Raw genomic sequence first — 55,795 nt, 5'->3', positions numbered from 1 at the left:
CTCGTCGACGCGTGACATGTCAGTCTCCCTCGGGTTCGTTCGTCAGCTCGGTGCGGCTGCGGCGCAGGGTATTGCGCTCGGTGACCTCGTAGTACGACATCGCGGTCAACGGCGGTGAATAGGCGTGCACCGACAGCGTAGGCCCGGTCCGTGGCCCCGCAGCGGCCGTACCCGAGGTCGTCGTCACGCGCTCGGGCGCCCACACCACGTCGTGCACCCAGCCGAGCGGGAACCCGGCCTGGTCCCCGGCCTCGAGCCGGCGATCCCGCAACGCGCGCGAATCCCACCGGCTTTCGACGAGCGCGCCCGAGACGACGGTGAGCGCGCCGAGGGATCCGCAGTGATCGTGCAGTTCGGTGGACCTCTCCGGCACCCAGCTGATCAGCCAGACGTCGAGTTCGTCATCACCGTGCAGCCGGGTGAACCAGCGCTCGTCGGCGGGGACGCCGCCTGCGGGCAGCAGGTGGTCGTAGTGGCCCGACAGCACGGCGTCGGCGGCATGGTCGGTGGCGTGCAGCAGGTCGGGCACGCGCAGCCGGGTGGGTGCGATCCCGGACGGTGCGGCCGGGGACGTGAACAGGGTTGGTGCGGACACGAGACATGACTCCCGATGGGTGTGCGGACGGGTCAGGGGGCGGGCGTCACGCCCGACAACACTCCTGACAGGTGGTCCACTCCAACACGTGGCCGAGTGTTGCATAGATTGGCGGCATGCACACGTTGCCGGTGCTCGCCGCGGTGGCTGCCGTCGCCGTCGTCGCGGGCTGTTCGTCGGGACCCACCGAGTCGGCCACGTCACCGACGTCGGGGGCTGGGTCGGGGGCTGGGTCGGGATCGACGGGCACGCCTGCGCCGTCGACCGCCCCCTCGACCACCGAGACGCACTCCGCCCCACCGGGCGCGGTGGGGGTGTCGCCGGCTGGGGTCACGACCGCCGTCGGCGCGCCCGCGACGTCCACCGAGGAGGAATATGCGCAGGCCTGCAGCGCGGCCAAGGAGTGGATGACCGGGCGCGGGGGTGATCCCAAGGCACAGTTCGAGCCGTATCTGGCCGACGTGCAGCGCTCGAACTCCGCGGGTCCCGGCACCTTCGGCACCGCCTGGGGGCAGCTGCCTCCGGACCGTCAGGCGGCCGTGATCGTCGCGGCCGAGGCGGCGGCCGACGGCCTCTGCTGACCACTTCGGATCACGGCAAGCGAAAGTCGCGGACCCCGATGGCCGAGGACTACCCGCTCGACGCGCGACAGCAGCGCGCGTGGCTGAACTACATGCGGGTGTATCACCGACTCGAGTACGAGATGAATCGTCACCTGCAGACCGAGTGCGGGTTGTCGCTGGCGGACTACACGGTGCTCAACGCCTTGTCGGCGGCGCCGGAGCAGCGGATGCAGCTCGGCGCGCTGGCGACGATGATCGGCTGGGAACGCAGCCGGTTGTCACACCACCTGATGCGCATGACGCGGCGCGGCCTGGTCGTGCGCGCCGCGTCGGCGTCCGACGGGCGCGGTACCGACGCGGTGCTCGCGACGGCGGGCCGCGACCTGCTGGTGGCTTCGGCGCCGGTGCACGCCGCGTGGGTGCGGCGGGCGTTCTTCTCGGACCTGCCCGCCGACGGCGTGGATGCCCTCGCCGACGCCCTGGCCCTGGTGTACGAGGGCCTGCTGCGCGAGGGCACCCTGCCGCGGCCCGAGCGTTAGACCTGGTTCATGCCGCCGTCGACGAAGATCTCCGAGCCGGTCATGAAGCTGCTGGCATCGGAGGCCAGGAACACCACGGCCGCGGCGATCTCGTCCGGGTCGCCCAGCCGGCGGAGGGGCACCGAGGCCGCCAGACCGTCGAGGAGGTCTTGGCGCTCTTGGCCTTCCGGTGCCAGCTCGCCCAGTCCGGGCGTCTCGATGGGGCCGGGGACCACGGTGTTGACCCGTACTCCGCGATCGGCCAGTTCCGCGGCCCACGTGCGGCCCAGCGACCGGATGGCGGCCTTGGACGCGGCGTAGGCCCCGAAGGCGGGCGTACCCGTCGTGGCGGCCGTGGAGCCGGCCAGCACGATCGACGCGCCGGAGTTCAGCAGCGGCAGCGTCTTCTGCACGGTGAACACGGTGCCGCCGACGTTGCGGTTCAACGTGTCGGCGAGGTGCTCGGGCGTCTCCTGCTCGAGCGTCGCGAACTCGCCGCCTCCGGCGTTGGCGAACACGACGTCGAGACCGCGGCCGTGCCGGCGGATGGCGTCGGCGAGGCGGTCCAGGTCGGCGAGGTTGGCGCTGTCGCCCTGGACGCCGGTGACGCCGGCACCGAGGGTGGCGAGCGCCTCGTCGAGGCGCGCCTGGTTGCGGCCGGTGATGAACACCGTCGCGCCTTCGGCGGCCAGTCGTCGTGCCGTCGCCAGGCCGATGCCCGACGTTCCGCCGGTCACCAGGGCGGTCTTGCCTTCCAGCTGTGTCATCGGAGTCTCCTCTTCTCGGTGTCGTCGACGCCCTGGCGGGCGTCTCGTCGTCCTCAACTACGTGACACGTCACCCTATTCCGTGACGTGTCACGCAGCCACCGGGCCCTGCCAGCTCTGGCAAACCGCCGACGCGAACCGGCTGCCGAGGGGTCCGCGGTGCCCGGCGGCCGGACGAGGCGACGACGCCGAACGATTAGACCGCCTAGATGTAGTGGCGTGCATCACAAATGGCGTTATGCTGTGTCCCGCATCACCAACCGGGGAGAGGGTTCGCCATGATCGGCTCACACGACGACGGTCTCAAGCCAGCCAAGACCGCGCTGCCCCCGGCGGCCGGCGGGTCCATCCACGGCACGCGCGTCCTGCTGGGGGTGTTGCTGCTCCTCATCGCGATCGCCGCCATCACCGGCGTCGTGGTCGCCCTCACCAGCGGCCAACCGACCGTCGCATTCGTCATCGGCCTGGTGGCCGTCGCCTTCTTCAGCCGCGTCGGCTGCTGACCCCTACCGGCGCCCCGGCGGACTGACGCCGGGCACAATCACGGCCATGCGCGTGGCATTGGCCCTCGGCAGCGGTGGCGCTCGCGGTTACGCCCACATCGGCGTGATCAACGAGTTGCACGATCGCGGGCACGAGATCGTCGGCATCTCGGGATCGTCGATGGGCGCCCTGGTGGGCGGCCTGCAGGCCGCGGGCAAGCTCGACGAGTACGCGACGTGGGCGAGTGCACTGACCCAGCGCGCCGTGCTACGGCTGCTGGACCCCTCGTTGACGGCGGCGGGCGTGCTGCGCGCCGAGAAGATCCTCGACGCGGTCCGCGAGATCCTCGGCGACGTGCTGATCGAGGACCTGCCCATCCCCTACACGTCGGTGAGCACGGACCTGATCTCGGGCAAGTCGGTGTGGTTGCAGCGCGGCCCCGTCGACGCGGCGATCCGCGCCTCGATCGCCATTCCCGGGGTCATCACCCCGCACGAACTCGACGGCAGGCTGCTGGCCGACGGCGGCATCCTCGATCCGTTGCCCATGGCGCCGATCGCGGCCGTGCACGCCGACGTCACCATCGCGGTGAGCCTCAACGGCGAAGACCCGCTGCACCGCCCCGCCGACCAGGTGACACCGCCGGGCGGCGAACCGCAGCTGCTGAGCCGCATGTGGCGCAGCACCACCGCGCTGTTGGACACCGCCGCGGCGCGCTCGCTGCTCGACACGCCGCGCTCGGTGCTCAGCAGGTTCAGCACGTCGGCAGGCGAGGAGCTGCCGCCCGCCGGGCCCGATGCCGCCTCCGCCGCCGTGCCCGATGCCGTCTCCGCCGCCGTGACCGATGCCGTCTCCGCCGCCGTGACCGACGTGGTCTCGGCCGATCCGCTTCCGGTGCCGCGGCTCGGGGGGTTCGAGGTGCTCAACCGGACCATCGACATCGCTCAGGCCGCACTGATGCGCCACACCCTGGCGGCGCACCCGCCGGACCTGTTGATCGAGGTCCCCCGCACCGCATGCCGCAGCCTGGAGTTCTACCGCGCCACCGAGGTCATCGAGATCGGCCAGGAACTCGCCGCCGTGGCGCTGGACACGTTCCTCGACGTCTGACCGGCCGGCTAATCGAGGAACGCGGCGACGTCCGCGGCGACGCGGCGGCCCTGCTCCCGGCCCGCCCACGCCGACGGCACCCGGCACGCCGGGTTCAGCGGGTTCGCGCCGAAGGCGGCCAGCGCCGCGTCGTCGGCGAACACCCCATGCGCGCGCCCCGCGAACGCGGCGATCTCCCCTGCCGCACCGGGCCCGAACGGTGACGGGGCGTCGCGCGCCGACGGCACCAGGGCGACCACCTCGTCGCACTCGGCGACGGCGGCCAGGTTCACCGTGCTGCCGACGCCGCCGTCCATGTAGCGCCGCCCGCCGATGGTGACCAGCGGCCACGCCCCCGGCACCGCGCAGCTGGCGGCCACGGCGTCGACGAGCGCCACGGGCCCTCGGGGACCGACCGGACCGTCGAACACCACCAATTCACCGGTGTCGACGTCGATGGCCGTCACCCGCAGCGTCCGGTCGGGCCAGTCGTGCGAGGGCAGGCGCGCCGCGATGACGGCGCGGCGCACCGGCTCCGGGACCGTCTGGGTGGCCGCGGCGACGGCGCCGATGCGGCGCAGCTTCGCGCGGTCGTCACCGGGTTCGGTGACGGCGGTCAGGAACGACGCGGTGATGTCGTCGAGGTCGACGCCCGGGTCGATCTCGGGCGACGTGTCGGCCACCTGCCGTTCGAACAGCGACTCCAGCGCCGCGCCGCCGGCGAGTTGCGCGGCGACCGCCGAGCCCGCCGACGTTCCCAGCAGGACGTCGGACGCCAGCAGGGCGGCGGCCGTCTCGGGAGTCGCGTCGGCGATGCCGCAGAGCACGCCGGTCTCCCAGGCGATTCCGGCGATTCCGCCGCCGGCGAGCACCAGTGCGCGCGTGGTCATGACACCCGAGTGTGCCAAAGTGCCCGGCGCATTGCTCCGACGGCCGAGGCTGGGCATGATGGCCGGGGCGGCCCGGCACCGAGGCCGGCAGGCAGGGACGGAGCGACATGGCGGACACGATGCGGGCGCAGCGGTTCTACGCCGACACCAAAAGGGTTGTCGTGGAGGATGTTCCGATCCCCGAGCCCGGGCCGGGCGAGGTGCTGGTCAAGGTGGCCTTCTGCGGCATCTGCCATTCCGACCTGAGCCTGATCAACGGCACGTTCCCCGGGCAGCTGCCCGTGGTCACCCAGGGACACGAGGCGTCGGGCACCATCGCCGCGCTGGGTCCCGGCGTCACGGGGTGGGCCGAAGGCGATCGGGTCGTCGTGGCCGCGGGCAAGCCGTGTCTGGAATGCGCGAACTGTCGCCGCGGTGACCTGTCGAACTGTCTGCGCATCAAACTCATGGCGTTCGCGTACGACGGCGCGTGGGCGCAGTACACGGTGGCGCAGGCATTCGGCCTGACCCCGGTGCCGGACAACGTACCGCTGGAACAGGCCGCCATCCTCGCCGACGCGGTCTCGACTCCCTTCGGCGCGGTGGTGCGGACCGGCGACGTCGGCATCGGCGAGTCGGTGGGCGTGTGGGGTGTCGGCGGCATCGGCACCCACGTCGTGCAGTTGGCGCGTCTGGTGGGGGCGGCCCCGATCGTCGCCGTCGACGTCAAGCCTGCCGTCCTCGAGCGCGCGCTGGCGCTTGGCGCCGATTACGCGTTCGACGCCTCCGATCCGGCACTGGCGGCCAAGATCTCCGAGGCCACCGGCGGCCGCAACCTGGACGTCGCGTTCGACGCCGTGGGGCTGAAGTCGACGTTCGAGCAGGCGTTGGATGCACTCACCGTCGGGGGTCGGCTGGTGGGTGTCGGGATGAGCGCCGACGCCCCCACCATCGGCCCAACGTCGATGTTCAACCTCTTCAAGCGTCAGGTCCGCGGCCACCTCGGTTACCAGAACGCCGACATCGGGACGCTGGCCGGCCTGGTGTCGCGCGGGCGGCTGGACCTGTCCCGTTCGATCAGCGACGTGGTGCCCCTGGAGGACGTGGCGCGCGGCATCGAGAAGCTCGAACGTGCCGAGGGCGATCCGATCCGAATCCTGGTGCAGCCCTGAGAGCTACGTCAGCGCAGGTGGGTCGCCGCCTTGCCGCTGACGAGCGGGAGGTCCAGGTAGGTGGCGATGCCCGGCGGCGCCGCGCACACCGCGGGCACGGAGTTCACGCAGTGTGCGGCCGTGGCGACGATGCCGTTGTTGCTCTCCAGGCCGGCCTCGACGCTCTCGGGCTGGAAGCCCTTGACCACCACCGTGAAGTCGGGGTTGCCCCTGGCCTGCATCTCATAGCGCTCCCCGTCCGGGCCGAACGACCAAGGGGGGTCCAGGTTCTCCTGGCCCATCAGCCAGTTGACGGTCACGCGCACCACCACGTCGTCGCCGACGAGCGCCTCCCAGTGAAACCGTCGCCCGGCCACCTGCCCGGGTGCGATGGCGCCCATCGGGGAGTCGATGGGGGCGGTGGCCACCGCGACCTCCTGCGTGGCGCGGATCCGCGCCGCCGCAGCGAACCCCATGCGGTCGACGATCATCTTCACCGACTGGATGAAGCCGCCGTCGAGGAGCTTCTGCATGGGCCCGGACATCGCCTTCTCCGGGGTGTCGCCGAAGCCCATCACGTGGCGCAACACGTCGGGGGCGTCGTAGGTGCGCAGATCCGAGAACTCCTCGGCACGCACGAAGGTCACGCCCGTGGACATGGCCGACATCATCAGCGGGAACTTGTCGCTGATGCCGCCGGGGGCAATCCCGGTGCCGTGCAACGTCGCCGAGCCTTCGAGCGCGGCGGCGCGTAGGGGCGCGGCTTCCTTCTCGCCGGGGTAGAACCAGCCGACGGGGGTGATCACGTTCTTGCCCGACCGCAGCAGTGCGGCCACCTCGTCGGGATTGGGCAGCAGCGGTGAGTAGATCACCGCGTCGGCATCGAGGGCCAGGACGTCCTCGACGCTATTAGTGGCGAGGACCCCGAGGGGGCCGGTACCGACGAGGTCACCGACGTCCCTGCCGCTCTTGGCTTCCGAGTGCACCCAGCAACCGGCGAGCTCGAGGTCCGGATGGTCCAGGATGCCCTTGATGGCGGCGACGCCCACGCCGCCGGTCGCCCACTGCACCACGCGCAACGCCATCGGCACCCCTCCCACACACCCACCATGACTAGAACACGTTCTACCCACATGTACACCACGCGGCGTCCCGAGGTGCCCGATCTCCGCGATGCGCCGACGTCGGTTGCAGCCGGGCGCCGGAGACTGCCGCTGAGCTGTGGTTCTGCTGTCGACGTCCCGGGCCGCCACTAGGGTGCTACCAGGCACTGATCTTGGCGGGGGTGCCGACCATCGTGATGTTCGAGGAGACGGCACCATGAGCGAGCCGACGTCGCGGGAGGGCACCCAGTTCGGGCCCTACCGCCTGCTGCGACTCATCGGCAAGGGCGGCATGGGAGAGGTCTACGAGGCCCAGGACACCGTCAAGGACCGCGTGGTCGCCCTGAAGCTGCTCCCCGAGGGAGTCTCCCACGACCCGGTGTTCCGCAAGCGCCTGCAGCGCGAGGCCCACTCGGCGGGTCGGCTACAGGAACCGCACGTCGTGCCGATCCACGACTACGGCGAGATCGACGGCACCCTGTTCGTCGACATGCGGATGATCGACGGTTCCGATCTGCGCAAGCTGCTCAAGGACTTCGGCCCCATGACGCCCGCGCGAGCGGTCGCGATCGTGCGGCAGGTCGCCGCCGCGCTGGACGCCGCCCACGAGAGCGGCATCATGCACCGCGACGTCAAACCGGAGAACATCCTTCTCACCCGCGACGACTTCGCCTACCCTCGTCGACTTCGGCATCGCCAACGCCGCCAGCGACGAGAAGCTCACCGAACTGGGAACCGCCGTCGGTACCTACGCCTACATGGCACCCGAACGGTTCACCAACGACGAGGTGACCTACCGGGCGGACGTCTATGCACTGGCGTGCGTGCTCTACGAATGCCTGGCGGGCGCACAGCCTTTCGCCGGTGACAGCGTGAGCATGATCATCACCGCGCACCTGATGAACCCGGTTCCCCGACCCAGCGTCCAACGGCCGGGCATCCCCGCCGCCTTCGACGACGTGATCGCGCGGGGCATGGCCAAGAATCCCGCCGATCGCTTCGCCTCGGCGGGTGACCTGGCGATGACCGCCACCGAGGCGCTCACCGCCCGCGATCAGGATCAGGCCGAGACCATCCTGGCGCGCGGCCAGGCGGCCACCATGCAGGCCCCGCTGCCAGACCCGGCACCGGCACCCGCGTTCGGCGCCACCCCGCCGCCGTACCCCCCGCCGTACCCGGGCACGCCGACCCCCGCCGCGACCCCCTACCCACCACCCCCGCCTCCCCCCGGCGCCTATTACGGGCAGCCCTACGGCTACCCGGCCACCGCGGGTGGCCCGGGTGGCCCGGGCGGCCCGGGCGGCCCGCCGGGATGGGGCCCCCCGCCGGGGCCGAACTCACCGGGGTCGAATCCGTCGGGCGGCAAGAAGGGTCCGTGGCTTGCCCTGGCCGCCGTGGCCGCCGTCGTGCTGGCGGTCATCGCCGCCGTCGGCATCTTCCTGGTGGTCAGGGGCGACGATTCGGCGTCGAAGCCGGGCACGCCCACGGCGGCCACGTCCTCGAAGTCCACCAGCGCGCGCACCTCGACGTCGCGGACCCGCACGGCGACCACCCAGCCGAACGACCCGGGATCGTATGCGGCGACGCTGCTGTCGCTGATCCCGCCCGGCTACCCGACCAGCGCGTGTGAGGTGGCGACGCCGCCTGCCCCCGGTTCGCTGGCCACGGTCGACTGCGGCGCGTCGACGCAGCCGGGCGGGCCGAAGGCGGCGCGGTACTCGCTGTTCGCCGACCTCGACCAGCTCAACCTGCACTTCACCGAATCGCTCAAGGAGAACGAGGAACTCTTCGACTGCCCGGGCGCCAACATGCCGTCGCCCGCGGAGTGGAACTACCAGCGGGAACCGAACGTCGTCGCCGGACAGGTGGCGTGCGGCACCTATCAGGGCAATGCCGACGTGATGTGGACGCAGAACAGCGATCTGCTGCTGGCCGACGTGCAGGGCCCGGACATGGCCGAGCTGCACGACTGGTGGCTCAACTACAGCTGACGCAGGGGTCGCCCGGTATATGTTGCTGCCACGACCGCACGAAGGGGTAGTTCATGGCCAGGAGCAGGAACCGCGTATTCGTCGCCGGAGTGGGCATGACGAAGTTCGAGAAGCCCGGCCGCCGCGAGGGGTGGGACTACCCCCAGATGGCCAAGGAGTCGGGCACCAAGGCGCTCGAGGATGCCGGCATCTCCTACTCCGAGGTGGAGCAGGGCTTCGTCGGATACTGTTCGGGCGATTCGACGTCGGGTCAGCGGGCACTCTACGAGCTGGGCCTCACCGGCATCCCCATCGTCAACGTGAACAACAATTGTTCCACCGGTTCGACGGCGTTGTACCTTGCCGCGCAAGCCATTCGAGGCGGGCTCGCGGACTGCGTCATGGCACTGGGCTTCGAGAAGATGCAGCCGGGCTCGCTCGGCGGCGGGGCACAGGACCGGGAGTCGCCGTTGGGCAATCACGTCAAGGCGCTGGCGGCCATCGACGAGTTCGCATTCCCGGTGGCGCCGTGGATGTTCGGGGCCGCGGGCCGCGAGCACATGCGCACCTACGGCAGCACCGCCGAGCACTTCGCGAAGATCGGCTTCAAGAACCACAAGCATTCGGTGAACAACCCGTACGCCCAATTCCAGGAGGAGTATTCGCTCGAGGACGTGCTGGCCTCGAAGATGATCTCCGACCCGCTGACCAAGCTGCAGTGTTCGCCCACCTCGGACGGCTCGGGTGCCGCGATCGTGGTCAGCGAGGAGTTCGTCGGTCGGCACGGTCTCGCCGACCGGGCCGTCGAGATCGTCGGGCAGGCCATGACCACCGACTTCGAGTCGACGTTCGACGGCAGCGCCGCCAACGTCATCGGCTACGACATGAACGTCCAGGCCGCCAGGCAGGTGTACGAGCAGTCGGGCCTGGGCCCGCACGACTTCCAGGTGATCGAACTGCACGACTGCTTCTCGGCCAACGAGCTGCTGCTCTACGAGGCGCTGGGCCTGTGTGCGGCGGGTGAGGCCCCGCGCCTGGTCGACGACGGTGCGACGACGTACGGCGGCACGTGGGTGGTGAACCCGTCCGGCGGTCTGATCTCGAAGGGCCACCCGCTTGGTGCGACGGGGCTGGCACAGTGCGCGGAGCTGACGTGGCAGTTGCGCGGCACCGCCGAGGCCAGGCAGGTCGACGGGGTCACCGCCGCCCTCCAGCACAACATCGGCCTGGGCGGGGCGGCGGTGGTCACTGCGTATCAGCGCGCGCAGCGGTGACCTAGGGTTCGCCCGGTCCGCTGACGCGCGGCGTCTGACCCGGGTCACCTCCGGACGGGCTTGCGCCGCCGTCCAATTCGCGCTGCCGCGCCTCGAGCAGTTCGAGCACCGGCACCCTGGCCGCATGCGCGCACTCGTGGAGGAGCACCGTCTCCAGCTGTGCCGCGTCGAGGGTGCGGATGCGGTGCTGCAGATCACCCAGCGACATCTGGTCGTAGTCGGGCAAGGGAAGGTCGCCGGTGCTCACGGGGCCGCCGTCGGATCCACGTCGTCGACCGTGACGTCGGGCACCTCCTGCGCCAGGCGCGCGTCGAGGGTCTCCCCCTCGCTCTCCTCCCGGGCCGTCATGCCGTGCTTGGTCACGCCGGACCACTGCGTCGGCGGGTCCACCACCTCGTCGCCGTCGTGGTTGCGCAGTTCGTCGGAGTCGGTGGCCTCCATGGGGCTCAGCATGTCGTCGGCACCGCCCAGGTCGTTGGCGGTGGTGCCGTCGGCCACGGTGTCGTCGGCCACGGTCTCGTCGGCCACGGTGTCGTCGGCGTCGGTACTCATGGCTCCTGCGTAGCCATCCACGCGCAGGCTAAACGGCACGAGCGCAACCGTGGCGCACATCGCCCCCCACGAGCGATGATGCCGCGCATGCGTTCTGTCATCTCGAACACCAGACTGGCGACCGCGGTCGCGGCCGCGCTGCTCGCCGTCACGGCGTGCGCCCCCACCGACGAGGCCGCCGCACCCTCGTCGGTGGCCTCGGCGGCCGACTGCACGAAGGACTCCCTGAAGACCCTGCAGCCCGGCCGGTTCACGTTCGGTACCGACCAGCCGGTGTACTCGCCGTGGTTCGAGGACGACGATCCCGCCAACGGCAAGGGCTTCGAGTCGGCCCTGGCCTACGCGGTGGCCGACAAGCTGGGCTACGCCAAGGACGAGGTGTCCTGGGTGCGCGTGCCCTTCAACGCCGCGATTGCGCCGGGGCCCAAGACGTTCGACGCCAACCTCAACGAGTTCTCGATCACCCCCGACCGCACGCAGGCCGTCGACTTCTCGACGCCCTACTACGACGTGACCCAGGCCGTCGTCACGGTCAAGTCCTCGCCGGCGGCCAAGGTGACCGATCTCGCCGGCCTCAAGGGTCTGCGGATCGGTGCTCAGGTGGGCACCACCAGCTACACCGCGGCCAAGGCCGTGGACCCCGGCGTGCTGGTGTTCAACAACAACGACGACGCGAAGGCCGCGTTGACCAGCGGGCAGATCGACGCGCTGGTGGTGGACCTGCCCACCGCGTTCGCCGTGCAAGGTGAACTGCCGGACGGCACGATCGTCGGGCAGTTGCCGCCCGACGGCCAGCAGGCCGAACGGTTCGGCATCGTGCTGGACAAGGGCAGTTCGCTGACGCCGTGCGTGTCGAAGGTCGTCGACGGACTGGGCGCCGACGGCACCCTGAAGCGGCTTCAAGACCAGTGGCTGTCCGGTGAAGGCAAGGCACCGATGCTGTCGTGACGCCCGACGTCGTCGACCGGGTGGCGTATCGGCGGTCACGCGCCCGCCGCTCGACGCTGATGGCGCTGGCGTCGACCGTGGTGTTCGCGGCGGTGCTGCTGCTGGCCGTCACGTCGTCGCCGGGGTGGCCGCGGGTCCGCGAGTCGTTCTTCAACCTGCGCATCGGGTGGGAGAGCCTGCCCGCGCTGTTGGACGGTCTGTGGCTCAACGTCCGCGTCCTCGTGGTGTGCGAGGTGTTGATCCTGGTGTTGGGGCTGCTGCTGGCCGCCCTGCGCACGCTGCGCGGCCCGGTGTGGTTTCCGGTACGCGCGTTGGCCACCGGCTACGTGGACCTGTTCCGCGGGTTGCCGTTGCTGATCTGCCTGTACTTGGTGGGGTTCGGGTTGCCGGGGTTGCGGCTGGCGGGAATGCCCACCGATCCGGTGGTGCTCGGCGGGTTGGCGCTGGTGCTCATCTACTCGGCGTACGTGGCCGAGGTGCTGCGGGCGGGCATCGAGTCGATCCATCCGTCGCAGCTGGCGGCGGCCACCTCGTTGAGCCTGGGTTACCGCCGCACCATGCAGCTGGTGGTGCTGCCGCAGGCGACGCGGCGCGTCACGCCGGCGCTGCTCAACGACTTCGTGGCGTTGCAGAAGGACTGCGGGCTGATCTCGGTGCTGGGCGCCGTCGACGCCGTACGCGCGGCGCAGATCCAGGCCGCGACGACCTACAACTTCACGCCCTACGTGGTGGCGGGGCTGCTGTTCGTGGCGCTGGCGGTGCCGTCGGCGCGGCTGGCGGATTGGGCGGCGAAGCGGGTGGGCGTGCGGCAGGGGGCACTGTGACGGAGTCACGGCAGGAAGACACCGAGACGGAGTCACGGCAGGAAGACACCGTGACGGCGAAGCCGCACGAGGAAGACACCGAGACGGAGTCACGGCAGGAAGACACCGTGACGGAGTCACGGCAGGGGGCAGGCACGCAGCCGCTGCTCGCGGTGCGCGACGTCCGCAAGGCCTACGGCTCGCGGACGGTGCTCGACGGCATCGATCTGGACGTCGGCGAGCACGAGGTGGTGGCGCTCATCGGCGCGTCCGGTTCGGGGAAGTCGACGCTGCTGCGCTGCGTCGACCTGCTCGAGGACGTCGACGGCGGCCAGATCCTGCTCGACGGCCGCGACATCAGCGACCCGCGCATCGACGCCGACGCCGCGCGGCAGGCGATCGGCATGGTCTTCCAGTCGTTCAACCTGTTCCCGCACATGACGGCGTTGGCGAACGTGACGCTGGCGCCGCGGCGGGTCCACGGGAGATCCCGCGCGGACGCCGAGGAACGGGCCCGGGCGCTGTTGGACCGGGTGGGCCTGTCGGACAAGGCGGATGCCTATCCGGACACCCTGTCGGGCGGGCAGCAGCAGCGCGTGGCGATCGCCCGCGCCCTGGCCTACGACCCGCGATTGCTGTTGCTCGACGAGATCACCAGCGCCCTGGATCCCGAACTCGTCGGCGAGGTGCTGACGCTGGTCGCCGAGTTGGCCGAGGGCGGTGCCACGATCGTGATGGCCACCCACGAGATGGCCTTCGCCCGCGACGTCGCCGACCGGGTGTGCTTCCTCGCCGACGGGCGCATCCTCGAATCCGGGCCCGCGGCGCGGGTGCTCGGCGACCCCGAGCACGACCGCACCCGGCAGTTCCTGCGGCGTTTCATCCTGCCGTGAGCACCACCGCTGCCGGCCGGCGGCGGTGGTGGAGACGGTGAGAGACACCGCGAGGGACAGCACGAGAGACACCGCGAGGGACGCCACGAGGGACACTGTGAGGGACACTGGTGGAGAACACCGTGGCGATCACGCGAACGAGGGAGACGTCGATGCGTACCAGGTGGGCTCTGACGGCCGCGGCGGCCGGGTTGTGCGCCGTGGCGGCACCGGCGGGTGCGGCGCTAGCCGATGACGGCGAGTCGGCGTCGGAGGTGATCTCACGGCTGCAGTCGCAGGGATACACCGTCACCCTCGACAAGATCGGCACCGGTCCCATCGACCAGTGCGTCGTCACCAGCGTGCGCAACCCGCAGACCACGTCGCAGCTGGTGCCCTACGTGGGTCCGACGCTCGGTGACGGCCGCGTGCTGGTGCCCGCGATCACCAGCCAGACCATCTCGGTGTCGCTGAACTGCTCGCGCTGAGTGCGCGAGGCGAAGGGCCCGGTCGGAAGAATCCGGCCGGGCCCTTCGCTTTCCACGCCCCTACTACGCCGGTGCAGGGACCTTCGCCTGCACCGGTTCTTCGGTGCGCGAGCCGTGGTCGTCGTCGACCATCGTCAGCTCGTTGAACGGGTCGTCGCCGCGGAGCACGCTGTCCACGCGGTCCTTGTCGACGGTGTGGGTCCAGGAACCCACCAGCAGGGTGGCCACGGCGTTGCCCGAGAAGTTGGTCAGCGCACGGGCTTCCGACATGAACCGGTCGATGCCGACGATCAGGCCGACGCCGTCGAGCAGGTCGGGGCGGTGCGCCTGCAGGCCGCCTGCCAGCGTGGCCAACCCGGCGCCCGTGACGCCCGCGGCACCCTTGGACGCGACGATCATGAAGACCAGCAGGCCGATCTGCTCGGTGACCGACAGCGGATCGCCCAGCGCGCCGGCGATGAACAGCGAGGCCATGGTGAGGTAGATCGCGGTGCCGTCGAGGTTGAAGGAGTACCCGGTGGGCACCACCACGCCGACGGTGGACCGGTCGACGCCCAGGTGCTCCATCTTCGCGATCAGCCGCGGCAGCGCGGATTCCGACGACGAGGTGGAGACGATGAGCAGGTACTCGCGGGCGAGGTAGCGCACCAGTTTGAAGATCGAGACGCCCGCGACCATCCGCAGCAGCACGCCGAGGACGCCGAACACGAACACGATGCAGGTGATGTAGAAGCCGAGCATCAGGCCCAGCAGCTGAGTGACGGCCGTCCAGCCGGTCTGGCCGACGACGTTGGCGATGGCGCCGAAGGCGCCGATGGGGGCCAGCCACAGGATCATCGACAGCACCTTGAAGACGACCTTCTGCAGCGTCCCGATGGCGCGCAGGGCGGATTCGCCTGCGGCGCCCATCGCCTGCAGCGCGAACCCGACCAGCAGGGCCACGAACAGCGCCTGCAGCACGCTGCCGGCCGTCAGTGCCGAGAACAGGGTCTCGGGGATGATGCCTCGCACGAAGTCCATGAGGCCGCCCGCCTCGTGGGCGGTCTCGGCGTATTCGGCGCCCTTGGAGGCCGCGGTCTCGGTGAGGTGCAGGCCGGTGCCGGGGTGCAGCAGGTTGCCGACCACCAGGCCGATGCCGAGCGCGAACGTCGACATGAGCAGGAAGTACACGAAGGCCAGGCCGCCGACCTTGCCGACGGTGGCGGCCTTGCGGACCGATCCGATGCCCAACACGATGGTGCAGAAGATGACCGGCGCGATCATCATCTTGATGAGGTCGACGAACATGGTGCCGAGTACGCCGACGCTCTTGCCCACACCGGGTGCCAGCAGCCCCACCGCGACGCCGGCGACGACCGCCACGATCACGGCGATGTACAGCCAGTGCGTGCGGTCCTTCTTCTTCGGTTCCTCGGGCGGGGCTGCCGCGTCTACCTCGGTGGCCATCTACGTTCTCCTTCGAACTCGGGCAGCGGAAAATCGGTCTGAAAGGATGGTGTTCCCCCGCGTGACCCACGTCACGCTTTAGTTCATTTTGTTCGGCGGCGGACGCCGCGGTGGAGGTGGCATGCGCACTCCGGCGTTGTGGCCACGGTCGCTGGCGGGACAGGCCATCGCGTTGCAGATCGCCGTCATCATGGTGATGGTGCTGGTGGGAAGCGTGCTGGCGCTCGTCGACGCCCGGCATGACGGCGACTCGGCGGCGCGCCAGCAGGTGGTCAGCATCGCCACGGCGCTGGCCGATGCGCCGTCGACCGCGGCGGCCATCTCCTCGGGTCGCGCCACCGAGGTCCTGCAACCGGTGACCGAGGCCGTCCGCACCAACACCGACATCGCGTTCATCACGATCATGGCGCCCGACGGCACCCGGTTCACCCACACCGATCCCGGCCAGATCGGCGGTAAGTACCTGGGGACCAGGCAGGAGGCGCTGCGCGGGGAGACCTTCACCGAGGTGTACACCGGCACGCTCGGTCCGTCGATTCGCGCGATCGTTCCCGTGAAGTCCGCCGATGGCCGGGTGGTGGGTCTGGTGGCCGCGGGCATCACGCAGCAGACGCTGGCGCAGCGGTGGCGCGAGCAGGTGCCGGCCATCGTGGGGGTCAGCCTGGGCGCGCTCGCGGTGTCGCTGGTGGGCGTGTGGGCGATCCGGCGCAGGTTGTTGCGGCAGACGCACGGTCTGCGTCCCGACGAGCTGCGGGTGATGTACGAGCATCACGACGCGATCCTGCATTCGGTCTCGGAGGGCCTGCTGGTGCTCGACGGTCGACGGGTGGTGCTGGCCAATGACGAGGCCCGCCGACTGCTCGGATTGCCCTCGGGCAGAATCGCTCTCGACGACCTGCCGCACTTCCTGCGCACGTCGGAGCCGGGGGTGCGCGATCAGGTGCACGTCACCGAGGACCGCGTGCTGGTGGTGAACCGATCGCAGGTCACCGGTTCCCCGAGTGGACAGGGCTCGGAGGTGGTCACCATCCGCGATCGCACCGAATTGCAGGGCGCGCTGGGTGAGCTGAGTTCCCTTCAGGTGCTGACGGATTCGTTGCGCGCCCAGGCCCACGAGGCCGCCAACAAGCTGCACACCGTGATCACCATGGTGGAGATGGGCAGACCGGAGGACGCGGTGTCGTTCGCGACCGAGGAATTGGCGGTGTCGCAGCGCTTGGTCGACCGGTTGTCGGCCGACGTCGGCGAGCCCGCGTTGGTGGCGCTGCTGCTGGGCAAGACCGCGCAGGCCGACGAACGCGGCATCGCGATGACGATCACCGAGGACACCCGGCTGCCCGCGGCCGCGGACGATCTGCCGTTGTCGCCGCAGGAACTGGTCACCGTGCTCGGCAATCTGGTCGACAACGCGATGGATGCGTGCGATCGGGACGACCCGTGGGTGGAGGTGACGGTGACCCTCGAGGCGTCCGATCTGGTGGTCCGGGTGGCCGACAGCGGCCCCGGCATGGACGCCGAGACGTTCACCCGGGCCATGCAGCGGGGGTATTCGACGAAGTCGGGCAGCGACGCCGAGCACCACGGTCTGGGCCTGGCGTTGGTCGCACAGGTGGTGAAGCGGCACGGGGGTACCCTGACCGCCGACGTCACCTATGGTTCGGTGGTCACCGTGACCATCCCGGGAGGAGGTCGGTGAGTTCCGCCATCCGCGTGCTGATCGTCGAGGACGAACCGCTGATCGCCGAGGCGCACCACACGTATCTGGCGCGCCTGGAAGGCTTTACGACGGTCGCCGTGGTGCACACCGCGCGTGACGCCATGCAGGCCGCGGCCGAGGCCACCGCAGGCTCGGAGCCCGTCGACCTGGTGCTGCTGGACATCGGGCTCCCCGACGCCAGCGGCATCAGCCTGGCGTCGGCGCTGGCGGGGCTGCGGCCGGCGCCCGACATCATCGCCATCACGTCCGAGCGGGATCTGGAGATGGTGCGGGCGGCCGTCGCCCACGGTGCGCTGGCGTACCTGTTGAAGCCGTTCACGTTCGCGGCCTTCCGCGAACGGCTGGAGCGCTATCGGCGCTATCGGTCGGCGCTGCCCGCGGGCGTCGACGCCGCGAGCCAGGCGGAGGTGGACCGGGCGCTGGCAGAGTTGCGCACCGTGGCCGACCGTGGGGCCGCCCCCAAGGGCGCCTCGCAGCAGACCAACGACGAGATCGCCAGGGCGGTGCGTGATCACGCGGACGGCCTCACGGCTGACGCGGTGGCCAAGCAGGTGGGCGTGTCACGCGTGACGGCGTGGCGCTACCTGGAGCGGCTGGCCGACGACGGCACGGTCGTCCGTCTCACCGACTACGGCAAAGGCCGCCCCAAGACCCGGTATCAGTGGGCGTGAGGCGGCCTTGCGCGGCGGTCGGACGTGTCAGGCGGGAGCCAGCTCGCGCACCTGGGGGGCGGCGATCGGGTTGGCCGCCATCATCGGCGCGTACAGCATGGGCGTCGGTGCGGCGACCGCGAACGCGGTGACGCCACCCTCGTAGTCGGCCACGTAGAGCCGCTTCAGCCCCACCGCGATGCACGACGGACGCGCACCCACGGTGATGGAGTCGACGACGTCGAGCGTCTCGGTGTCGATCACGGCGACCCGGTCGTAGTCGACGACGTACGCCCGGCTGCCGTCGGCGGACATGGCGAGCTGGATCGGTGCCGTGGCCACGGCCGCGCTGGCCGTGATGCGCCCGGCGACCAGGTCGACGACGTGGAACATGCCGCGGTCGCGCAGGTCCGAGGTGAGCACGTAGGCACGGCTGTCGAGACCGATCTCGATTCCGCGGATGGGTCCGCCGATCTCGACCGAGCGCCGCACCCGCGAGTTCTCCAGGTCCACGATGATGAGGCGGCTGCCCCGCGCGTCGGAGGTTCCGACGTAGAGGCGGCGGCCCGAGGCGTCGACCTTCATGGCGTCGATGACGACGTCGTCGCCCTTGGCCAGGTAGATGGTGCCCACGCGCTCGGCCACCACGTCCACCACGGCGACGTCGACGCCGCCGTCGGCGGCCCGGCCGGCGAAGATGCGCTTGCCGTCGGGGCTGGTGGTCATGGCGGTGACGCTGTAGCTCAGCGGGTAGGAGGCGGTGACGGCTCCCGTGCGGGTGTCGAACACCGCGACCGCGTCGTAGCTCACCGACGCGACGCCGACGTAGGCCTTGTCCCCCGCCACCGCGAGCGCGAACGGCTCGCGGGCGGTGATGCCGCCCTTCACCTCGAGGTCGCGGGCGTCCAGTACCGCGACCGAGTGGTCGGCGTAGTTGGTGACGACCAGGGTGTCCCCATCCACGGCCATGTCGGCGATCGGACCGTGTCCCACGGTCGCCTCGGCCTGCAGCGTCGCCGTCGCGGTGTCCGCAGGGGTGCTGCCGGTCACGCTCGCGGCGCGCTCGATCCCATTAGCCATCCCATTAGCCATTGTCTTCTGACACCTCCGCCGGCATGTCCTACGCCGGCCTCGATTCGAGTGGTCTCCGCCCGTACCGGGCGAGGTCTGGGTCGAGTGTAGCGACGGAATCCGACGTTCCCAGGGGCCGCGAGACACGTGCCAAGGTCACCGCGTCGATACTCTCAGGCGATATTTAGGAAACTCATCGTTATGCACTCGTTATCTTCGCTGGGCAACCCACTTTGCGTTTTGCACCAGCAGCTTTCGCTTCGTGGCAACGCCTCCGGCGAGGGTGTCGAAGACCACGCCCGGCACCGGCTCTTAGGTTTCGCGAACAAAGTGAGAAGTAAATCACATGCGGACACGACAGCAAATCTTCGGCCCTCGGCGACGCGACGGACGGGTGGGGCGCCAGGGACGGACGATGCCCACATTGACGCCCGTTGCCCCTGTTCCTCCGCGCAGCCGTCATCGTGCATTCACGGCGTGTTCACCGTCCGCGGGGCGTTCGCGGCGGGCTGGCTAACTCGGTGACCGCGAGTCAGCCGGGCTCGACCACGTTGTCGAAACCGGACTCGGAGACGTCCGGGGTTCCCGACCGATAGGTCACGCGGTTCTCGATGCCCGACACCGAGATGGTGCCCGACGATTCGACGATCACCACGTTGCCCTGTCCGGACACCGCGAGCGACGCGCAGTGCCCCAGCACGGTGTACGTGTTGTCGATCCCACTGATGCTCAGCGTGCTGTCGTTGCAGGCGATGGTCTGCCGTTCGTCGATGCCGCCCGCGCTGATGTCGGTACCCGGCGGCGGGAGCGGGACGTCCGGACCGGGCAACGACGACCCGGGTGGCATCGTCTTGGCGCCATCGAGCGACGGCCGATCCTGCGGCGTGTCGGCGAGCGTCGCCCCGCCACCGGCGACGCCGGGCCCGGTCGTGCCACCGTCGGACGAGGTGCGCGAGAACAGGAAGAACGACACCACGCCCGCGATCGCGAAGGCCAGGACGGCGATCACGATCGGCACGACGAACCCGGCGCCGCGACCGCCCGACGGCGGCGTCGCGAGCGGGGGCGGTATCGCAAGCGGGTAGGTGGGCGGGTACTGGGGCTCGTACGTCGGCGGGTACGTCGGCGGGTACGAAGGGTACCCGGGCGGTGGGGTTGGAGGTGGCGGATGCCAGCCCTCCCCCGACGCGGGCACGTACCCGTAGCTAGGTGCCTCGCCCTGCCCCAGCTCGGAGGCCTGAGCGGCGTCGCTCAACGGCTTCTCGAGAGCCCTGATCCGCGCCTCGGGATCATCGTCGCGATCCATCCGCTGATCGTCGCACACACAGGTGTTTCGCAGCAGGCTCTCGGCGTGCCGACGTTCCCCATGGCTAGAGCACCTTGGACAGGAAGTCCTGCAGTCGGGGGTGCTTGGGGTTGTCGAACAGCTCCGCGGGGCTGGCGTCCTCCACGATGTTGCCGTCGCACATGAAGATCACCCGTGACGCCACTTCCCTGGCGAAGCCCATCTCGTGCGTCACGACGACCATGGTCATGCCGCCCTCGGCGAGGTCGCGCAGCACCTGCAGGACGTCGCCCACCATCTCCGGATCGAGTGCGCTGGTGGCCTCGTCGAACAGCATGATGGACGGATTCATCGCGAGCGCCCGCGCAATCGCGACGCGCTGTTTCTGCCCGCCGGACAGTGTGGCCGGCTTGACGTGGGCCTTCTCGGCGAGACCCACCTGGGCCAGCAGTTCCATCGCCTTCTTCTCCGCCGCGGCCTTGTCCATCTTCTTGGTCAGTAGCGGCGCGAGCGTGACGTTGTCGATCACCGTCATGTGCGGGAACAGGTTGAAGTGCTGGAACACCATGCCGATGTGCTGGCGCACCTCGTCCAGGTCGATCTTGGGGTCGGTGAGGTCGAAGTCGTCGACGACGACCTTGCCCGCGGTGATGTCCTCGAGCTTGTTCAGACAGCGCAGGAAGGTCGACTTGCCCGAGCCCGACGGCCCGATGACGCACACCACCTCACCGTGTTTGACCGTGGTGTCGATGCCGTCGAGCACGACGAGGTCGCCGAACGACTTCTTGAGGCCCTCGATGCGGATCTTGACCTTGTCCTTGGACTCGGATGCCGCTGCCTCGGTGATCAATTGGTTCATGTCACTGTGCTCCTACTTGACGAGCCGGCGTTCGAGTCGGTCGGAGAGTTTGGTCAACGCCATGATGACCACGAAGTAGATGATGCCGATGATGAGCCACATCGTGAAGGACTGGTAGTTGCGCGCGATGATCAACCGGCCGGTCTGGGTCAGCTCGGCGATGCCGATGACCGACAGGATCGACGTGTCCTTGAGCGTGATGACGAATTGGTTGACGTAGGACGGGATCATCGTGCGAACGGCCTGCGGCAGGATGACCTTGCGCATGGTCGGCAGGTAGCCGATGCCGAGGCTGCGGGCCGCCTCCATCTGCCCCTTGTCCACGGATTGGATGCCGCCGCGCACGATCTCGGTCATGTAGGCGCCGGCGTTCAGCGACAGCGTGATGATGCCGGCCGTCAGCGCCGACATCTGGAAGCCCAGCGCCGACGGGATGCCGAAGTAGATGAAGAACGCCTGCACCAGAAGCGGTGTGCCGCGGAAGATGTCGACGTAGGTGGTGCCGATGGCACGCAGCCAGATGGCCCGCGACACGCGGAACAGACCGAAGATCACGCCGAGCACGAGCGCTATCGCGATCGACACGACCGTCAGGATGACGGTCATCTTCAGGCCTTCCAACAAGACGGGGAAGGTGCTCTTGAGCAAGCCGAAGAACGAGTTGTCGGCCTCGGTCGTCCCCTCGCCGAGGTAGGTGTTGACGATCTCGTCGTACTTGCCCGACGCCTTGAGGTTGTTTAGCCCGGCGTTGAACTTCTGCAGCAGCTCGGCGTTCTGGCCCTTGTTCACCGCGAACCCGTAGCTGGAGCCCTTCTCCTTGGGCGTCACCGTCTTGAAGCCGCTGCCCTGCTGGATGTTGTAGAGCAGCACCGGGTAGTCCTCGAACGCGGCCACCGAGTTGCCGGTCTTGACCTCTTCGAACATCGAGGCCGAGTCGGGGAACGACACGATGTCGAAGCCGTACCGGTCCTTGATCGACTCGGCGAACGTGGCGCCCTCCGTGCCGTCCTTGACCGCGACGCGCTTGCCGCGCAGGTCCTCGTAGGACTTCACGTCGTCGTTGCTCGCCAGCACGGCCATCTGCACGCCGGACTCGAAATACGGCTCGGAGAAGTCGAATACCTTCTTGCGCGCATCGGTGATCGACATGCCCGCGATCACGCCCGCGGCCTGGTTGGCCTGCACCGCCTGCAGCGCGGCGTCGAAGCCCAGCGGCTTGATGTCGACGGTGAACTTCTGGTCCTCGGCGATCGCCCGGATCAGGTCCATGTCGATGCCGACGAAGTTGCCCTTCGCATCTTGGAACTCGAACGGCGCGAACGTCGTATCGGTCGCGATGACGTAGTTCTCGCCGTCCGCGCGGGCCTGCGGCGCGGTGAGCATCGCGCCGCCCAGAGTCCCGACCATCACGGCGATGGCCGCGATCACGAACCCTCGCAAGGATGCTCGTCTCGCGGTTGCCATCGCGGCGTGCCGTGTGCGACCGCTTCGCATGTGCGTCTCCCCTCTCGGTGGTGCGGGATCTCACGCTAGACCGGTGGTCGAGCCCGCCGCGTCGTTTCGACCCACGACGGCCACGTCGTGGCCTGCCGGCGATCTCCACGCAGTCTCCACGAAGCCTTCATGTACGACCGCCCCGCCTGCGACAACATCGTCGGCAGTCCCCACGGCGGACCGACCGCCGAGCAAAGGAGTCACCCATGAAGCACGTCGTCGCAGCGGTCACCCTCGTCGTCACCGCCGCGTTGCTCGCACCGACCGCAGCCGCGGCCGGTTCGGCGGAACTGACCATAGCGCAGTTGGAGGCGCAGGGCTTCGACGTCAAGACCAGCCGGATCGGCAGCGCACCACTGTCCCAGTGCGAGGTTCGGTCGGTGGGCACGGCGCGCGAGCAGCGCCGGCTGCAGCGCTTCGGCGACCACCTCGTCGAGGTGGTGGAGCGCCGCACCATCGCGGTCAACCTCGATTGCACGCGCTGACCGGTTTGAACGGCGGCGCGGGGGGTCGGGCAGTAGGGTCCATCCGAGCACCCCCGAGCCCGAGGAGCACGCGTCGCATGGCAACCGCGCCGACCCCCTTGACCATCATGTTCTGGCCGGAGTCGGCGTACGGGCCGACGAACCAGTGCATCGGATTGGCTGCCATCCTGCGGGACCGCGGGCATCGCATCGTGTTCGCCGCCGAGAGTTCGTGGGCGGGCAAGCTCGCGCCGTTCGGGTTCGTCGAGGAACTCGTCGACCTGGCCGAACCCGCCGCCGACGCGGGCGACGACGATGCGGGCAAGTTCTGGACCGACTTCATCGCCGAGACGGCCCCGGAGTTCCGCAAGCCGACCGTCGAGCAGCTCGAATCGTTCATCAAGCCCACCTACCAGGCGCTGATCGACGGGGCGAAGTACTGCGAGCCGCGGTTGCGCGAGATCATCGAGACCCATCGACCCGACGTCCTCGTCGAGGACAACGTGGTGCTGTTCCCCGCGCTGGTGACGTCGGGCAGGCCGTTCGTGCGCATCGTGTCCTGCAGTCCGCTGGAGGTCAGCGGACCCGGTGTGCCACCACCGTTCTCCGGGCTGCCGAGCGCCGACGACGGCCAGTGGCAGGCCTACCGCGCGGAGTTCGAGCGCACCCACCGCGAGCTGTGGGCGGACTTCGACGCCTGGGTGCGCGCCCAGGGCGCCCCCGGGCTGCCCGATCTGGAGTTCATGCCGCGCGACGCCGCGGCCAACCTCTACGTCTACCCCGCCGAGGCCGATTACCTGCAGGCGAGGCCGCTGGACGACACGTGGACGCGGATGGACTCCAGCGTGCGCGAGACCGACGAGGAGTACGTGCTGCCCGCCGCGGTCGCCGACCGTCCGGCCGACAGCGCACTGATCTACCTGTCGCTGGGGTCACTCGGCGGGGCCGACGTCGACCTGATGCAACGGCTCGTCGACGTACTCGCGACCACCAGGCACCGATTCATCGTCAGCAAGGGCCCGCAAGCCGATCGAATCACGTTGGCTCCCAACATGGTCGGCGAGCAGATGGTGCCACAGACCAAGGTCATCCCCCAGGTCGACCTGGTGATCTCGCACGGCGGCAACAACACCGTCACCGAGACACTGCACTTCGGCAAGCCGCTCATCGTGTTGCCGCTGTTCTGGGATCAGTACGAGAATGCCCAGCGCATCGACGAACTGGGGTTCGGCGTGCGGCTGGACACCTACGGTTTCGCCGACCACGAGCTGACCGACGCGGTCGAGCGGCTGCTCGGGGACATCGCGCTACGGAGGCGGCTAGACGACGTCGGGACGGCCATCCGGGCGCGCGACGGCTTGCGGACCGGCGCCGACGTCATCGAGGAGGTCGGTGTCCGCCACCGCGAGCGCTGAGACCCTCGACGTCCTCGACCTCGCCGAGGGCATGCGGCTGGCCATCGTGGCGACTGCCACCGGCCTCGCCGCGCTCCCGCAGGTGCACGCGGGTGGCGGGTGGCGCCGTGCGGTGGCGGGCGACGGTGTCGCCGAGGCGTTGCTGGCCGTGCTCGCCGGCGTGGACGGCGAGGGTGCCGTCGGCGCCTTCACCTTGCGCACGTGGACGGGTGATGCCGTGTGCGGGGAACGGGCCATCGGCGTGGATCAGACCAACGAGTCCGTCATCGTCGGTGACGCCGCGGTGGTCAAGTGGGCCACGCACCTTCAGGAGGGGCCACATCCGGCGCCGCCGCGCATTGCGGCCCTGCGTGCGGCCGGGTTCACCGGGATGCCCGCGCCATGGGGTCTGGTCGTCTGGCATCCGCCGCACGCGGAGCCGACGCTGGCGGCTGCGGTCGACGAGTACGTCGCCGGTGCCGTCGACGGCTGGACGTGGGCCGTCGAGTCGATCACCGCGGCGGCGAGCAGCGGCGACCGCACGGGGCTCGTCACGGCCACCGGCCACGTCGGCCGATTGGTCGCCGACATGCACGCGGGGCTCGCGGGTACGGCGGTGCCGGCGTCGGCGGACGATGCCCGGCGGTGGCGAGCCGACGCGTTCGACGTCCTCGACACGGTCTGCGGGCTCGCGGATTCGGTGAGCGTCGCGCTGGTCAAGGATCGGCGCGCCGACGTCGCCGACGTCCTCGACGTCCTGGGGACCCTGCCCGCAGCCCCCGTCCTGGACGGGCACGGTGACCTGCACGTGGGTCAGGTGCTGCGGGCCGGGTCGCGGTTCGTGGTCACCGACTTCGACGGCAATCCGGTGCTGCCCGCCTCGCGGCGAGCCCTGCCGATACCCGCTGCCCTGGACGTCGCGGGCATGGCCCAGTCACTCGCCCACGTCGCGATCGTGGCGCGCACGTACGCCGACCTGGAACCGGGGGCGCTGGCCGCGGCGGACGCGGCGGGGCGTGAGGCGTTCCTGGGCGCCTACGTCGCGCGGCTGGGCGAGCGAGGGTACGGCGGCCTGTACGACCCCGGCCAGCTGCACGCGCTGCGCCTGCAGCAGGTGCTGCGCGAGATCGTCTACGCTGCACGACATCTGCCGCGGTGGATGTACGTGCCGGATGCTGCGCTACCAGCGTTGCTCGACGAAGGGATTCGCTCGTGATCGCCGACGGCTTCGCCGCCGACCTGGTTCGCAAGCCGGAGGTGTTGCGCGCCACCGCCGAGCGGCTGCGTGCGCAGGATCCGTGGGCGGGCGTGGTGCCCGCAGGGATCGAGCGGGTGGTGTTCCTGGGCATGGGTTCGTCGGCGTATGCCGCCGGGGTGGCGGCGGCGCGGTTGCGGTCGCGCGGCGTGGTGGCGGTGTCGGAGTTGGCGTCCAGCAGGCTCATCCCGGATTGGGGACCGGGCACGCTGGTGGTGGCGACGTCGGCGAGCGGCGGATCGGTGGAGACGCTGGATGCGTTGACCCGCCTGCCCGAGGGGGTGCGAACGGTCGCACTGACCAACACCGCCGATTCGGCGATCACACAGCACTGCGATGCCGTGGTGTCCCTGGATGCGCAACCCGAGGTGGGCGGGGTCGCGTGCCGGAGTTACCAGCACACGTTGATCTCCCTGATGGCGCTGGAGGCGCATCTGGTGGGAGACGACCGGGCGCGGCTCGCGGACGTGGTGACCGCCGCCGCCGACGCCTCCGAGCACCTGTTGGCCACCGAATCGGACTGGTTGCCAACGGTTTCCGAGATGCTGCTGGGTCCGGCGGGCACGCATCTGGCGGCGCCCGCGCATCGGTTCTGTTCGGCGCAGCAGGGCGCGCTGATGCTGCGGGAGGGGCCGCGGCGGGCGGCCGTGGGCTGCGAGACTGGCGATTGGAGCCACGTCGACGTCTACCTGACGAAGACCACGGACTACCGAATGCTGGTGTTCGCGGGGTCGCCGTGGGAGGAGCAGGCGGCGGAGTGGACGACGGCGCGGGGGACGACGGTCGTCGGCGTGGGCGGGGTGGTGCCGGGGGCGGGCCACCACGTGCGGTTCCCCGGCGACGACCGCGACGACGTGCGGTTGCTCGTGGAGGTGTTGGTGCCCGAACTCGTCGCCGCGCGGGCGTGGCAGGCGGGCTGAGGATTTCGTCCCGCCGGGCCGGGCGGGGCAACCGCCCGACAGTCACATCGCGCGGGGGCTGCGGATGACGGCCCGAAGATGTCAGAGGTCGAATGTATGTTCGAAGCGTGCGGGCGGGGAGCGTGGGCGGGGCGGTGTCAGAGGCGGTGGCAGCGTTGCGCGCCGCCGTCGACGCGTTGGCCGCCTGTGACCTCGAATCACTCGACGCCGCCGAACGGGTGGAACTCCTGGCCGAGCTGGAAACCCACCGCTGCCGCATCCCCGCGCTCGAACATCGCCTGATCAACGCTCTGGACGCCGACACCCCGCCAGCGCGGTTGGGGGCCAAGAGTCTCGCCGATGCACTGCAGACCCGGCTGAACCTGCACCCCAGGGAAGCCAAACGCCGCGTCGCCATCGCCGCCGACCTCGGGCCCCGACGTTCCCTGACCGGACAGCCGATGCCACCCACGTTGCCCGCCACCGAGATCGCGGTGGCGCACGGGGTGATCAAACGCCGACCACGTGACCGTGATCCGCGACGCCGTCGCCAAGATCCCCGGCCACGTCGACCCGATGCAGCGGTCGGAGTTGGAGGTCGCCTGGGCGCGGGCCGCGATGTCGATGGCGCCGCACCAGCTGGCCGCCGACCTCGCGCGTGCGCTGTACCTCCTCGATCAGGACGGGCCGGAACCCACCGACGACGATGGGATGCGTCGCCGCGGCGTGACCGTCGGCAAGCAGGCCGCCGATGGCACCGTGGCGGTAAACGTGGTGATGACCGCCGCGGCCTGGGCCGCCCTGGAAGTCCTGTTGGCGAAGTTCGCCGCCCCCGGCATGTGCAACCCCGCCGACGACGACCCGTGCACCTCCGGCACACCGTCACAAGCGCAGATCGACGCCGACGACCGCACCCTGGCCCAGCGGCGTCACGACGCGTTGGCGTTCCTCCACCGCACGGCCCTGGCCAAGGGCGAACTGGGCCACCTCAACGGCGTCCCCACCGCCATCCTGATCCACACCACCCTCGCCGATCTGGAATCCCGCGCCGGAGTCGGCGTCACCGGCAGCGGCACCGTGCTCACCCGCCGCGACATCCTGCAGCTCGCCGCCCAATCCACCACCACCGGATTCCTGACCCTGTTCGACGACGCCACCGGCAAGGTCCTCGACCTCTTCCAAACCCGCCGCACCGCCACCGTCGTGCAACGCCTCGCCCTGATCACCCGCGACGCCGGCTGCACCAAACCCGGCTGCACCGTGCCCGCCTACGGCTGCCAAGTCCACCACGCGAAGAAGGACTTCGCCCACGGCGGCAACACCAACGTCAACGACAACGCCCTCGCCTGCGGCGCGGACAACCGCCTCGTCGGCACGACCGGCGGCTGGACCACCCGCATGAACGAACGCCACGACGTCGAATGGCTACCCCGCAACTCTTGGACCGTGGCCAGACGAGGGTGAACACCTACCATCAACCGGAACGCCTGCACCCACCACCGCACGTTGGGGAAAGCGCCTGCGCGACAGGTGAATCGAGGGAAGGGACGTGGGCCGGTCACGCCGACGCGGGCACCGCCGGGCCGGCGCCAGACCACACCGGGACGATCATCGACGACCCCTGGGCACCGGAACACCACCCGCCGCGAGCAGCACCGCCGTGACGGCCTGCCGGCAATGGATGCTGACGGCGCCCAGCCGAACACCACCGACGGCCGACCCCGCATCAGCCGGCAACCCGGCCGGCGTCACTCCACCAGCCCCGCCGACTGCGCCGTGGCCACGCCGCGCTCCCACTCGACCGAGGCCATGGCGATGGCGGCGAACGCCGCCGCGAACCCCACGGCGGTGCCCACGTCGTGCACCCAGTGCGCCTCGGTACCCACCATGGTGACCACCGCCAGCAGGGTGACGGCAAACGTGACGGCCAACGCATATCGGACCAGCGCCGGCCGATGCGACGGATCCATCCACGTGTTCATGCTTTCGACTGTGCCGCGATCGACTGAGGACAATCGAAGCGGGCCTTGAGGAAACGCTATGGATGTTCGTCCCCCACCGCGTCAAGCCCGCGGCGGGTCCTGCAACTCCGGTGTCATGCGCTCCCGCAGGCTGTCGTAGATCGGCGGCGACCCCGTCAGCTCGGCGACCACGACAGCCGCGGCCGTCGCGGCCAGCATCGGCACCACCACCGACGTCGTCGCCGTCATCTCCAGCACCACCACGACACCGGTGACCGGCGCCCGCACCGTCGCTCCGAAGAACGCGGCCATGCCCACCAACGCCATCGGCACCGCGAGCGCCGCCAGATCGCCTGGCCAGACGAGGTCCACCACGCCCACGAACAGCAGCCCCCACAGCGCGCCCACCGCCAGCAGCGGTGCGAAGAGGCCGCCCGGCACCGTCGCCGAGTAGGACAGCGGGCCTGCGACCAAGCGCACCAGCAGGTAGCCGACCACCACCGGCACCACGAACTGGTGACCACTGAGGATTAACTGCGTCAACGTGTCGCCCCCACCCACCCCGAGGGGGTAGACGATCATCACGACTCCGATCACCGCGCCGATCAGCGTGGCCTTGGTGATCGGCGACAGCCGCCGGAACCCGGTCACGTGATCCAGGAACCACAGCGTCAGCCGGTTGTACGCACCGCCGAGGAAGCCGGTCAGCAAGCCGAACACGGCGAACACCGGCAGCCAGCCCAGGTCCGGCGCGGCGATGTCGGCGACGGCGAAGTCCGGGGAGTTGCCCAGCAGCACCCGCATGCACGCCACCGACGTGCATGCGGCCAGCAGCGTCGCCAGGACCGCCTGCAGCCGAAAAGACTTGGTGACCTCCTCCAGCGCAAAGAGCGTGCCCGCGACCGGCGCGTTGAACGCCACCGCCAGGCCCGCACCCCCGACCGCCGTCTGCATCATCCGCACGCCGGAATCGTCGAGCCGCGCCTGCCGCGCGGCCTCGGCGCCGATCGCGGCGCCCATGTGCACGGTGGGCCCCTCCCGGCCCAGCACCAACCCGGAGCCGATCGAGAACAGGCCGCCGATGAACTTGGCGGGCAACAGGATCAGCAGCGGCGGGCTGGCGTCACCGCGGAACACCGCCTCGACGTGTTGAATGCCGCTGCCGGCCGCCAACGGCACCCACCTGACGATGAGTGCCGCGATGGCCGCCCCCAGTGCCGCAGCCACCACGGGTACCAGCCATCCCGGACCGGGCAGCGTGTGCGACCACGTCACCAAGTCCAGTCGCAGGTGGTCCGCCTTCTCCAGGCACCAGCGGAACGCGCCGCCGATGAAGCCGATGGCCACACCCGCGGCGATCGCCGTCGCGCAGACCTTTGCGGCGTGCCCCACCGACGAGAAGTCGGCACTGTCGGCGACGGGTTCGGTCACGGGACCACGATCCGATTTCGGGCAGACACGGAGGCCAAGTCTGGCAGACCGGGCCGACTCAGTCGTCGGTGAGCTGCTGGCCCGTCGCCTGGAACACCACGCGGCGCCCGATCTCGACCGCATGGTCGGCGAATCGCTCGTAGAACCGGCCGAGCAAGGTGACGTCGACGGCCGCGGCGACGCCGTGTTCCCAACTGCGGTCCAGCAGCAGCGTGAACAGGTGGCGGTGCATGCGGTCCATGGCGTCGTCGTCCTCGCGGATGCGGGCGGCGCGTTCGGGGTCGGCCGAGCGCACGACGGCCTGCGCGGCCTGCGCCAGGTCGACGGCGATGCGGCCCATCTCGGCGAAGTCGGCCTGCGTCTGTTCGGGAACGACGGCCGCGGGGTGGCGCAGTCGGACCAGCTTGGCGACGTGCAGCGCCAAGCCGCCCATGCGCTCGGCGTCGGCGACGCTCTGCATGACGGAGATGACGGTGCGCAGCTCGCCTGCGACGGGCGCCTGCAGGGCGAGCAGCGAGAACGCCGCTTCCTCGGCTTCGGTCTGCATCCGGGTGAGCCGGTCGTGCTCGGTGATCACCTGTTCGGCCTCGGCGAGGTCGGTGTCGAGCAGTGCCTTCGTCGCCCGTTCCATCGCATCGCCCGCGACTCCGCACATCGTGGCCAAGGCGCCGCTGAGGGCGTCCAGCTTGTCGTGGTAGTCGGTGCGCATCGATCAACGATAGGCCGTCCGCGTCAAGCCACGTGACACCAGGTGAACCGCAGGTTAACGGACCGCAGACCGCGACTGACGGCCACCTGGGAATGCCCTGTGTCCCCGTTCACCGCTCGCTGAGTGCGGCCTAGGGTGGGAGCGGGGTTGCCGGGGATGGGTGGCCCACGACACGGGAGGGTGCTGCAGTGTCGGTTTCCGACGCGTTGCGGAAGGTCCTCGACTTTCTGCGTGCCGGCTATCCGGAGGGCGTTCCGGAAGCCGATCGGGAGCCGCTGCTCGCCTTGCTGCGCCGCCGCCTCAGCGAGGACGAGGTGGTGACGCTGGCCGAGGAGCTGGCCGCCACCGGCGAGTTGCCGGTCGACGTCACCGACATCCGCGTACGGATCACCCAGGTGACCGACGAGTTGCCCTCCCCGACCGACACCGAGCGTGTCAAGGAACGGCTGCTCGCCGGCGGTTGGCCCGTGAGCGACCCCTTCGACCGTCCCAGCTGAGCGCGGGCCGCTACTCGGTGGCCGCGCCCGGCGGCACCGCCGCTCCCGTCCCCGGCGGCACTGCCGTGGCTACCTGCCTGGGCTGCGGCCACGGAGCCGGCTTCGGGCGCTTGCGCACCTGCAGCGGCCACCAGAACCAGCGCCCGAGGAGCGCGGCCAGCGACGGCGTCATCAGCGACCGCACGACCAGGGTGTCGAACAGCAGACCCAGACCGATGGTGGTGCCCACCTGGCCGATGATGATGAGGTTGCTGACCGCCATGCCGATCATGGTGAACGCGAACACCAGGCCCGCCGAGGTGACCACCGAGCCGGTGCCCGCCATCGAGCGGATGATGCCGGTGTTCAAGCCCGCGTGGTACTCCTCCTTCATCCGGGACACCAGCAGCAGGTTGTAGTCCGCGCCGACGGCCAGCAGCACGATCACCGACATCGGCAGCACCATCCAGTGCAGCGGGATGCCGATCAGGTGCTGCCACACCAGCACCGACAGACCGAACGAGGTACCGAGGCTGAGCACCACCGTGCCGACGATGACGGCGGCGGCCGCGATGGCGCGCGTCAACAACACCATGATCAGGAAGATCAGGATGAGCGATGCCACGGCCGCGATCAGGAGGTCGTAGTCGGCACCGAGCTGCATGTCCTTGTACGTCGCGGCACTGCCACCGACGTACACCGTGGAACCCTCCAGGGGCGTGCCCTTGATGGCGTCGACGGCAGCGGTCCGCAGGGGGTCGATGTGCGACGTGCCCTCCTCGCTGAGCGGGTCACCCTGGTGGAACACCGTGAAGCGCACCGCATGTCCGTCGGGCGAGAGGAACAGCTTGATGCCGCGCTTGAAGTCCGCGGTCTGGAAGGCCTCCGGCGGCAGGTAGAAGTTGTCGTCGTTGAGCGACTGGTCGAACGCCTGGCCCATCGCGGTCGCGTTGTTCTGCTGGGCCATGTTCTGATCCTGCTGAGCCTTCTGCGCCTGATACTGGTTCAGCAGCATCTGCTTCTGGTTCTTCATCGTCTGGATCATGGCCGGCATCAATGCGGCCAACTGCGGTGTCAGCGTGGCCAATTCCTCGATGTCGGGCACCAGGTCCTGGAAGTCGTCCGACAGGGTGTTGATGCCGTCGAGCGTGTCGAACAGCGACCGGATGGACCAGCACACCGGGATGTCGAAGCAGTGCGGCTCCCAGTAGAAGTACGCCCGCAGCGGCCGGAAGAAGTCGTCGAAATCGGCGAGGTGATTGCGGATCTCGTTGGTGTCACCCGAGGTGGTCTTGAACTTGTCGGCCATCCGCCGGGTGACGTCGGCCATCTGCAAGGTGATGCTCTGCATCTTCTCCATCGAGTCGATGGTCGTCTGCAGGTCGTCGGCTTGCTTGAGCGTGTTGTCGAGCACCGTCTGCTGATAGTCGTTGTTCAGCAGCGAGCCCGTGCCGCTCTGGCTCATGGTGTAGGCCAGCGACGCGTGCTCGATGGGCTTGCCGTCGGGACGGGTGATGGTCTGCACCTGGGCGATGCCGTTGACGCGCACCATGGCCTTGGCGATCTTGTCGATCACCAGGAAGTCCGCGGGGTTGCGCAGGTCGTGGTCGGCCTGCACCATCACCAGTTCGGGGTTCATCTTGGCCTCGGAGAAGTGCCGGTTGGCCGCCGCCTGCCCGACGTTGGCCGGGATGTCCTTGGGCAGGTATATGCGGTCGTTGTAGCTGGTGTGATAGCCCGGCAGGGTCAGCAGGCCCACCAGGCACAGCACGATCGCCATGACGAGCACCGCACCCGGCCAGCGCACCGTCGCCGCGCCGACGCGCCGCCAACCACGGGCGCGCTGCATGCGCTTGGGCTCCAACACCTTGCCGAAGCGCGTCAGGATGGAGATCAGGGCCGGACCCAGCGTCAGCGAGATCGCCACCACCATCGCCATGCCGATCGACAGCGGGATGCCCATGGTTTGGAAGTACGGCAACCGGGTGAAGTGCAGGCAGAAGGTGGCACCGGCGATGGTCAGACCGGATGCGAGCACGACGTGGGCCGTGCCGTGAAACATGTCGTAGTAGGCGGTTTCGCGGTCATAGCCCTTGCGCCGCGCCTCCTGATATCGGCCTATCAGGAAGATGGCGTAATCGGTGGCGGCGGCGATGGCCAGCGTCACCACCATGTTGGTGGCGAACGTGGTGAGGCCGAACACGTTGTGATAGCCCAGGAACGCGATGGTGCCCGTCGACCCCATGAGGGAGAGCACCACCATGAACAACGTGATGACGGTGGTGATGATGGAGCGGTAGACCAGCAGCAGCATGATGGTGATGACGCCGAAGGTCAGCGCCTCGATCGTCTCCATGCTGGCGTCGCCGACCGCGTTTTGGTCGGTGGTGGTCGCCGCCGGACCGGTGACGTAGGCCTTGACGCCGGGCGGCGCGGCCACCTTGCCGATGATGTCGCGGACGGCCTCCACCGACTCGTTGGCCAGCGCCTCGCCCTGATCACCCGCCACGTACACCTGGACGTAGGCGGCCTTGCCGTCGATGCTCTGGGCACCCGCTGCGGTCAGCGTGTCGCCCCAGTAGTCCTGCACGTGCTGAACGTGTTTCGGGTCGGCGCGCAGCTGGCGCACCAACTCGTCGTAGTAGGTGTGGGCGTCGGCACCCAGCGGCTCGTCGCCCTCCAGCACGATCATCACGTTGCTGCTGGTGTCGTATTCCTGGAACACCTCGCCGACCTTCTTGGTGGCGATGAGCGACGGTGCGTCGTTGGGGCTCATGGAGACCGCGCGCAGCTTGCCCACCTCGGCGAGCTGGGGGACGCTGACGTTGAGGATGGCGATGATGGCGATCCAGACGAGCACCACCGGGACGGCGAAGGTGCGCAGGAACCTCGCGATCACCGGGCGCTTCACGTGCCGCGCCGGCGGCATCGCGTCGGTCGGGGCGTCGTCGACGAACGTGCTCATGCGGCCTTCACCAAGCAGTAGGTTGCGGCGTTCACGCCCTGGGCCGTCCTTTCGTCCTTGACCTCGTCATCGACGAGGACGCGGCAGCCGATCGATTGACCGTCGCCCTGCACCAACAGGTTGGGTTGCACCGACGGATCGGTGGTCTCGAGTCGCAGTGACCACGGCAGCGCCACCTCGCCGGTGCGCTGCGGCAGCCCGTCGAGGTCGGTGTAGTTGATGACGGCGCTGGAACCGGATCCGAAGACCTCGTACACCACGACCTTCGGGTTGAACTTCTCGGCGGTGTCCGCCCCGACCGGGGTCACCACGGCGCCGTCGGCGCCGAACACCGAGCGCAGGTGCGACACCGTGACCGCGCCGATCGCCACCGCGACGACGATCAGAACGGGCAACCACACTCGCTTGATCGCGGTGACCATGACCGCAGCTCCTTCCAAAAGCCCTCGCGGACAGGCGTAGAGACGTCTGCGGGCGCGCTCGGACGGCACGCGAGGTCGCGCCGTCCGATGGGGTGCAGCCGCGCGCCGGAGAGCGGCCAACGAAGTACGTAGGCAACCTAAGCGCAAAAGCGGATAGAGTCAATCCGGTTACACTGGTTCCGTTACGCACGTCACTAAAGTGGGTTCCATGATTGACAAGCCATGCCGAGGGCTGCGCAAGGACGCGGAGCGCAATCGGCGGCGCGTGCTCGAGGCCGCGCGTGAGTTGTTCGCCGAGAAGGGACTCGAGGCGACGCTCAACGACGTCGCGCACCACGCGGGCGTGGGCGTCGGCACGGTCTATCGCCGGTTCGCCACCAAGGAGGAGCTACTGGAGGCGATCTTCGAGGACGGCATTGACCAGGTGGCGTGTCTCGCCGAAGCCGCACTGCGCGTGGAGAATTCGTGGGACGGTTTCGTCTGGTTCGCCGAGCATCTGTGCGAGCTGACGGCGACCGACCGGGGCCTGCGCCAGATGGTGTACAGCACCGCGTACGGCGGTTACCGCGTCGAGTGCGCGCGCGAACGCCTCGACCCGTCGGTGTCCAAACTGCTGGAACGCGCGCGCGACGACGGCTATCTGCGACCCGACGTCGAACCCACCGACATGCCGATCCTCGGCATGCTGGCGGGCACGGTGAGCGAGTGGGCCGGCCACGTCGAACCCCAGCTGTGGCGGCGCTATCTGGCGCTGCTGATCGACGGTATGCGCTACCGGGACGGCCAAGAGCCCATCCCGGTCGCCGGTCTCGACCACGAGCAGATGGACACGGCCATGCGCGGCTGGCAGCCGGCGGGCTGAGCCGCGCCGAACGTCAGGACTCGCAGGCGATGCCGTCCTTGTCGCGATCACCCTTGTCCCAGTAGTCCGGATCACCCTGCGGGATGTCGTAGCGCCCGTCGGCGTGGGCCTCGCTGCAGTTGCGGTACGGACCGCCGGCCGACGCCACCGGCGCGACTCCCACGGCAACCGCCCCGACGGCGAGCACGGCGACGAAAAGGCGAACGAGCATGGACCACCCCTGACGTAGAATGCGCCTGGCATCCCCCGGGCGTCTGGCAAAGCCTAGAACCGCGTTGAGCATGATCGCAAGCGAATCAGCTAAAACTGCCCTGCGTGTCAACGGAGTCCCCGGCAAGCGGTGGACGCGGCGTCGCGCAGAGCTTCACCGGGTGCGCCGGCGCATGCCGCGGCAAAGACGGGCGTCAGGTCCCCAGCTCGTCGCGGCGCTGGGCCGCCCCTTCGTGGGACACCAGCTCCACCACGTCGCCGACGTCCACCGTGACGACGTCCTCGCCACCGTCGGACTCGAACGGCACCCGAAGCAGCCCGTGCACGTCGGCCGTGTCGACGAACGTGTGCGCCCTGGCATAGAGGGGGGCGACGTCGAACACCCGCACGCGGAGCACCTCACGGCGCAACGTCCCCAGTTCGCGACCGGATTCCGGGTCGGTGATCACCTGGCCGTCGTCGGCGTATACCGCGAACACCATGCCCGCGACCACGCCCGCGTGGGCGCCGCGGTTGATCACCAGCGTGTAGTCGTCCTCGACGAGCGCCACCCGACCGTTCACGATGCCGCCAGCGAATTGCCTTCTCGCAACGAGCGATTGGCGGCACCTGCTCGAATACGGGGGCGAAGGAACTGCTCGTCGACGGCGGCGGGCAGCTCCGCGTCGCGCGCCGGATCGGCCTCCGTGCCGAGCGCGAACTCCACGGCGGTCTTGGCCTGGAACAGCGCGACGATGGCGTGCTGGTGGCGTTCGGTTCCCAGCGCCTCGAGCACCACCGCGAGCTTGCGGTCGACGTACTCCACCGAGCGGCGCATGTCCGAGGGAGGCAGGGCCGGAGCATCGGCAGCCGCCTGCGCCCCGGCCGGTTCGGCGGCCTGTCCGAGATACCAGCGGTGCCACAGCACGCCGAGACCCAGCGAGCACACCGGAACCACCACCACCGCGCACGCGAGGGCCACGGTGCCGTGTGCGGCGACCGACCCGACGACGCCCAGCAGGGCGAGCACACCCAGGATCAGCGCCAAGCGCACGGTCGCCGGTACCGCACCGATGCCGCGCCACGCCTGCCCGACGAGCTGGCCGATGCCGCGGCAGGCTCCGCCGATCAGACTGGCCGCGCCCGCGATGATGCGCCCGAAGGCGTTGCCCGCCTTGACGACTGCGCGGCCGACCTCGTCGGCCTGTTCGCGGGTGACAGGCGAGGATGGCGTCGACCACTTCCAGCGTTTGGCGGGGGGCGTCGTCGGTGGCGCGGGGGCGGGCTCGGGCACGTCTGGCCCGGACGATTCCGACGGTTCCGACGGTTCCGACGCGGCAGGCGCCGGAGGCGATGCCTGCGTGGCCGCGGCAGGCGCCTCGACGTCGTCGGTCCGCTCCTCACTGGTCACATTCGCCTCAGAAGTCACAGATGCATCATGGCCGACGCGACGCGCTTCGCCACGTCGGCACGCCGAGCCGCAGCCAAGCCGTCGAGCTACGGCTCCGCGCCAATCAGGACGTCAATCGTCGCTCCTTTGGGCCGAGCCCTCCCCCGCCCCGGCGGGCTTGGCCGCCCCGGCGGAGGTGGCCGACTTCGCCGCGGTGCCGCCCTGCTGCGTCTTCTTCGGGGCCTTCGGCGCGGCGGCAGTCTTGGAACCACCATTGCGTTCGGTGCGCGCCGCCTTCTTGGCGTCGACGGTGTCTGCCGCCGGCGACCCGTCCGCAGCGGTCCCGGCGTCGGTGTCGGTGCCGGTGCCGGTGCCGGTGCCGGGGGACTCGCGGTCCGGCGTCGTCGCGGGCCGGTCCACCACCTGCGCATCGCCCTCGGGCGAATCGGCGACTGCCGTCGCGACCGGCGCTTCGGGGGCGCCCTGCACCGGTGCGGCAGTCCGGCTGTCGACGGCCGGCTGCACGGCAGCGGTCACCGACGTCACGGCGGGCTTGGCCGCAGACGTGGGTTCGGTCACCGCCGGTGCAGCCGAAAGACTCGCGGGCGTACCCGGATTCGGGAGCGGCGCGGGCACCGCATTACCCAAGACGAGTTGACCGCCACTGACGAAGTGCGGCCCCATGGTGGGCGTCAGGTAGGAGTAGCCGTACGCGACGATCGGCATGAGCATCTTGTCGATCTCGTCGACCACCCAGCCGGGGATGCCGAGTTGACGCAACGGACGCGTGATGGGCAGCTCGCTGCGAGGCACCATGTACGTCTTCGTGGTGCCGCCCGCCTGGCTGGTGACCTCCGACATCAGCACGGCATCGTCCAGGCTGTCGAGCGCGGTCCGGGAGTGATCGTTGGTGCCGTTGACGGTGTAGACGGCGCCCATGATCGCGTTGACCACGGCGATGGCGTTCCACGGTCGGTCGGGCGCGATGGCCCAGCCGTCCCACTGCTCGTTGACCACGACGACGTCGTACTTGCTCTCGGGCACGGGCCGGAACGTCTGCCCGATGAACGGGATCGTCAGACCTCGCAGGTACATGTCGCCGACCCCGCGCTGCATGTCCCCGAAGACGTAGAAGGTGACGTCCTTCGGGTCGGGCGCGTCCGTGGCGGTGCGCAGGTAGTCGAGTTCGCGCTCGATCACCAGCGTGCCCTCGCTGAGACCGACCACGTGGACGGGTTCACCGTTGGCTGCGGCGATTTCGCGCAGCAGGGTCGCGTGCAGCAATTGCTGACCCACCGCGGTGGACTGGTCGACGGTCAGCGCTCCCCACCCCGAGACGACGCCGAGCTGCGCGGGGTACTCCAGCGGTACCGGCAGGGTGCCGGGCAGCCAGTTCTCGCCCGCCTGCGAGGCGAACTGCAGCCAAGCCTGCTGGGTGAACCCGTTCAGGGCCATGACCTGGTCGACGACGGGCCACTGACTGGGGCGGCCGCCGTTGATGCCGATGCGGGTTGCGGCGGCCGCGAGCACACCCGGGGCGGCGACCGCGAGAACGCTGGCCAGCACCACCGCCGCCAGCCAACGCCGCGTGGACGGCACGGTCGCGCGGATGCGCGGCAACCACCGCGCACTCGAAGGAACATCGAATGATCGCGCCACGCCAACTCCCACCCTGCCGCTCGTCGGACAGCTCACCGACGCCGCCGCGAGCACGAACCCGCAGTGCACGGCGTCGCGCCTCGATGCACGGCTCCGCTCCCCCGAAAGCTGCCAACCAGACCCCATTGACGCAGGGAATGATAGCGGCTTCGCCGCAGCAAAACCGCGCAACCTGGGAAGTGGCTGAGTCCGCTACCCGCATCCGCCCCGCCGCGACCCGAAGGTCGTTGCACATGCGCACACTCGCGACCGTCTGGCAAACTCTGCGAGAACGGTCAGTTCAGCTGGACCACCAGCGCATACCCGTCGTTGTCACCGGTGGTGTAGGTGGCGGTGTCGTAGGCGTTGCTCAACGGCACGGCACCGACGAGCGTCGCGCCGCTGCGCACCAGCCCCTCCGCCAACTCGTTGCGGGCGGCGTTGTAGGAGACGTACACGTGGGTCAGCAGTAGACCGTTGAAGCCGAGTTGCTCGCGGCTCACCGCGATGGTCCACACGTAGCCCGCAGCGGTCTCCAGCGGATCCGGCCCGAATGCGCGCGCGTGGTCGTCGGGTAGTAGGAAGAAGTTGTTGGAGAACGCGTCCAGCACGCCGCTGGGCTGTTGGCCGTAGGTGATGCCGTCGATGACGCCGCCGAATCCCGTGGTGTGGATGGCCATGGCGGGGAATCCGGCTGCCGTCATCCAGACGTTGAGCCGCTGGGCGGCGTCGGCCGGGGTCGACGCGACGGGGTCGACGATCACGACGTTGACCGGTTCGAGCAGCGTCCTGCCGTCGAGGCGCTGGTTGCCGTAGGTGGCGATCTGGCGGTTGGGCTCCAACAACCACTTCCCGATGTCGCCGAAGGGGGTGGTGACGACGTCCGTCGGCGACGGGGTGCCGATGCCACTGGACCGCGGCAGTGTTCCGGTGAGCGGGTCCGGCGTCGGCGCCAGCACCGTGCCGATGACCGGCAGCCCCAGGGCGATCTCGACGTGGCGGACCACCTCGATCGCCAGCAGGTGCAGTGGGCTGCCGGGCAGGATGCGCGGGTTCGGCAGCAGCAGGGTGTTCACGATGTTCGCGGCCTGCGCGGCGAAGTCGTGGATGGGGTTGCCGGGGAACGGCGGCAGGTCCGGGAAGACCGCAGGCGGTGGGCTGACCACGACGGCCGTCGTGGCGGGTGCGCCGACGGCGACGACGGCGGGCGACGCTCTGGGGATCGATTGCGCCGCTTCGGCTTTGGGGCCGCGGTCGGAGACCGTGTCGCGTTGCTCGGCGGTGGCCGTCTGGGCGGTGGCCGTCTGGGCGGTGGCCGTCTGGGCGGCCGCCGGGGAGGCGTTCGTCGTCCCGGATGCGTCAACCTTGGTCGAGGGCTTGCCGTGGACGGTACGGGCGGCCACCTTCATCTCGGAGGTGACCGCGACCGGCGTCGAGGCCGCGCTCGAGGTTGCGCTCGAGGTTGCGGAGGCGTCCTCGGCCGACTGCGCGGCGGCCCCGGCGGTGGGCCGACCGCTCGCCTCGGAGGCGTCCTCGGTGGCCGGGGTGCCCGTCGCCGTCCCGTTGGCGACCGGGCCCTTGGTCGTCGCGCCGCTCGCCGCGGAGTCCTTGGTTGCCGACGCGCTGCCGGTTGCCGACGCGCTGTCGGCCGACGACGCGCTGCTGGTGGCCGCCGACGCACCGTCGGTGTCCTCGGCATGGGCGACGCCCGCACCGCTGACGAGCGCCGCACCGACGCCGAGCGTGATGGCGCCTGCGCCCAGCCACGCGTAGGCGGTGCGTGGTTCGCGCGGCGCGCGGTGCCTGCCCGGGCCGCCCCTGCGGCGTTGCGCACGGCCGTGCACCGCGTGTCCACCAGCCATTGCTCCACCCCTCGCGCCGTTGTGGCCCCGCGGTAGTCATACCACGTTCGGACGCGTATCGGAACGGCCGGGGGGTTTGCTGACGACCACGCACACCCGCGTGGTCACCGCCCGTTGCGCGAGGTCAGTCGTTGCCGCGGGGCGGCAGGTCCACGGCGACGCCGCCGCTGTCGTGTTCGGGTCCGGCGGCCGGGTGCTCGGCAGGAACGCGCTCGCGGAAGCGCTGCGCCTCACTGGTGCCCGAGGGCGACGATCCGCGATCGGGGCTGCGGTACGGCCCCGGCTTGGGGCGCGGCGTCCCTCCGGGGAACGCCAACCGGAAGATCGTGCGGTGCACGGTGAACCACTGCTTGCCGAACGGTCCCGTGTTGTAGGGCAATTCGTAGCGCTCGCAGATGTCCTTGATCTTGGGCGCGATCTCGGCGTACCGACTGCTGGGCATGTCGGGGAACAGGTGATGCTCCACCTGGTAGCCCAAGTTGCCGCTCATGACGTGAAACAGCGGGCTGCCCTCGATGTTCGCCGCGCCCACCAGCTGGCGGACGTACCAGCCGCCGCGCGTCTCGCCCTCCACCTCCTCCGGGGTGAAGGTGTACGTCTGATCCGGGAAGTGGCCGCAGAAGATGATGGCGTGCGCCCACACGTTGCGGATCAGGTTGGCCACCGCGTCGGCGCCGAGCGTCCGCAAGTAGGTGCTCTCGACCCCCGAGAACCGGTCGAGCGCACTCGCCACGGCTCCCACGCGGCGGTTGCCGGTGATGCGACGCAGGCGGTTGCCCACGCGCGAATGGCGGGGCTGGGCAACGCGATCACCGAGTGCCAGCTTGGCCAGCGCGAAGGCACCTGCGCTCACCACCGGCCACCCGATGTAGTCCTTGACGATCTGCTGGCGGGCCTTGCCGCGGATTTCCTTGAAGTCGTCCTTGAGGTCGGCGAACGTCTTCTGGCCCCGGAACAGCGCCTCGACGTCGGTGTCGTGTACGGCGACACCCCACTCGAACAGGATGGTCAGCAGGAAGTTGTAGAACGGCTGACCCAGGTTGCCCGGACGCCACTTCTGGTTCGGGTCGATGCGCATGATCTCGTAGCCGAGATCCTTGTCCTTGCCGAGGATGTTCGTATACGTGTGGTGGATGTAGTTGTGCGAGTGCTTCCACGCCTTGGCGCTCGACGCGGTGTCCCAGTCCCACACCGAGGAGTGCACGTCGGGATCGTTCATCCAATCCCATTGTCCGTGCAGGATGTTGTGCCCCAGTTCCATGTTCTCCAGGATCTTCGCGACGCTCAGGCAGGCCGTACCGAGCACCAGCGCGGTGCGCGAACGCGAGGCCAGCAGCAGCACACGACCCGCGACCACGATCTGGCGCTGCGCCGAGATCACCGCCTTGATGTAGTGCCGATCGCGATCTCCCAGTTCGGCGAACACCTCGTCGTGGATGGCGTCGAATTCCTTGGCGAGCTTCTCCAACTCCTGCTCGCTCAAGCGGGCCAGTGGGCTCTCGATGGTGGTCATGGCGGCTGTTCCTCCTCAGAGTTCGATCTCGACGTCGCCTTCGGCGGCGTGAATGCAGATGCGGACGTCGCCGCCCGTGGGTTCGCTGATTTCGCCGGAGCGCAGGTCGCGCACCTTGCCGGACTTCACCGTGCCGGTGCACGTGTGGCAGATGCCGATGCGGCAACCGAAGGCGAGGTTGAGTCCCGCTTGTTCGCCGGCTTCGAGAATGGGTGTGCCGCCGTCACATTCGGCGGTGGTTTCGCTGTCGAGGAAGGTGACGGTGCCGCCCTCACCGGCGCCGGCGTTGCCTCCGATCTTCGGTTGGAATCGCTCGTAGTGCAGTCGGTCCGGGTCGCCGTGCTCCTCCCAGTGGGCGATCAAGTCGTCGAGCAGTTCGCCTGGCCCCGAGCAGAACGCCTCGCGCTGCTGCCAGTCCGGGCACAGGTCGTCGAGTTCCTTCGGCGTGAACCTGCCACGCTCGGCGGTCATCCGCAGGTCGAGGCGCACCCCGTCGTGACGGCGCTCCAGGTCTTCGAGTTCGGGCAGGAACATCACCTGCTCGCGGCTGCGGTCGGAGTGCAGCACCACGACGTCGCGCAGTTCGTCGCGATGGTCGAGGCTGCGCAGCATGCTGATGATGGGCGTGATGCCGCTGCCGGCGCTGATGAACAGCATCTTGGCCGGCAGCGTCTCCGGCAACGTGAACTCGCCCTCGACCTCGCCGAGGCGCACCAGCGCTCCGGGTTGGATGCGCTCGACGAGATGGGGTGACACCACGCCGGTGTCGACCTTCTTGGGGGTGACGCTGATCAGGCCGTCCTCCGGCTGCGGATCGGACGTCAGGGAGTAGGCGCGCCAGTGATAGCGCCCGTCGATCACGAGCCCCAGGCGGACGTACTGACCGGGCAGGTGCCCCGGCCACTCGTAGCTCGGCCGGATGAGGACGCTCGCGGCCTCGGACCCGCGCGGTTCGACGCGTTCGACCTTGCCGCGCAACTCCTTCGTGGTCCACAGCGGGTTGATCATCTCGAGGTAGTCGTCGGGCTTGAGCGGTTTGAACAAGTGCCGGACCGCCCGCAGCAGCAGCCGGCGTCCGCGTGGCACGGGTGGTGGAGCGCCGCGTTCGGCCATGTCCCGACTCCGTCCCGTGACGCGGGGGTGTGAGCCGCGCCACTATCGATCGCCGGGGGTATTACCAACGAGTAGGGACCTGAAACACGTCTGAAAGGTTCTTCTAGCTGAGTTCCAGCTGAGACACTCGGCTCATGGTCAGACGCAGGTCGCGCTCGAACGCGGTGCCGGCCGACGTCGTCCAGGCGGCGCTGCGTTCGGCGGAGCGGCTGGGCCGCGACGTCGCCGACGTCCCCATCGTGGTGATCGCGCACGCGCTCGGAGTCTCACGAAGCACCCTGCTGCGACAACTCGGCGGCTCTCGCCAGACGTTGGACGACGCGGTACGCGACGTGGGCGTGGACCCCGGCGGCCGACCCCCGGTGCGGCTGCGCGCGGTCGCCGCGGCGGGTACGCTGATCGGCCGCGGCGGCGTGGCGGCGGCGACCTTCGAAGCGGTTGCCGCGGAGGCGGATTGCTCGCTCCCCAGCCTGTACGCCACGTTCGGTGGTCGCGAGGAACTGTTGCGCGCCGTGTACGACCGGTACGTGCCGGTGCTCGACGTCGGCGATCTCGTCGGAGCCGCCCGCGGCGCCGATCTCACCGATACCGTCACCAACGTCTACCGCGGGTTGGCCGAACTGTGCTTCCGTGAGCCTCGCGTGCTGCCCGCCGTGCTCACCGAGGCGCTGGCGCGGCCGGCGGGTCCGAGTGCCGGCGTGCTGGTGGAGCACGGAGCGCTGCGGATGATCGACGTGCTGGGTCGCTGGCTCGACGACGAGGTGGCCGCAGGTCGCGTGCGCCCACTCCCCCGGCCCGTGCTCATCCAGCAGTTCATCAGTCCCGTCCTGGTGCACGCCGTCATGCGTCCCGGCCTGACCAACTTTCCGTCGGTGACGCTGCCCGACCCGCAGGAGAGCTGCGGCTTGTTCGCGCGAGCCTTCGTCGCGGGGGTCGCCGTCTGATGCACCGTTGACATGAGCGTCCGGTACGGGTGACGCTGCTCACGATCGATCGTCGATGTGATGGAGCCGGCTGCCGCCGGCGGCGGCGACCGGCATGGGGGGTTGTCGTGGGGACGGTCGGGCGCGGGGAAGCACGGACGACCACCCGGTCGTGGCGGTACGGCCTGGCGGCGGCCGCGGTGTGCGCCGGCCTGGTGGTCGCGCCCGTGCACGGCGTGGCCTGGGCGGACCAGACGGGTGGCACCAGCGCTACCGGTACGTCGGATGCGTCCTCGCCGGGCACCTCCGGCACGTCCGGAAGCGCGGGCAAGCCGGGCACGTCGCCGTCGAGCCGCGCCAACGCGAAGGACTCCGCCGCCAGGCCGAAGGGTGCGGCACCGAGCCGGTCCGGCGCCACGTCCGCATCCGCCTCGTCCGGGGTCAAGGAGCGTCCCACCCGCGAGCGGACCACCGCGCCGGACACGTCCCAGCCGACACCCTCGCGGCCGGATTCCGCGGGGCCGGATTCCGCGGCGCCGGATTCCGCGGGGCCGGATTCCGCGGGGCCGGATTCCGCGGGGCCGGATTCCGCGGGGCCGGATTCCGCGGGGCCGGATTCCGCGGGGCCGGATTCCAGCCAGCCCCACGCCGCGCCGCCCGACGTCGCCCAGCCCGAGGTCACCCAGCCCGAAGCCGACCAACCCGCGGTCACGCCACCCGCGGCGACCCCGCTCCCATCTGCCACCCCCGAGCCGACACCCGTCATGGTCCCCGGCACGCCGAAGGTGGTTCGTTCCAACGACGTTCCCTCCCCCGCGCGAACCGATGTCGTGCGGTCGCTCGCCAGCGCGGCTCGCGCCGCCGCCAGTGACCGCACCGCCAGTGACGATGCCGTCGGGGCCCCCGCCGAGGCCGGGGCCGTCACCACGCTCTCCCCGGCCACGTCGCAGACCGCGTCGGCGCCTAGCGTCGCCGTCCAACTCGAGGTCGCCGCGGCGCGCGCCCTGACGCCCACTCCGCCGCAACCGCTTTCGCCCATCGCCGCCCTGATCGAGCTGCCCGGCCGCATCGTCAACGCAGTCCTGCAGTTCCTGGACTTCACGACGGCGGCGGGCACCACCAGCCCCTTCCACATCGCCCCGATCAACGACCTGATCTTCGGCGCGTTCCGCGAGATCGAACGTCTGGCGGGTCTGCAGCAGGCCCCGGCCGTGCAGCCGGCGCTACCCACCATGACCTACACCGGGCCCACCGACGCGCCGTCACCCACGGTGGCGCAGTTCCTCGATGCCTCGACGGCTGCCTATGGGTGGGGCACGACGCCCGGTGGCATGGTCCCGTTCACCGTCAACGGGTTTCAGCTGCAGTCCACCAACGTCTGGTCCGGCATGTCGGCCAAGACGTGGGTGACGCCGCAGGGGCAGGTGATCATCGCCTACCAGGGCACCACGGGCGGGACGAACCTTCTGGTCAACCCGTTGATCGCGCTGACGCAGCTGGCGGCCGATCTGCAGGTGGTGCTGACCAATACGACGCCGTTGGCGTTCTACGACGCACTGGGATTCGCGCAGCAGGTGCAGCGGGAGGCCGCGCTGCAGGGCTACGCGGCCGACGACGTCTTCGTCACCGGCCACTCCCTGGGCGGCTGGGAGGCCCAATTCGTCGCGCAGCAGACCGGTTTGGCGGGCATCGGCTTCGAGTCGCCCGGCCTGAACACGACGGTGCCGGGCAACGGCGCCGATGCCAACTTCGTCAACGTCGCCCTGTGGGGCAGCCCGGTCGCGTTCATGTCCACCGATCTGCCGGGGTTGCAACCCTTCTTCCCGGCCTACGTACCGGGCGGCGGCATCAAACCGCACTACGGGCCGATCGTGACCATCGGCGACCGCGCGGCGATGAACCCGTTGGTCAACTCCGCCGCCCTGTGGGGTCAGAGCCCCATCGGCGGGCTGATCTTCGCCTTGGACTTCTTCGGCAACTTCTTCCAGTACCACCTGATGGGCGTACAGGCCTATCACCTCGACGTCGATCCGGATCCCGGCGTGGTGCCGTGGCTGGGCACGTCGCAGGGCACGGTGCACACCGGCTACGGCGCGCTGACCATCCAGCAGCTGCTCGCGGCTGCGTCCGGCGACGGGATCCTCGTCCGGCCGTGAGACGGCCCGTCAGGAACTCGGTGGCGGGGTGACGTGGCGGTCGCCGCCATTGCGTTCCTGCCATTGGGCGTAGACGTCGAGGGCGTCGTTGCGCCGGTCGTACCGCATGGGCAGCCGGCGATCCTGCCACTGCTTGCCGAACTCGTCGTAGAAGCTGCTCAGCTCGAAGTACTTGCGGTCGTCCACGTAGTGCGGCTCGTACTCCTCGCGGGTGGTCAGGAACACCACCTCGTCGGGTGAGCAGTAGTACAGGGCGCCAAGGCACATCGGGCACGGGTGGGCCAGCACGTAGATGGTGGCGCCGACGAGGTGCTCGGTACCCAGGCGGGTGCAGGCGTCTCGGATGGCGAGGATCTCGGCGTGCGCAGTGGGGTCGCTGGTCTGGCTGACCTTGTTCGCGCTCTCCGCGAGCACCTCGCCGTTGCGCACGATCACCGTCGCGAACGGGCGCCCACCCTCCTCGACGTTGCGGCGGGCCAAGTCGATGGTGCGTTGCGCGAAGTCGGTCACCTCGCCGATGCTAGTTGCCGGGGCCCTCAGCTCGCGGACAGCTGCCGCCAGGTGCGCACCAGGTGCCCGAACTCCTTGACCTGGACCAGCACGTGGTCGCGAGCCGCGTTCTCGGCGGCCCCGGCGTCACCATGGGCGATGGCGTCGGCGATGACGCGATGTTCGGCAAGGGAGCGACGCATCCGATCGGGCACCCGGAGCTGTAGGCGCCGGTAGGGCTGCAGCACCCGCTTCAGGGCGTGGGCCTGCTGACGCAGGTAGTCGTTGCCGCACGAGTCGTAGACGACGCCGTGGAAGCGGGCGTTGGCGTAGTAGTAGGCGTCCGCGTCTCCTTCGACCGCATGCTGCTCGCACTCCCGCAGAGCGGATTCGAGATCCGCCAACGCCTCTCGCTCGATGCGGCCGGCCGACAGCCGGGCCGCCATGCCTTCGAGTTCGGCCATGACCTCGAAGCGTTCGGCCACTTCCGAGATGCTCAGCTCGGTGACGTACGTGCCTTGCTTGGGTCGGATCTGCACCAGCCCAGAGCGTTCCAGCGCCTGCAGCGCCTCCCGGATCGGGGTGCGGGAACAGCCGAACTCCTTCTCCAGCTGGGCCGGATCCAGACGCTCACCGGGCCGGTAGTGGCCGTCGACGACCGCGTTCTCCAGCGCGTCCCGCACCCGCTGCGACTCGGGGACTCGAACCATGCGCCACCTCCTCGGCTCAGATTAACCGCCCCCGGGGGTGGTGCAGCTCACTTTTATCCGTTACGGTCGCTGTTATATATATCACCGCCCAGCATGGATATAGCGCCCGTCACATCGGTGACGACGCGCTCCGCGCTTCGGAAGGGACACCCATGGAATGCGTTGCCAGCCGGTCACTGACCGAGCTGCTCGCCGCGTGCGAGACCCTGATGAGCGACGTCGGCGAAGCCTCCCTCCGTGCGATCGCAAAGACCGCGCTGAGCGCCTACGCCGATCTCGACGACGACGCCACGCTGCACTTCTTCCGCCACGTCACCACCGCCTACGACGTCGACGCCGACCGCGTCCGCGCCGCGTTCCGACAGTGGGACGACGTCCGCGAATCCGGCGCACCCGCCGGTGAGGAGCTGATCGGGCTGTTCAGCGCGGTCGAACCGGCCCGCCAGCAACTGCTCCGCAGGATGAACCACGCCCCCGGCGCCACGCTGGCATTGGTCGAGATGCGGTCGGACCTCCGGCGGCTGATGCGCCGCCACCCCGAACTGCGTCCGCTCGACCACGACTTCCACCACCTGCTCACGTCCTGGTTCAACCGCGGCTTCCTGCAGATGTCCGAGGTCACCTGGAACTCACCGCCGCGCTTGCGCCAACACCTGCTGCGCTATGAGAGCGTCCACCCGATGGCAGGAGATGCCGAGCTGCGCCGACGCCTGCAACCCGAGGATCGCCGCGTCTACGCGTTCTTCCATCCCGCCACCGACGACGTACCCCTGATCTTCGTCGAAGTCGCTCTGGTGCAGGGCATCCCGGATCGCATCACGCCGCTGCTGGAACCCGGCGCGCCGCTCGACCCCGCCAACGCGGACACGGCGGCGCTGTACTCGATCAACAACGCCCTCGACGGGCTGGCCGGCGTGTCGTTCGGCAGCTTCCTGATCAAGCAGGTGATCGAGCAGGTCAGCGCCGAACTGCCCCACCTGCGTCGGTTCGCCACCCTCTCCCCGATCCCCGGCTTCCGGGCCTGGCTGACCGCGCAGACCGAATCATGCTCGCTCAGCGACGAATTGGAAGCGCTGTCGCCCGAACACCTCACCTCCGACCGCGTCGCACGCGTCCGGGACCGCCTCCTGCCCGCCCTGTTCACCTATCTGACCGGAGCGCGGCGCGACGATGGACGCCCGGTCGATGCGGTCGCGCGTTTCCACCTGGGCAACGGGGCCGCCGTGTGGCGGCTGAACTGGCCGGCCAACCCGAGTCCTGCGGCCTGGCAGCAGTCGTACGGGGCGATGGTCAACTACCTCTACGAACCCAGCCAGCTCGAGCGTCGCCACGAGGAGTTCGTCCGCCGGGGCAGCGTCGCCGTCGCCGGACCCCTGCAGGACCTCGTCCACGCCCACCCCTGACCACCGCCGAGAGAGGAAGCCCGCCGATGGCGCACTACCCCACCATCTACCGAACGTTCACCGATCACGTTGCACGCCAACCCGACAAGGCCCTGTTCGAACTGCCCGAGGGACACACCGTCAGCTACCGCGACACCGCCGACATCGCGCATCGCATCGCCGCCCGCCTGCTGGCCGACGGTGTCACGCCGGGCGACCGGGTCGCCATGCAGGTGCCGAAGTCACCCGAAGCCGTCGCACTGTACTTGGCGACGCTACAGATCGGCGGCGTGTTCCTGCCGCTCAACACCGCCTACACCGGTGCCGAGATGCGGTACTTCCTCGGGGACGCACGCCCCCGGGTGCTGGTCTGTGCGCCCGACCGGCAGGCCGACTACGCGGGCCTGGCCGCCGAGACCGCCGACGGCCTCGTCGTCGAGACCCTCGGCGAATCCGGTGACGGCACCCTCCTGCGCGACGACGACCGGCACGCGGAGGTCTTCGCCGCCGACGCGGCCGATCCCGCGGCCATCCTGTACACCTCCGGCACCACCGGCCGTTCCAAGGGCGCGGTGCTCACCCACGGCAACCTGGCGTCCAATTGCGAGGCACTGGTGCGGGTGTGGCAGTACACCGCCGACGACCGCCTCATCCACGCGCTGCCGATCTTTCACATCCACGGACTGTTCGTCGCGGTCAACATGACGCTGGCGGCCGGCGCGTCGATGCACTACCTGACCAAGTTCGACACGGACGCCATCGTCGATCTGCTGCCGCACGCCACCGTGTTGATGGGCGTACCGACCTTCTACACCCGGATGCTGAAGAGCCCGCGACTCGATGCCGAACGGTGCGCGCGGATGCGCCTGTTCGTCTCGGGCTCCGCGCCGCTGCTGGCCAGCGACCACGAGGCGTTCGCCGCCCGCACCGGCCACGCGATCCTCGAGCGCTACGGCATGACCGAGACCGGCATGAACACCACCAACCCGTATGACGGAGCGCGCAAACCCGGAACCGTCGGAAAGCCGCTGCCGGGCAACGAGATCCGCGTCGTCGATCGCGAAAGTGGAGCACCGCTGCCAGACGGAGAGGTCGGCATCGTCGAGGTCCGGGGGCCGAACGTGTTCTCCGGATACTGGCAGATGCCGGACAAGACGGCCGCCGAGTTCCGCCAGGACGGTTTCTTCATCACCGGCGACCTGGGCCGCATCGACGAGGACGGCTACCTCTGCATCGTCGGCCGCGACAAGGACCTGGTGATCTCCGGGGGATACAACGTCTATCCGAAGGAGATCGAGGAACTGCTCGATGCTCATCCGAAGGTGGTGGAGTCGGCCGTCATCGGCGTGCCCCATCCGGAGTTCGGCGAGACCGTGGTGGCCGTCGTCGTCGCGACACCGGGTGAGACGCCCACGGACCAGGAGCTACTGGATCACGTCGCCCACGATGTGGCGCGATTCAAGCAACCCCGCGCGGTACGCGTGGTGGAAGCCCTGCCCCGAAACGTGATGGGCAAGGTGCAAAAGGCCGAACTGCGAAAGCGCTATGCCGATCTGTTCGACGGCGTGGACGCCTGAATCCGACTGAGGAGTACGTGATGGTGATTTACGGAGTGGCGGCGTTGGCGCTCTGCATGCTGGCGGGCACGGCCGTCGGGGAGCTGCTCGGCGTCGCGCTGGGGGTGGACGCGAACGTCGGAGGAGTCGGATTCGCGATGATCATGCTGATCCTCGCCACCGACTGGCTGCGCCGAAAGGGCAAGTTTCCCAAGGCAACCGAGCAGGGCGTGCTGTTCTGGAGCGCGATGTACATCCCGATCGTGATCGCGATGGCATCCGTCCAGAACGTCGCCAAGGCGATCACCGGTGGCCCGATGGCCATCCTCGCGGGGTTGGGGGCGCTGACCGCCGGCGCCGTGCTCGTACCGGTGCTGACACGCATCGGCGAGCCCGCCGAACCCTTGCCCCCACTGACCGAAGAAGAGAAGCAGGAGGCCTGAGATGGAACTGCTCAGCTCGGTATTCGAGAAGAACGGCCTCCTGGTGGCCTTCGTGGTCGTCGGGGCGCTGATGCTGCTCTCGGGCTTCCTGTCGCGCACGCTGACGCGCGGCAGACTGCACGGGTCGGCCATCGCCATCATCGTCGGCCTGGCGCTGGCCTATTGGGGCGGTGTGGTGACCGGCGGTGACCACGGGCTCGCCGACTTCGCCGTGTTCTCCGGTCTCGGCCTGATGGGCGGGGCGATGCTGCGGGACTTCGCCATCGTCTCCACGGCGTTCGGCGTCGACCTCAAGGAGATCCGGCGTTCAGGCGCCGCCGGCGCGCTGTCGATCCTGCTGGGCGTGGTGGTGTCGTTCATCGTCGGCGCCGGCGTCGCCGCCGCGTTCGGCTACCGCGACGCCGAATCGTTGGCGACCATCGGCGCCGGCGCCGCCACCTACATCGTCGGTCCGGTGACCGGAACCGCGGTGGGCGCCAGCTCGGAGGTGATCGCGCTGTCGGTGGCCGCCGGCCTGGTGAAGTCGGTGGTGGTGATGGTCGGAACCCCGATGATCGCCCGATTCATCGGGTTGAACAACCCGAAATCCGCCATGGCCTACGGCGGTTTGATGGGCACGACGTCCGGGGTGGCCGGTGGTCTGGCTGCCACCGACAAGCGCCTGGTGCCCTACGGCGCGATGACCGCAACGTTCTACACCGGCATCGGCTGCCTGCTTGGCCCCTCGGTGTTCTACGTGGTGCTGCGGGCGATCGTCGGGGCGTGAGCGCGTCGGGTTGGTCGTGCGGCCGCGGCGGTCCTCTAGGCGTCTACGCCCGCGGTCGTCAGCAGCAGCGCGGCCTCGTCGTAGGGAAACGCTCGGTAGAGCAGCCGAGACCGCGGTGTGACGTGGGCGGCGGCCTCGGCCTTGCTCACCACCCGCGGGTCGACGAGAACAATGGCCCGGCCACGCTCGTGGAGCACCGTCGGTCCGCCGGCGAGCACGTTCTTCAACCAGTCGGTCTGCGGGCCGTAGCCGATGAGAATGGCGTAGCCATCGTGGGTATGGAACACCAGCAGGGGCGTGCGGTACCGCTTGCCCGATTTTCGGCCGACATGCTCGAGCGTCCCTAGGTACGGAAGCCACGGCGTGATGGCGCGAGCCACCGGGTTGGTGACTCGCTTGTTGAACTCCGCGATTCCGCGGGGCATCCGCATACGGGAAGAGTGCATGTATTTCCATGTAGTTTCGGTTGGCCCCGAAGTCTGGACCACCCCGCGGCCATCCCATCCGGGTCGCGTGGGTCCCCCGTAGCGGCCCGACAGGTGCGCACGGTGCATCACGGCCGACACCGCACCAGTCGCAGGGGACGATGAGCACCATGGTAACGGACTGCCATCGGGGTAACGTGTGCATATCGCGTTTCCGGTTCGATCACTGCCCCCGGTCTGGGACAGCAGAAGCGGGGTCTTGAGTGCGCGGGGGTCTCGCGCTTCACCCAAGGAAACCCGAATTAATGCATTAAGAGCATTGACTTTTCACGTGCTCAGAATGAGAACAAAACAACTCAATATCACGACAGAAATGTCAATCCTGGTGCGCTTTGCGCTGAAGCCGTTGGCCGCACTGTTCGCAGCTGAAGGTGGCGACGGACTTCAGAACTTTCTGCCTACGTTCGCAATTGAAGCAGCGCACCACCACCATCGGCTCGGCGATCGTCGCGGTCTGGACACTAGATCCGGCAGCCGGGGCCACAGCGGAAACAATCTTGTTCGACTTCGAGCGATTGCATCGCCAGCACAGAGTCTGGAGATTCTCTGGGGTAGACAGTCCACCGCGAGAGACAGGGACGATGTGGTCGACTTCGAGAAGAAGATGAGGCTCTGCGGCAAGCGATACGGAGCAGTTACGGCATGCGTGATTGTCACGGGCCTTGATGAAGTGTCGAAGCTTCGAAGTCATCATGGCGCGTTGTCCCGCAGCGCTTTTCTTCCAACGGATCTTCTGCGAAAGAGTCTCGACGAGTGCATCGATGACAGGCGTGTCGAGCGTGACCGTGGTCCGTTGCGAGCTGTTTCCGCCAGCGCTGACGTACTCGAAGATGTAGATGGGGTACGGAACGGTGATCGGCGACAGCTGCACTCCGACGTGCTTCATGAACTCGCCTCGGTAGTGCTTGAGGATGAACGCGGGCGGATTAACCGACTGGGTGATACTGGCCTCCCGCTGCTGGAGGTTGTAGATCGCGTCGTGCAGCCGCGAGATGCTGTCGCCGAGACTCTCCACTTCGTTCAGGTGGTACTCATCGGCCTTGATGTTGAAGTACTTCATTACGTACTTCAACGGATCGCCGCTTGCGTTGCGCACCACCTGGAGCGAGCAGTTGTGGACATTGGGCGCCTGGTAGTTCGCGACGTTCCGATCTCTGCGGTAGTTCCACTGGCTTGTGTTGTGGAACTGAGCTAGGTGTGCCTGCGAGCCGGTAGACGACGCACCGAGGGCGAACGTTCCGCGGCTGCGAATCTCCTCTGTGTAGCGGGCGAGTTCGTTGTGCTCCGCCACAAACGACGCTATCGCGTTCTTGTGGGCTAGGAACCCCTCGCTGGCGAAGTACCGCTCTTTGAGTATGTACAGAGTGAGTCGATAAATGCCGTAGCCGCCAGCCGCCAGAATGCAAACTACTGCGACGAATGTCCCGAACGATTCCATGCCGAATTTGCCCCCTCAAACTAACCATGTCTCAGATCGCGGACACTAGCAAAGGCTTCCGACAGGGAGGCCGAAGTTGCGCAATATCGATCACCCGGCTGTTTCATCGCCCTGTCCATCGCCGCCGCGAGGTGATTGGTGGGAATACGCGTTCAACGTCACCGTGGGTTGCAGTGACCTAACAGCTTCTGCACCGTCACGACCGACGCATCCGACGCCAGCGATCCGGCCGAGTGCCTCAGCGTGTGCGGCGCAATCGCCCACAAGACCCATTTTCGCTACCGCCCTGTTGAACTGCCAACGGAACCCATCGAGGGTCATCGCCTGGCCGTTCGCTTCGGGGAACAGGTACTCAGTTGGGTCGCGACCCTCGGTCCATCGGACTAATTCCGCGTTCAGCGTCGTCGTCCGGATCGGTAGGGCACGGCGTTGATGAGTTTTGGTTTCCCCCTCGACGTATCCGCGCCGCTGCACATTGGAGATCGCCTTCGACACCATCACTCGACAACGCTCGGTGTCGACATCACTGACTCGCAGAGCGATGCACTCCCGAATCTCAAACCCGTGTACGCGAGGAACAGCACCATGACCCGCATGACGCCGCACTCGTCGGCGAGCTTACTCACATGATCGTGAGTCAGCGCCAGTTCCTCGCTCTGCGGTTTGCGAGGCAACTCGATGTGCTCGCATGAACTCACCGCCAGGTACTTGGCCCGCACGGCATACGCGAGCACCTGGCGCACCACCTGGTAGGTCTGGATCACCCGCGCCGCGGGGAGTCCGGTCTGTGCGATCTCCTCGTCCTCGTCGTGCTTGGCCCGTCGCCGCGCCGCTAGCTCGGTCGCGAGCCACGTCACCCGCGTCTGCAGACCCTCGTGATCGATGTCCCGCAATCGTTCATCCCTCCACTTTGGGACGATCACGACGTCGACCAACTCTCGGTAGCCCGCGACGGTCTTCGGAGCGCGGTTCGCTTCCTTGGTGTTCATCCACGCTTCGGCGACGGCGCCGAAGGTGACGGCGGATCGGACAGGGTCGGCATAGGTGCCCGTCTCGACTCGAGCTACGAAGCCGCGTAGGTGTCGCTCGGCGTCGCCCTTCTTCGCGGAGCTCTTAGCTCGTTCGGCGCCGTCCGCCACCCACCGGGCTTGCCAGCGGTGTCCCTGCCCGCGGCAACCAGTGCACACCAGTTTCGGGCGTCGCCGTGCTTCGGATCGACACACCACACCGCGTCACCCGGCCCGGCGTCTGCGGGCCAGGCGACCTCCTCCCCCTTGCGGGCTGGACGATGCCACCGATCCTCGACCCCTGCCCGCGCTCCCCGCTTCGCCATGGCAGCGTTCTATAACGCTGCGGGCCGACTGCGGGCTGAGCCTCGCGTGTAATGGCGCGAGTCGGTATGTTGCCTGATCCGAGGTGCCCCCAGTCGGACTCGAACCGACACTGGGCGGATTTTAAGTCCGCTGCCTCTGCCAATTGGGCTATGGGGGCGTCGCGGGCATCCGCGAGCCCCTGCGACGCTACCCAATGCTCCGCCCGGCGTCGGCCCTGAGGTACGTAGACCTACGGCGTCACCGGCGCACCGCAGCGGGCGCGGAAGTCCACCGACGGCTGCCGGATGCGCTGCAGCTCGTCGCGCACCGCCGGATTCGCCGTCAGGTACTCCTGCACCTGCACCCCGATCTGGTCCCTCGGCTGCCCCTTGAGACTGGTGAAGAAGTCGTTGACCGGCGGGTTGTTCGTCAGATAGTTCGACGTGTCGAACGTGACGCCCGACATCACCCGCGCCAGTTCGGCGGCCGTGCACGGCGGCGGCACCGGCGGTGGTTCTGCCGCCGCGGTCGGCCCGCTCCCGCACACGGCGGCAATCGCGCCCGCACCCAGTGCGGCGCACGCCAACCGAGCGGCGAGCGTCCCCCGAGAACCTGCGCCTACACCTCGACTCGACATCGTGGCTCCCTCCTCGTGGTGGTCTGTCTGGCGTCTCATCGCGGTCTGATCCCTCCCCCGCCTATGCCGCCTCCCCCGCCGCCGCCCCCTCCACCGGGGCGGTCCCAGCCGGGTCGGCCGGGATCCCAGCCGATGTTGAGATCCCAATCGGTGCCGCAGTACCAATCGTTTTCACACGGGTACGGCACCACGGGCGTCGCCACCCTGGTGACGCCGTCCGGGCCACGCACGTCACCCTGCGCGCAGACCGTCGCACCGCCCGAACTCGTACAGTCCGCCGCCGCGGGCGCGGCGGGCGCCAGGAACGTCGCGGCCGCCCCCACCGCGACCCCGAGAAACACATGTCGCCGAGATGTCAGCACGACCGCCCCCTCCGCCGTCAACGCGG

Annotated in this window: 56 protein-coding genes, 1 tRNA gene and 2 pseudogenes (1 of these 59 running past the window's edge); 27 read left to right on the top strand and 32 right to left on the bottom strand. The window is 69.2% G+C overall.

The features are described from left to right. Both AC30CM_RS03045 and AC30CM_RS03040 read right to left on the bottom strand, forming a co-directional pair. Positions 1-18: the beginning of a rhodanese-like domain-containing protein gene (locus AC30CM_RS03045; RefSeq protein ID WP_490115340.1), read on the bottom strand. Its footprint begins 363 nt before the window's first position; 18 of the gene's 381 nt are visible here — the first part of the coding sequence; the start codon lies at positions 16-18; the stop codon falls past the left edge of the window. Between the two features lies 1 nt (position 19). Further along, positions 20-595 carry a cupin domain-containing protein gene (locus tag AC30CM_RS03040; protein ID WP_490115339.1) on the bottom strand — a complete coding sequence of 192 codons (576 nt, stop codon included), beginning with the start codon at positions 593-595 and terminating at the stop codon, positions 20-22. A 116-nt stretch (positions 596-711) separates the two neighbouring features. On the opposite strand from AC30CM_RS03040, the gene lpqV reads away from it, so the two are divergent. Continuing rightward, on the top strand, positions 712-1,176 hold the full coding sequence (gene lpqV / locus AC30CM_RS03035) for a lipoprotein LpqV (RefSeq protein WP_490115338.1): 465 nt from the start codon (positions 712-714) through the stop codon (positions 1,174-1,176). Between the two features lie 38 nt (positions 1,177-1,214). Beyond that, entirely contained in the window at positions 1,215-1,697 is a 483-nt protein-coding gene (locus tag AC30CM_RS03030) for a MarR family winged helix-turn-helix transcriptional regulator (protein ID WP_490115337.1), read from the top strand. Here the strand turns inward: AC30CM_RS03030 and AC30CM_RS03025 are convergent. Then, positions 1,694-2,443, bottom strand: coding sequence for an SDR family oxidoreductase (locus AC30CM_RS03025; protein ID WP_490115336.1), 750 nt, complete (start codon positions 2,441-2,443; stop codon positions 1,694-1,696). The two genes, AC30CM_RS03030 and AC30CM_RS03025, sit on opposite strands and share 4 nt — an antisense overlap. A gap of 277 nt (positions 2,444-2,720) precedes the next feature. Here AC30CM_RS03025 and AC30CM_RS03020 point away from each other — a divergent pair, with 277 nt between their 5' ends. After that, on the top strand, positions 2,721-2,945 hold the full coding sequence (locus tag AC30CM_RS03020) for a hypothetical protein (protein WP_490115335.1): 225 nt from the start codon (positions 2,721-2,723) through the stop codon (positions 2,943-2,945). Positions 2,946-2,991: 46 nt separating this feature from the next. Continuing rightward, complete coding sequence (locus AC30CM_RS03015; protein ID WP_490115334.1) at positions 2,992-4,035, top strand: patatin-like phospholipase family protein; 1,044 nt, start codon at positions 2,992-2,994, stop codon at positions 4,033-4,035. 8 nt (positions 4,036-4,043) lie between these two features. Here AC30CM_RS03015 and AC30CM_RS03010 read toward each other — a convergent pair whose 3' ends face one another. Next, complete coding sequence (locus tag AC30CM_RS03010) at positions 4,044-4,904, bottom strand: patatin-like phospholipase family protein (protein WP_490115333.1); 861 nt, start codon at positions 4,902-4,904, stop codon at positions 4,044-4,046. 107 nt (positions 4,905-5,011) lie between these two features. Between AC30CM_RS03010 and AC30CM_RS03005 the strand changes: the two genes are divergently transcribed. After that, positions 5,012-6,055 carry a zinc-binding dehydrogenase gene (locus AC30CM_RS03005; protein ID WP_490115332.1) on the top strand — a complete coding sequence of 348 codons (1,044 nt, stop codon included), beginning with the start codon at positions 5,012-5,014 and terminating at the stop codon, positions 6,053-6,055. Positions 6,056-6,063: 8 nt separating this feature from the next. Here the strand turns inward: AC30CM_RS03005 and AC30CM_RS03000 are convergent, their stop codons facing one another. Beyond that, positions 6,064-7,119, bottom strand: coding sequence for an NAD(P)H-dependent amine dehydrogenase family protein (locus AC30CM_RS03000; protein ID WP_490115331.1), 1,056 nt, complete (start codon positions 7,117-7,119; stop codon positions 6,064-6,066). Between the two features lie 235 nt (positions 7,120-7,354). Here AC30CM_RS03000 and AC30CM_RS02995 point away from each other — a divergent pair. Both AC30CM_RS02995 and AC30CM_RS02990 read left to right on the top strand, forming a co-directional pair. Further along, positions 7,355-9,128, top strand: a pseudogene (locus tag AC30CM_RS02995) (serine/threonine-protein kinase). Between the two features lie 53 nt (positions 9,129-9,181). Then, positions 9,182-10,381, top strand: coding sequence for a lipid-transfer protein (locus tag AC30CM_RS02990; RefSeq protein ID WP_490115330.1), 1,200 nt, complete (start codon positions 9,182-9,184; stop codon positions 10,379-10,381). A 1-nt stretch (position 10,382) separates the two neighbouring features. Here the strand turns inward: AC30CM_RS02990 and AC30CM_RS02985 are convergent, their stop codons facing one another. Both AC30CM_RS02985 and AC30CM_RS02980 read right to left on the bottom strand, forming a co-directional pair. Continuing rightward, positions 10,383-10,628, bottom strand: a complete 246-nt coding sequence (locus tag AC30CM_RS02985) for a DUF8129 domain-containing protein (RefSeq protein ID WP_490115329.1) — start codon at positions 10,626-10,628, stop codon at positions 10,383-10,385. After that, positions 10,625-10,933, bottom strand: coding sequence for a hypothetical protein (locus AC30CM_RS02980; RefSeq protein ID WP_490115328.1), 309 nt, complete (start codon positions 10,931-10,933; stop codon positions 10,625-10,627). Before AC30CM_RS02980 ends, AC30CM_RS02985 begins: the two co-directional genes overlap by 4 nt. An 87-nt stretch (positions 10,934-11,020) precedes the next feature. Here AC30CM_RS02980 and AC30CM_RS02975 point away from each other — a divergent pair, with 87 nt between their 5' ends. The 4 genes from AC30CM_RS02975 (at position 11,021) to AC30CM_RS02960 (ending at position 14,044) form a co-directional block, all read left to right on the top strand. Next, entirely contained in the window at positions 11,021-11,881 is an 861-nt protein-coding gene (locus tag AC30CM_RS02975) for an ABC transporter substrate-binding protein (RefSeq protein ID WP_490115327.1), read from the top strand. Next, entirely contained in the window at positions 11,878-12,705 is an 828-nt protein-coding gene (locus AC30CM_RS02970; RefSeq protein WP_490115326.1) for an amino acid ABC transporter permease, read from the top strand. Before AC30CM_RS02975 ends, AC30CM_RS02970 begins: the two co-directional genes overlap by 4 nt. A gap of 107 nt (positions 12,706-12,812) precedes the next feature. Next, positions 12,813-13,577 carry an amino acid ABC transporter ATP-binding protein gene (locus AC30CM_RS02965; RefSeq protein ID WP_490115383.1) on the top strand — a complete coding sequence of 255 codons (765 nt, stop codon included), beginning with the start codon at positions 12,813-12,815 and terminating at the stop codon, positions 13,575-13,577. A gap of 152 nt (positions 13,578-13,729) precedes the next feature. After that, positions 13,730-14,044: a hypothetical protein gene (locus tag AC30CM_RS02960; RefSeq protein ID WP_490115325.1), complete on the top strand. Its 315-nt coding sequence runs from the start codon at positions 13,730-13,732 to the stop codon at positions 14,042-14,044. A gap of 63 nt (positions 14,045-14,107) precedes the next feature. On the opposite strand, the gene AC30CM_RS02955 is transcribed toward AC30CM_RS02960, so the two are convergent. Then, complete coding sequence (locus AC30CM_RS02955; RefSeq protein ID WP_490115324.1) at positions 14,108-15,490, bottom strand: cation:dicarboxylate symporter family transporter; 1,383 nt, start codon at positions 15,488-15,490, stop codon at positions 14,108-14,110. A 121-nt stretch (positions 15,491-15,611) separates the two neighbouring features. Between AC30CM_RS02955 and AC30CM_RS02950 the strand changes: the two genes are divergently transcribed. Beyond that, positions 15,612-17,186: a sensor histidine kinase gene (locus tag AC30CM_RS02950; protein WP_490115323.1), complete on the top strand. Its 1,575-nt coding sequence runs from the start codon at positions 15,612-15,614 to the stop codon at positions 17,184-17,186. Beyond that, positions 17,183-17,878, top strand: a complete 696-nt coding sequence (locus tag AC30CM_RS02945) for a response regulator (RefSeq protein WP_490115322.1) — start codon at positions 17,183-17,185, stop codon at positions 17,876-17,878. The genes AC30CM_RS02950 and AC30CM_RS02945 overlap by 4 nt, the downstream gene beginning before the upstream one ends. Positions 17,879-17,905: 27 nt before the next feature. Here AC30CM_RS02945 and AC30CM_RS02940 read toward each other — a convergent pair whose 3' ends face one another. The 4 genes from AC30CM_RS02940 to AC30CM_RS02925 all read right to left on the bottom strand — a co-directional run bounded on the left by AC30CM_RS02940 (position 17,906) and on the right by AC30CM_RS02925 (position 22,479). After that, complete coding sequence (locus AC30CM_RS02940) at positions 17,906-18,937, bottom strand: YncE family protein (RefSeq protein WP_490115321.1); 1,032 nt, start codon at positions 18,935-18,937, stop codon at positions 17,906-17,908. Between the two features lie 523 nt (positions 18,938-19,460). Beyond that, the gene (locus AC30CM_RS02935; RefSeq protein WP_490115320.1) at positions 19,461-20,234 is read right to left on the bottom strand and encodes a DUF3060 domain-containing protein; all 774 of its coding nucleotides are present in this window, start codon (positions 20,232-20,234) and stop codon (positions 19,461-19,463) included. 64 nt (positions 20,235-20,298) lie between these two features. Then, positions 20,299-21,072, bottom strand: coding sequence for an amino acid ABC transporter ATP-binding protein (locus AC30CM_RS02930; RefSeq protein ID WP_490115319.1), 774 nt, complete (start codon positions 21,070-21,072; stop codon positions 20,299-20,301). Positions 21,073-21,084: 12 nt separating this feature from the next. Beyond that, positions 21,085-22,479, bottom strand: coding sequence for an amino acid ABC transporter substrate-binding protein/permease (locus AC30CM_RS02925; RefSeq protein ID WP_490115382.1), 1,395 nt, complete (start codon positions 22,477-22,479; stop codon positions 21,085-21,087). Positions 22,480-22,772: 293 nt separating this feature from the next. On the opposite strand from AC30CM_RS02925, the gene AC30CM_RS02920 reads away from it, so the two are divergent. From AC30CM_RS02920 to AC30CM_RS02895, 6 genes and pseudogenes are all read left to right on the top strand, one after another. Continuing rightward, positions 22,773-23,051: a hypothetical protein gene (locus tag AC30CM_RS02920; RefSeq protein WP_490115318.1), complete on the top strand. Its 279-nt coding sequence runs from the start codon at positions 22,773-22,775 to the stop codon at positions 23,049-23,051. A gap of 77 nt (positions 23,052-23,128) precedes the next feature. Then, a complete protein-coding gene (locus tag AC30CM_RS02915) occupies positions 23,129-24,445 on the top strand; it encodes a glycosyltransferase (protein WP_490115317.1) in 1,317 nt (438 codons plus the stop codon). Next, complete coding sequence (locus tag AC30CM_RS02910) at positions 24,423-25,640, top strand: glucosamine kinase (protein WP_490115316.1); 1,218 nt, start codon at positions 24,423-24,425, stop codon at positions 25,638-25,640. The genes AC30CM_RS02915 and AC30CM_RS02910 overlap by 23 nt, the downstream gene beginning before the upstream one ends. Then, positions 25,637-26,599, top strand: a complete 963-nt coding sequence (locus AC30CM_RS02905; protein ID WP_490115315.1) for an SIS domain-containing protein — start codon at positions 25,637-25,639, stop codon at positions 26,597-26,599. Before AC30CM_RS02910 ends, AC30CM_RS02905 begins: the two co-directional genes overlap by 4 nt. A gap of 92 nt (positions 26,600-26,691) precedes the next feature. After that, positions 26,692-27,036: pseudogene (locus AC30CM_RS02900) on the top strand (DUF222 domain-containing protein); the annotation flags it as partial. Positions 27,037-27,103: 67 nt separating this feature from the next. Beyond that, a complete protein-coding gene (locus tag AC30CM_RS02895; RefSeq protein ID WP_490115314.1) occupies positions 27,104-28,042 on the top strand; it encodes an HNH endonuclease signature motif containing protein in 939 nt (312 codons plus the stop codon). Between the two features lie 284 nt (positions 28,043-28,326). Here AC30CM_RS02895 and AC30CM_RS02890 read toward each other — a convergent pair whose 3' ends face one another. The 3 genes from AC30CM_RS02890 to phoU all read right to left on the bottom strand — a co-directional run bounded on the left by AC30CM_RS02890 (position 28,327) and on the right by phoU (position 30,679). Then, positions 28,327-28,560: a hypothetical protein gene (locus AC30CM_RS02890; protein WP_490115313.1), complete on the bottom strand. Its 234-nt coding sequence runs from the start codon at positions 28,558-28,560 to the stop codon at positions 28,327-28,329. A gap of 81 nt (positions 28,561-28,641) precedes the next feature. After that, positions 28,642-29,970, bottom strand: a complete 1,329-nt coding sequence (locus AC30CM_RS02885; RefSeq protein WP_490115312.1) for a ClC family H(+)/Cl(-) exchange transporter — start codon at positions 29,968-29,970, stop codon at positions 28,642-28,644. A 58-nt stretch (positions 29,971-30,028) separates the two neighbouring features. Then, positions 30,029-30,679, bottom strand: a complete 651-nt coding sequence (gene phoU / locus AC30CM_RS02880) for a phosphate signaling complex protein PhoU (RefSeq protein WP_490115311.1) — start codon at positions 30,677-30,679, stop codon at positions 30,029-30,031. Positions 30,680-30,867: 188 nt separating this feature from the next. On the opposite strand from phoU, the gene AC30CM_RS02875 reads away from it, so the two are divergent. After that, a complete protein-coding gene (locus AC30CM_RS02875) occupies positions 30,868-31,176 on the top strand; it encodes a DUF3349 domain-containing protein (protein WP_490115310.1) in 309 nt (102 codons plus the stop codon). 10 nt (positions 31,177-31,186) lie between these two features. Here the strand turns inward: AC30CM_RS02875 and AC30CM_RS02870 are convergent, their stop codons facing one another. Then, the gene (locus tag AC30CM_RS02870; protein WP_490115309.1) at positions 31,187-34,120 is read right to left on the bottom strand and encodes an MMPL/RND family transporter; all 2,934 of its coding nucleotides are present in this window, start codon (positions 34,118-34,120) and stop codon (positions 31,187-31,189) included. Continuing rightward, positions 34,117-34,542 (bottom strand): MmpS family transport accessory protein, encoded by a 426-nt coding sequence (locus AC30CM_RS02865; protein ID WP_490115308.1) that lies wholly within the window; start codon positions 34,540-34,542, stop codon positions 34,117-34,119. The genes AC30CM_RS02870 and AC30CM_RS02865 overlap by 4 nt, the downstream gene beginning before the upstream one ends. A gap of 208 nt (positions 34,543-34,750) precedes the next feature. On the opposite strand from AC30CM_RS02865, the gene AC30CM_RS02860 reads away from it, so the two are divergent. After that, entirely contained in the window at positions 34,751-35,404 is a 654-nt protein-coding gene (locus AC30CM_RS02860) for a TetR/AcrR family transcriptional regulator (protein ID WP_490115307.1), read from the top strand. Positions 35,405-35,417: 13 nt separating this feature from the next. Here the strand turns inward: AC30CM_RS02860 and AC30CM_RS02855 are convergent, their stop codons facing one another. From AC30CM_RS02855 to AC30CM_RS02825, 7 genes are all read right to left on the bottom strand, one after another. Beyond that, positions 35,418-35,615, bottom strand: a complete 198-nt coding sequence (locus AC30CM_RS02855) for an excalibur calcium-binding domain-containing protein (protein ID WP_490115306.1) — start codon at positions 35,613-35,615, stop codon at positions 35,418-35,420. Between the two features lie 193 nt (positions 35,616-35,808). Continuing rightward, positions 35,809-36,177 (bottom strand): hypothetical protein, encoded by a 369-nt coding sequence (locus AC30CM_RS02850; RefSeq protein WP_490115305.1) that lies wholly within the window; start codon positions 36,175-36,177, stop codon positions 35,809-35,811. Further along, a complete protein-coding gene (locus AC30CM_RS02845) occupies positions 36,174-37,022 on the bottom strand; it encodes a hypothetical protein (RefSeq protein ID WP_490115304.1) in 849 nt (282 codons plus the stop codon). The genes AC30CM_RS02850 and AC30CM_RS02845 overlap by 4 nt, the downstream gene beginning before the upstream one ends. A gap of 93 nt (positions 37,023-37,115) precedes the next feature. Further along, positions 37,116-38,642, bottom strand: a complete 1,527-nt coding sequence (locus AC30CM_RS02840; protein ID WP_490115303.1) for a PE-PPE domain-containing protein — start codon at positions 38,640-38,642, stop codon at positions 37,116-37,118. Between the two features lie 275 nt (positions 38,643-38,917). Next, the gene (locus AC30CM_RS02835; protein WP_490115302.1) at positions 38,918-40,483 is read right to left on the bottom strand and encodes a hypothetical protein; all 1,566 of its coding nucleotides are present in this window, start codon (positions 40,481-40,483) and stop codon (positions 38,918-38,920) included. Positions 40,484-40,607: 124 nt separating this feature from the next. Next, complete coding sequence (locus tag AC30CM_RS02830; protein WP_490115301.1) at positions 40,608-41,996, bottom strand: fatty acid desaturase family protein; 1,389 nt, start codon at positions 41,994-41,996, stop codon at positions 40,608-40,610. Between the two features lie 15 nt (positions 41,997-42,011). Then, complete coding sequence (locus tag AC30CM_RS02825; protein ID WP_490115300.1) at positions 42,012-43,109, bottom strand: ferredoxin reductase; 1,098 nt, start codon at positions 43,107-43,109, stop codon at positions 42,012-42,014. 164 nt (positions 43,110-43,273) lie between these two features. Here AC30CM_RS02825 and AC30CM_RS02820 point away from each other — a divergent pair, with 164 nt between their 5' ends. Together AC30CM_RS02820 and AC30CM_RS02815 are read left to right on the top strand one after the other, a co-directional pair. Then, the gene (locus tag AC30CM_RS02820) at positions 43,274-44,053 is read left to right on the top strand and encodes a TetR family transcriptional regulator (RefSeq protein ID WP_490115381.1); all 780 of its coding nucleotides are present in this window, start codon (positions 43,274-43,276) and stop codon (positions 44,051-44,053) included. Between the two features lie 107 nt (positions 44,054-44,160). Further along, positions 44,161-46,188 carry a hypothetical protein gene (locus AC30CM_RS02815; RefSeq protein ID WP_490115299.1) on the top strand — a complete coding sequence of 676 codons (2,028 nt, stop codon included), beginning with the start codon at positions 44,161-44,163 and terminating at the stop codon, positions 46,186-46,188. Positions 46,189-46,197: 9 nt separating this feature from the next. Here AC30CM_RS02815 and AC30CM_RS02810 read toward each other — a convergent pair whose 3' ends face one another. Continuing rightward, on the bottom strand, positions 46,198-46,698 hold the full coding sequence (locus AC30CM_RS02810; protein WP_490115298.1) for a nucleoside deaminase: 501 nt from the start codon (positions 46,696-46,698) through the stop codon (positions 46,198-46,200). Between the two features lie 26 nt (positions 46,699-46,724). Beyond that, positions 46,725-47,387 carry a GntR family transcriptional regulator gene (locus AC30CM_RS02805; protein ID WP_490115297.1) on the bottom strand — a complete coding sequence of 221 codons (663 nt, stop codon included), beginning with the start codon at positions 47,385-47,387 and terminating at the stop codon, positions 46,725-46,727. Between the two features lie 152 nt (positions 47,388-47,539). On the opposite strand from AC30CM_RS02805, the gene AC30CM_RS02800 reads away from it, so the two are divergent. Genes AC30CM_RS02800 through madM form a run of 4 tightly spaced genes read left to right on the top strand, consistent with a single transcriptional unit; the run spans position 47,540 to position 51,534 of the window. Beyond that, entirely contained in the window at positions 47,540-48,790 is a 1,251-nt protein-coding gene (locus AC30CM_RS02800; protein WP_490115296.1) for a malonyl-CoA decarboxylase domain-containing protein, read from the top strand. A 26-nt stretch (positions 48,791-48,816) separates the two neighbouring features. After that, positions 48,817-50,346 carry an AMP-binding protein gene (locus tag AC30CM_RS02795; RefSeq protein ID WP_490115295.1) on the top strand — a complete coding sequence of 510 codons (1,530 nt, stop codon included), beginning with the start codon at positions 48,817-48,819 and terminating at the stop codon, positions 50,344-50,346. Positions 50,347-50,366: 20 nt separating this feature from the next. Further along, a complete protein-coding gene (gene madL / locus AC30CM_RS02790) occupies positions 50,367-50,768 on the top strand; it encodes a malonate transporter subunit MadL (RefSeq protein ID WP_490115294.1) in 402 nt (133 codons plus the stop codon). A gap of 1 nt (position 50,769) precedes the next feature. Beyond that, positions 50,770-51,534 (top strand): malonate transporter subunit MadM, encoded by a 765-nt coding sequence (gene madM, locus AC30CM_RS02785; protein WP_490115293.1) that lies wholly within the window; start codon positions 50,770-50,772, stop codon positions 51,532-51,534. Between the two features lie 35 nt (positions 51,535-51,569). Here madM and AC30CM_RS02780 read toward each other — a convergent pair whose 3' ends face one another. The 6 genes from AC30CM_RS02780 to AC30CM_RS02755 form a co-directional block, all read right to left on the bottom strand. Continuing rightward, positions 51,570-51,965 carry a nitroreductase family deazaflavin-dependent oxidoreductase gene (locus tag AC30CM_RS02780; RefSeq protein ID WP_490115292.1) on the bottom strand — a complete coding sequence of 132 codons (396 nt, stop codon included), beginning with the start codon at positions 51,963-51,965 and terminating at the stop codon, positions 51,570-51,572. 370 nt (positions 51,966-52,335) lie between these two features. After that, positions 52,336-53,457, bottom strand: a complete 1,122-nt coding sequence (locus AC30CM_RS02775) for an HNH endonuclease (protein ID WP_490115291.1) — start codon at positions 53,455-53,457, stop codon at positions 52,336-52,338. A 90-nt stretch (positions 53,458-53,547) separates the two neighbouring features. Next, positions 53,548-54,063: a tyrosine-type recombinase/integrase gene (locus AC30CM_RS02770; RefSeq protein WP_490115290.1), complete on the bottom strand. Its 516-nt coding sequence runs from the start codon at positions 54,061-54,063 to the stop codon at positions 53,548-53,550. Next, the gene (locus AC30CM_RS02765; protein WP_490115289.1) at positions 53,955-54,596 is read right to left on the bottom strand and encodes a hypothetical protein; all 642 of its coding nucleotides are present in this window, start codon (positions 54,594-54,596) and stop codon (positions 53,955-53,957) included. Before AC30CM_RS02765 ends, AC30CM_RS02770 begins: the two co-directional genes overlap by 109 nt. A gap of 278 nt (positions 54,597-54,874) precedes the next feature. After that, positions 54,875-54,948: transfer RNA gene (locus AC30CM_RS02760), tRNA-Leu, on the bottom strand. A 72-nt stretch (positions 54,949-55,020) separates the two neighbouring features. Then, positions 55,021-55,407: a heme-binding protein gene (locus AC30CM_RS02755; RefSeq protein ID WP_490115288.1), complete on the bottom strand. Its 387-nt coding sequence runs from the start codon at positions 55,405-55,407 to the stop codon at positions 55,021-55,023. Positions 55,408-55,795: the final 388 nt, after the last annotated feature.

It is taken from the genome of Mycobacterium sp. DHQP2018-32-09 (assembly GCF_058148405.1).
The sequence above is the reverse complement of the archived record's forward strand: the minus strand, read 5'-3'. Positions and strand labels throughout refer to the sequence as shown.

Coding starts and splice junctions, on each gene's coding strand:
- AC30CM_RS02780 (WP_490115292.1), bottom strand. CDS start 51,965: ATGCGGATGCCCCGCGGAATCGCGGAGTTCAACAAGCGAGTCACCAAC.
- AC30CM_RS02865 (WP_490115308.1), bottom strand. CDS start 34,542: ATGGTCACCGCGATCAAGCGAGTGTGGTTGCCCGTTCTGATCGTCGTC.
- AC30CM_RS02860 (WP_490115307.1), top strand. CDS start 34,751: ATGATTGACAAGCCATGCCGAGGGCTGCGCAAGGACGCGGAGCGCAAT.
- AC30CM_RS02800 (WP_490115296.1), top strand. CDS start 47,540: ATGGAATGCGTTGCCAGCCGGTCACTGACCGAGCTGCTCGCCGCGTGC.
- AC30CM_RS02980 (WP_490115328.1), bottom strand. CDS start 10,933: ATGAGTACCGACGCCGACGACACCGTGGCCGACGAGACCGTGGCCGAC.
- AC30CM_RS02925 (WP_490115382.1), bottom strand. CDS start 22,479: ATGGTCGGGACTCTGGGCGGCGCGATGCTCACCGCGCCGCAGGCCCGC.
- AC30CM_RS02975 (WP_490115327.1), top strand. CDS start 11,021: ATGCGTTCTGTCATCTCGAACACCAGACTGGCGACCGCGGTCGCGGCC.
- AC30CM_RS03025 (WP_490115336.1), bottom strand. CDS start 2,443: ATGACACAGCTGGAAGGCAAGACCGCCCTGGTGACCGGCGGAACGTCG.
- AC30CM_RS02955 (WP_490115324.1), bottom strand. CDS start 15,490: ATGGCCACCGAGGTAGACGCGGCAGCCCCGCCCGAGGAACCGAAGAAG.
- AC30CM_RS02930 (WP_490115319.1), bottom strand. CDS start 21,072: ATGAACCAATTGATCACCGAGGCAGCGGCATCCGAGTCCAAGGACAAG.
- madL (WP_490115294.1), top strand. CDS start 50,367: ATGGTGATTTACGGAGTGGCGGCGTTGGCGCTCTGCATGCTGGCGGGC.
- madM (WP_490115293.1), top strand. CDS start 50,770: ATGGAACTGCTCAGCTCGGTATTCGAGAAGAACGGCCTCCTGGTGGCC.
- AC30CM_RS03010 (WP_490115333.1), bottom strand. CDS start 4,904: ATGACCACGCGCGCACTGGTGCTCGCCGGCGGCGGAATCGCCGGAATC.
- AC30CM_RS02990 (WP_490115330.1), top strand. CDS start 9,182: ATGGCCAGGAGCAGGAACCGCGTATTCGTCGCCGGAGTGGGCATGACG.
- AC30CM_RS02960 (WP_490115325.1), top strand. CDS start 13,730: ATGCGTACCAGGTGGGCTCTGACGGCCGCGGCGGCCGGGTTGTGCGCC.
- AC30CM_RS02870 (WP_490115309.1), bottom strand. CDS start 34,120: ATGAGCACGTTCGTCGACGACGCCCCGACCGACGCGATGCCGCCGGCG.
- AC30CM_RS02825 (WP_490115300.1), bottom strand. CDS start 43,109: ATGGCCGAACGCGGCGCTCCACCACCCGTGCCACGCGGACGCCGGCTG.
- AC30CM_RS03015 (WP_490115334.1), top strand. CDS start 2,992: ATGCGCGTGGCATTGGCCCTCGGCAGCGGTGGCGCTCGCGGTTACGCC.
- AC30CM_RS02835 (WP_490115302.1), bottom strand. CDS start 40,483: ATGGCTGGTGGACACGCGGTGCACGGCCGTGCGCAACGCCGCAGGGGC.
- AC30CM_RS02755 (WP_490115288.1), bottom strand. CDS start 55,407: ATGTCGAGTCGAGGTGTAGGCGCAGGTTCTCGGGGGACGCTCGCCGCT.
- lpqV (WP_490115338.1), top strand. CDS start 712: ATGCACACGTTGCCGGTGCTCGCCGCGGTGGCTGCCGTCGCCGTCGTC.
- phoU (WP_490115311.1), bottom strand. CDS start 30,679: ATGCGCACCGACTACCACGACAAGCTGGACGCCCTCAGCGGCGCCTTG.
- AC30CM_RS02935 (WP_490115320.1), bottom strand. CDS start 20,234: ATGGATCGCGACGATGATCCCGAGGCGCGGATCAGGGCTCTCGAGAAG.
- AC30CM_RS02890 (WP_490115313.1), bottom strand. CDS start 28,560: ATGAACACGTGGATGGATCCGTCGCATCGGCCGGCGCTGGTCCGATAT.
- AC30CM_RS02775 (WP_490115291.1), bottom strand. CDS start 53,457: ATGGAATCGTTCGGGACATTCGTCGCAGTAGTTTGCATTCTGGCGGCT.
- AC30CM_RS02950 (WP_490115323.1), top strand. CDS start 15,612: ATGCGCACTCCGGCGTTGTGGCCACGGTCGCTGGCGGGACAGGCCATC.
- AC30CM_RS03020 (WP_490115335.1), top strand. CDS start 2,721: ATGATCGGCTCACACGACGACGGTCTCAAGCCAGCCAAGACCGCGCTG.
- AC30CM_RS02940 (WP_490115321.1), bottom strand. CDS start 18,937: ATGGCTAATGGGATCGAGCGCGCCGCGAGCGTGACCGGCAGCACCCCT.
- AC30CM_RS02795 (WP_490115295.1), top strand. CDS start 48,817: ATGGCGCACTACCCCACCATCTACCGAACGTTCACCGATCACGTTGCA.
- AC30CM_RS02830 (WP_490115301.1), bottom strand. CDS start 41,996: ATGACCACCATCGAGAGCCCACTGGCCCGCTTGAGCGAGCAGGAGTTG.
- AC30CM_RS02920 (WP_490115318.1), top strand. CDS start 22,773: ATGAAGCACGTCGTCGCAGCGGTCACCCTCGTCGTCACCGCCGCGTTG.
- AC30CM_RS02805 (WP_490115297.1), bottom strand. CDS start 47,387: ATGGTTCGAGTCCCCGAGTCGCAGCGGGTGCGGGACGCGCTGGAGAAC.
- AC30CM_RS03000 (WP_490115331.1), bottom strand. CDS start 7,119: ATGGCGTTGCGCGTGGTGCAGTGGGCGACCGGCGGCGTGGGCGTCGCC.
- AC30CM_RS02855 (WP_490115306.1), bottom strand. CDS start 35,615: ATGCTCGTTCGCCTTTTCGTCGCCGTGCTCGCCGTCGGGGCGGTTGCC.
- AC30CM_RS03005 (WP_490115332.1), top strand. CDS start 5,012: ATGGCGGACACGATGCGGGCGCAGCGGTTCTACGCCGACACCAAAAGG.
- AC30CM_RS02915 (WP_490115317.1), top strand. CDS start 23,129: ATGGCAACCGCGCCGACCCCCTTGACCATCATGTTCTGGCCGGAGTCG.
- AC30CM_RS03030 (WP_490115337.1), top strand. CDS start 1,215: ATGGCCGAGGACTACCCGCTCGACGCGCGACAGCAGCGCGCGTGGCTG.